Source organism: Kitasatospora sp. NPDC051164 (assembly GCF_044455625.1).
Classification (GTDB): Bacteria; Actinomycetota; Actinomycetes; order Streptomycetales; family Streptomycetaceae; genus Kitasatospora.
The window spans coordinates 335,568-391,902 of sequence record NZ_JBITFB010000003.1 but is presented as its reverse complement, the minus strand read 5'-3'; the positions used below and the strand labels follow the sequence as shown (position 1 = coordinate 391,902).

Below are 56,335 nucleotides of genomic sequence, written 5' to 3'. Positions count from 1 at the left end.
GCCCGACCCCCACGCGAGCCGGGGGCACGACGGCGTCCGCCGTGACCGACTCCGGGGCGGACCCGGGGGCCTGACGCCCGGCGGAGCGCCGGATACCCTCCCGTCATGGGCACCTATCGGGTGATGCGGCAGGACGACAACGGCAACCGCTTCGTGGTCGCCGGGGACCTGGACCGCGCCGAGGCGCAGCGGCTGGCCGCCGAGTTCGAGGCCCGCGGCCACAAGCAGCTGTACTGGGTCGAGGCGCTTGGAGCGACGGAAGCGGCCGAGGCGGCGGAGCCGGCCGAGAGCGGGAACGGCGGACCCCGGAACGCCTGAGGCCGTAAGGTCGGGGCCATGGACGCCACGCACGCCACCCACCCCGCGGGCCCGGCCGACCTCCCTGCCGCGCCCCGGATCGTGGTCGGCGGCGCGCTGGTCCACGACGGCCGGGTGCTCGCGGCCCGGCGCAGCGCGCCCGAGGCGGTGGCCGGGCGGTGGGAGTTCCCCGGCGGGAAGGCCGAGCCCGGCGAGACGGAGGCGCAGGCGCTGGAGCGCGAGCTGCTGGAGGAGCTCGGGGTCCGGGCGCGCGCGCTGTCCCGGCTGCCCGGCGCGTGGGCCGTGCGCCCCGGCCTGGAGTTGCGCTTCTGGGCCGCCGAGCTGCTGGCCGGTGAGCCGCGCGCGCTGCAGGACCACGACGCGCTGCGCTGGTTGGGCCCGGACGAGTTGGACGCGGTCGACTGGATCGACCACGACCGGGACGTGCTGCCGTACGTTGCCCGGCTGCTCACCGGCCCGGGAGCGGCGGGCGACGCGCAGTCCGCCGGGTAGGTCAATCGGACAAGACGACCCAGCGACCGGGATAGCCTGGGTTGTGCTGGGTATGTCACTTTTCGGCACTATTCGTCACCATCGGTGAGCCGCCCCCAGCCGGCGACGCCGATCCCGACCAGAGCCGGAGGCCCCCTCGGTGTCGAGTACCGGGAACGGCGGCGGGGGAGAGCGGCGGGTAGCAACCGCGGGCAGCGCCGCCGCGCGCGCCCGACTGCGCCGCGCCGCCCGTCCGACCGCCCCCCAGCCGTCGGCCGGCCGACGCCGCGGTACCGTCGCCGCCCCGGACACCGAGCGGCCCGCCCAGCCCGCGCCGACCCTGGCCCTCCCCGAACCGGGCGACCGGTCCGGCCTGCGCAGCCGCCCCGGCCGGCCGTTCCCCGGCGGGCCGGCTGACGCCCCGAACGGCCCCGGCGCCCCGGCCGAGGGCAGCCTGCTCGACATGCTCAAGGTCGCCATCGCGATCCTCGACACGGCGGGCCGGGTGGTGCTCTGGAGCCCCGCCGCCGAGGAACTGCTCGGCTGGCCGAACGAGCTGCTGGTCGGCCGGCGGATCGACGAGCTGATCCCCGACCAGGACCAGGTCGTCCGGATCCGGGCCGCGATCCAGGACACCCTGCGGCACGGCCGCTGGGCCGGCTACGCGGAGCTGCGCGACCGCGACGGCGAGCCGGTCGCCGTGGACACCCGGATCTCCCTCCTGGTGGACGGCGACGGCTCCCCCTTCCTCCAGGTCAGCATGGCCGAGTCGGCGGCCGTACGGGCTGTCGAGCGCGATCTCGCGGTCCGTGACGCACTGTTCGAGCAGTCCCCGCTGGGCATCGCCATCCTGGACACCGACCTGCGCTACACCGCCGTCAACCAGACCCTCGCCGAGATGAACGGCGTCGCCCTGGAGGACCACGTGGGCCGCACCACCGGCGAGACCCTGCCCGAGCGGGCCGCCGACGAGATCACCGCCATCCAGCGCCAGGTGCTGGCCACCGGCGAGTCCGTCATCGACGTCACCCTCGCCTCCCCGGTCACCACCCGGGCCGGCTACCGCTCGATCTCCTACAGCCGGATGACCGACCGCTCCGGCCGGGTGCTCGGCATCTCCGGCACCGTGATGGATGTGACCGAGCGCTACCGGGCGGTCGCCAAGGTCGAGCACGCCCGCCGCCGGCTCTCGCTGCTCAACGAGTTCGGCTCCCGGGTCGGCGACCTGCTGGACGCCTCCCGGATCGCCCAGGAGCTGGCCGGCTCGGTCGTCCCCCGGCTCACCGACCACTCGGCGGTGATCCTGCTCCAGGCCGTCGCGCACGGTGACGACCTCCCCCGGCACGGCCACGACCGGCGCACCTCGCTCCTCCAGCTCGGCACCGCCTCCGTCCAGGACGGCCCCGAGGTCGACGTGATGCTGCGCCGCGGCGCCCGGATCACCTTCGCCGAGGACTCCGCCTGCGGCCGGGTGCTGCGCACCGGCGTGCCCGAACTGCTCTCCGGCGCCGACCAGCTGGACGACGTCACCTACCCCGGCGACCCGAAGATGCAGGCCGGCCGGGACCTCGGCGTGCACTCGATGCTGGTCGTCCCGCTGCGCGCCCGCGGCATCGTGATCGGCCTGCTGCTGGTCAGCCGGGCCGGCTACCGCGAGGGCTTCGACCGGGACGACCTGGCCTTCACCGTCGAACTCGCCGACCGGGCCGGCAGCTCGCTCGACAACGCCCGCCTCTACGCCCGCGAGCGCACCGCCGCGCTCACCCTCCAGCGCACCCTGCTCCCGCAGCAGGTCCCGCAGCCCACCGGCGTCGAGGTCGCCTACCGGTACGTGCCCGGCAGCAGCGGCACCGAGGTCGGCGGTGACTGGTTCGACGTCATCCCGCTGCCCGGCGACCGCACCGCGCTGGTGGTCGGCGACGTGATGGGCCACGGACTGCGGGCCGCCGCCACCATGGGCCGACTGCGCACCGCCGTCCGGGTGCTGGCCGCCCTCGACCTGCCGCCGGACGTCCTGCTGCGGCACGTCCACGAACTGGCCGACGACCTCGCCCAGGGCCCGGACGAGGCGCTGCTCGCCACCTGCGTCTACGCGGTCTTCGACCCGGCGACGGCCCGGCTGACCGTCGCCAAGGCCGGGCACATCCCACCGGTGCTGGTGGTGCCGGGTCAGGAGAGCGATGAGCCGACCCGTACCGGCGGCCCGCTGCCCGGCGGCGCCGGCCGGATCCTCGACCTGCCCTCCGGCGCCCCGCTCGGGGTGGGCGGAGTCCCGTTCGAATCGGTCGAACTGAAGATCCCCGAGGGCAGCCTGCTCGCGCTGTGCACCGACGGCCTGGTCGAGTCCCGGGACAAGGACCTGGACGTCGGCCTCGGCCGGCTGGTCACTGTCCTCCAGGAGCCGCACGCCTCCATCCAGGCCGCCTGCGAGGCGGTGCTCGACACCATGGAGCAGGGCCGCGAGCCGGACGACGTCGCGCTGCTGCTGGCCCGGCTGGGGCACGGCCAGGCCGGCACCCCGACGGCCGGCTGGACGCTGCCGGCCGAGCCCACCGCCGTCTCCCGGGCCCGCCGGCTGGTCCGCGCCACGCTCACCGAGTGGGGCGTCGAGGCGCTCACCGACACCGCCGAGCTGCTGGTCAGCGAGCTGGTCACGAACGCCGTCCGGTACGCCAGCGCCCCCATCGGGGTACGGCTGACGCTCGGCGAGACGCTGCTGGTCGAGATCTCCGACCCGCTGCCCGACCCGCCCCGGGAGCGGCACGCGGCCGAGGCCGACGAGGGCGGCCGGGGCCTGGAGCTGGTCCGCCGGCTGGCGCTGCGCTGGGGCGCCCGGGCCGAGGGCATCGGCAAGGTGGTCTGGTTCGAGCAGGCGCTGCCGGGTAATGAGCTCGACGAGTCGTGACTCGACGACCGCCGGACGAAACGCCAGGAGAGCGGTGCCGCATATGCCATCGGGGGGCCTGGGGGAGCGCGCGCCCCGGCAGGGGGCGCGAGCGTGGCATTGTGGTGGCGCGGGCGGTAGGACAAAAACCTTCGCCCGATCTGATGTTGTGATGTTGAGGGCGTGTGAACGTACCCCTCGATGATGAATACTCGGTCTTCTCGACATCCGGACGGTCGCGGGTTGGAGGGGTCGGTCCGTTGAACAGCACTCCGGCGCGGAACGCGCCGAGCAGCAGCGGTCATGCCGCTGTACCCGGGCAGGCCGGCTCGTTGCACCTGCCCGTACCGGCGGCCCCGCCGGAGGGTGAGATCGCGAGCCGCGGCGCCCACCCCGTCGCCGAGGCCCAACCATGGGGCGTCGGCGACCCTGGCTCGATCTACGACTACATCCGGGTCGCGACCTTCGCGATCGGCCCGGACGGGCGGATCAGCCAGTGGAGCGAACGCGCCGCCGAGTTCTTCGGCGTCCCGGCCGCCGACGCCGTCGGCGCCGACCCGATCGCCACCTTCGTCCCCCGCGAGCTCTGGCAGCGCGGCCGCACCCGGCTGGAGCGCACCCTGGCCGGCGAGGAGTGGGTCGGCACCACCCCCTACCGGGACGCCGACGGCGGCGAGGGCCTCGCCGAGCTCTACCTGATGCCCGACAGCGCCCTGCCCACCGCGGGCGCCACCTGCCTGGCCGTCGACCTCGGACGGCTGCGCCGGATCGAGACCGACCTCGCCGCCTCCGAGGCCGTCTTCGGACAGACCCCCACCGGCTTCGTGCTGTTCGACGGCCGGCTGCGCCTGCAGCGGGTCAACGACTCCTTCGCCTCCGGCATGGGCCTGGTCCCCACCGACCTCGAGGGACTCACCCCGCACGACCTCTTCCCGCCGTCCGAGGCCGACCGGCTCAGCGCCGCCCTGCGCAAGGTCCTCGCCACCGGCGAGCCCGTCTTCGACCTGCGCTTCCACGGCGCCGTCCCGACCCGCGAGGGCAACCGGCTCTGGGCCGTCTCCCTGTACCGCCTCAACGGCGCCGCCGGGCAGCCGATGGGCGTGGCGGGGCAGGTCTCCGACGTCACGAGCCGGCACGTCGCCGAGCGCGAGGCCGACGGCGTGCGCCGCAACCTCGCCCTGCTCAACGAGGCCAGCGCGCACATCGGCTCCACGCTCGATCTGGAGACCACCGCCAAGGAACTGCTGGACGTCGTCGTCCCGCCGTTCTGCGACCTCGCCACCGTCGACCTCTACACCGCGCTGCTCTCCGGCGAGACCGTCCCCAGCGCCGGCCGGCTCGGCGACACCGTGCTCACCGACGGCAGCGGCGAACTGCGCCGGGTCGCCGTCTCCAGCGTGGTCGGCGGCGCCTCCTCGGTGCTCGGCTCGGTCACCGGCCTGCCCATCGCCGAGGCCGGCGGCACCCTCTGTTACCCGCGCCGCTCCCCGCACGCCCGGGCGCTGCGCACCGGCCGCAGCGTCGTCCCCGAGCCCGGCCCCGACCCGCTGATGCGCTCCACCCTGATCGTCCCGCTGGTCGCCCGCGACCAGGTGCTCGGCCTCGTCCAGCTCTCCCGGGCGATCGGCAGCGAGCCCTTCGACGCCCGCGACGTCGCGATCGCCGAAGAGCTCGTCGCCCGCGCCGCCGTCTGCATCGACAACGCCCGGCTCTACCGCCGCGAGCACGAGCGGGCGCTGATCCTCCAGCGCAGCCTGCTGCCCCCGGGCAACCCCGCCGCCAGCGGCCTGGAGATCGCCTGCCGCTATCTGCCCAGCAACAACAACACCGAGGTCGGCGGCGACTGGTTCGACGTCATCCCGCTGCCCGGCAACCGCACCGCGCTGGTCATCGGCGACGTGATGGGCCGCGGCCTGCGCGCCGCCGTCGCCATGGGCCAGCTGCGCACCGCCGTCCGCACCCTGGCCATGCTCGACCTGGAGCCGGGCGAGGTGCTCACCGCCCTCGACGAGATCGCCCGCGGCCTCGGTGACGACTCCGTGCCGGCCGGACCGCCCACCCCGTACGGGCGGCTCACCTCGACCGCCGACGAGGAGGCCCGCGAGGTCTACCTGGCGACCTGCGTCTACGCGGTCTTCGACGCCGTCAGTCGGCGCTGCTGGATCGCCAACGCCGGCCACCTGCCGCCGGTGCTGCTCAGCCCCGGAGAGGGCGCCCGGATGCTCGACGTGCCGCCCGGACTGCCGCTCGGCGTCGGCGGCGAGCCCTTCGAGGAAGTCGAGTTCGAACTCCCGGACGGCTCCGTCCTCGGCCTGTACACCGACGGCCTGGTGGAGAGCCGCAAGCACCAGCTGGACGAGGGCCTGCGCGCCTTCCGTACGGCGCTCTCCGCCGAGGGCAAGGGCCTGGAGGACCTCTGCGACCACGTGCTCGGCGAGCTCAACCCGCACCACGGCGAGGACGACATCGCCCTGCTGATGGCCAAGGTGCACGCGTTCCCCGAGGACGCCGTCGGCAACTGGTACCTGCCGCCCGAGCCCACCTCCGTTGCCAAGGCCCGCGAGCTGGCCTGCAGCTGGCTGCTGGCCCGGGGACTGGACGAGCTGGTCGACACCACCGAGCTGCTGGTCAGCGAGCTGGTCACCAACGCGCTCAAGCACGGGCGCGGGGAGATCCGGCTGCGGCTGCTGCGCGAGCGCGGTCTGGTCTGCGAGGTCTGGGACGACGGCTACGCCCAGCCCCGGCAGCGGCGCGCCCAGGAGACCGACGAGGGCGGGCGCGGCCTGCAGCTGGTCAGCCTGCTGGCCGAGCGCTGGGGCAGCCGGCGCACGCCGAAGGGCAAGATCGTCTGGTTCGAGCTGGCGCTGTAGCCGCCCCGGAAGTCGACCGGGCCGGCCCGGTCGCAGGGGTCGGCCGCACCCGTCGGGCCGTACCGGTCGGGCCGCACGGGTTGGGCCGCACGGGTTGGGCCATAAGGGTGCAGTCGCCCCCGGCCCGCCGTGTCGGTGCGGGCCGGGCCGGACGGGCGGCGTTCGATGGCCGCCATGCGCGTCCGCCAGCTCACCGCCGCAGCCGCCGCGCTGCTGCTCGCCGCCGGTCTCGGCGGCTGCTCCGACGACCCCGCCCCCACCCGCACCCCGGCCCCCGCGCCGTCCTCGGCCGACCCCACCGCCACCACCGGGGACGTCCGGCCCGCCGACCGCTCCGCCGTCCGGGACGGCGGCACGCTGCGCTGGGCGGTGGACGGCGTCCCGGCCACGCTGAACGTCTACCAGGGCGCGGCGACCGCCGACTCGGCGCTGCTCGCCCACGCGCTGTACCCCTCGCTGTTCCGCCCCGACGGGCACGGCCGGCTCGAACCCGACCCGGACTACCTGACGAGCGCGGAGTCCACGCCGCCCGGGCAGCAGCCGCAGGTGGTCACCTACCGGCTCAACCCGCACGCCGTCTGGAGCGACGGCACCCCGCTGTCGGCCGCCGACCTCGCCGCCCAGCGGGCCGCCCTCTCCGGCCTCAACCCCGCCTACCGGGGCGGGCACCCGGCCGGGTACGACGCCGTCGACTCGGTCGCCCGGGGCACCGACCCGTACGAGGTGCGGGTCACCTTCCGGCGGCCGTACGCCGAGTGGCGTTCGCTGTTCGGGCCGCTCTACCCGGCGGCCGAGACGGGCACGCCGGACGCCTTCAACCGGGCGCTGACCGGCGGCGGCCACCCGAGCGCCGGGCCGTACACCGTCTCCCGGTACGACGCCGAGGGCGGGCAGGTCACCGTGACGCGCAACCCGCTCTGGTGGGGGGACGCGCCGAAGGCCGACCGGATCGACTTCTTCGCCGCCCCGCCCGAGCAGCGGCTGGACGCGCTCGACCAGGACCGGCTGGACATCGCCCCGCTCACCGCGGCGGTGGACCGGGCGGTGCCGGCGCCCACCGGGTCCACCTCGGCGGCGGCTCCGCCCGCCGCGGCACCCGAGGCGGCGGCGACGGCGCTGCGGCGCGCCGAGTCGCTGCCCGGCGTCACCGTGCACCGGGCGGCCGCTGCCTCGCTCACCCAGCTCACCGTCAACGCCGCCCGCGGTCCGCTCACCGACCCGGCCGTGCGCCGCGCCCTCGGCCGCGCCGTCGACCGGCGGCGGATCGCCGACGCCGCGCTCACCCCGCTCGGCCTGCCCGCCGCGCCGCTCGGCAGCCACCTGCTCGCCGCAGACCAGGAGGGCTACCGCGACAACAGTGCGGCGGCCGGCCCGGCGGACGCGGCCCGGCTGCTGGACGGGGCGGGCTGGAAACGGCCCGCCGGCCGGGGCACCCGGACCAAGGGCGGCAAGGAGCTCGCCCTCACCCTGCTCGTCCCGGCCGGCTCGGCCACCGCCAGGCGCACCGCCGACGCGCTCACCGCCGACCTCGCGGAGTCCGGGATCGCCCTGAAGCCGGTGACGGTGCCCGCCGAGACCTTCGTCCGGGACCGTCTGGCCGCCGGGGACTACGACCTCGCGCTGTTCTCCTGGCCGGCCGGCCCCAGTCCGGCGAGCGAGCAGCGCCCCGCCTACGCCAAACCCCGGCCCGATCCCGACGGCGCGCTCGACCCCGGCACCAACTACGGCCGCAGCGGCACCGAGGAGATCGACCGGCTGTTCGACCGGGCCTCGGCCGAACTGGACCCGGCGGCCCGGCTGGACCTGCTGCAGGAGGCGGACGTACGGATCTGGCAGCTCGGGCACTCGGTGCCGCTGTACCAGCGCCCCGACCTGGTCGGCGTCCGGGAGGGCGTGGCGGGCGCGGGAGCCTTCGGCTTCGGCTGGCCGCGCTTCCAGGACGTGGGGTGGATCCGGGTCCCGTAGGGCTGCCGGAGGGTGAACAGTGTGTGACCCAGCTGTGATCTTGGTCCCGCCCGACCTGCTCGTTTCCGCCCATCTGGGCGCTTCCCCGTACGATAGGAGGAAGCCGAGGCATGTCCATTGCCCGGCGGGTGGACCGGTAGTAGCAGGCGGAACGGGCGGCGGCGATCGATAGGGATCGCAAGTGCGCGTCACGCAGCCGGGCGCCGCAACCCACGATTCCGGGAGAATCAGCAAGGCATGCCCACGCGCAACGACATCCGTAACGTCGCCATCGTCGCCCACGTCGACCACGGCAAGACCACCCTGGTCGACGCCATGCTGAAGCAGGCCGGCGCCTTCGCCGCCCACCAGCACCTCGACGACCGCATGATGGACTCGAACGACCTGGAGCGCGAGAAGGGCATCACCATTCTCGCGAAGAACACTGCCGTCAAGTACCACCCCAAGGAGGGTGGCGCGCCGGTCACGATCAACATCATCGACACCCCGGGCCACGCCGACTTCGGTGGCGAGGTCGAGCGCGGCCTGTCGATGGTCGACGCGGTCGTGCTGCTGGTCGACGCCTCCGAGGGTCCGCTGCCGCAGACCCGCTTCGTGCTGCGCAAGGCGCTGACGGCCAAGCTGCCGGTCATCCTGTGCATCAACAAGACCGACCGTGCGGACTCCCGGATCGACGAGGTCATCAACGAGACCTACGACCTCTTCCTGGACCTCGACGCCACCGAGGAGCAGATCGAGTTCCCGATCGTCTACGCCTGTGCGCGTGACGGCGTCGCCTCGATGACCAAGCCGGAGGACGGCACCGTGCCGGCCGACAGCGACTCGCTGGAGCCGTTCTTCTCCACCATCCTGGCGCACGTCCCGGCCCCGACCTACGACGAGGGCGCACCGCTCCAGGCGCACGTCACCAACCTGGACGCCGACAACTTCCTCGGCCGTATCGCGCTCTGCCGTGTCGAGCAGGGAGAGCTGCGCAAGGGCCAGCAGGTCGCGTGGATGAAGCGGGACGGCTCGGTCCAGCAGGTCAAGATCACCGAGCTGCTGATGACCGAGGCGCTCACCCGCAAGCCGGCCGAGGTGGCCGGCCCCGGCGACATCTGCGCCGTCGCGGGCATCCCGGACATCATGATCGGTGAGACCCTGGCCGACCTGGAGAACCCGGTCGCGCTGCCGCTCATCACGGTGGACGAGCCGGCCATCTCGATGGTCATCGGCACCAACACCTCGCCGCTGGTGGGCAAGGGCGGCAAGGGCCACAAGGTCACCGCCCGCATGGTGAAGGACCGCCTGGACCGCGAGCTGATCGGTAACGTCTCGCTGCGCGTGCTGCCGACCGAGCGTCCGGACGCCTGGGAGGTCCAGGGCCGTGGCGAGCTGGCGCTGGCCATCCTGGTCGAGACCATGCGCCGGGAGCTCTTCGAGCTGACTGTCGGCAAGCCGCAGGTCGTCACCAAGGTCATCAACGGCAAGGTGCACGAGCCGGTCGAGCGGATGACCATCGACAGCCCCGAGGAGTACCTCGGCGCCATCACCCAGCTGATGGCGACCCGCAAGGGCCGCATGGAGACCATGACGAACCACGGCTCCGGCTGGGTCCGCATGGAGTTCATCGTCCCGTCGCGCGGCCTGATCGGCTTCCGGACCCAGTTCCTGACGGACACCCGTGGCACCGGTATCGCGCACTCCATCTTCGAGGGCCACGAGCCGTGGTTCGGCGAGCTGCGGATGCGCAACAACGGTTCGCTGGTGGCGGACCGCGCGGGCGTCGTGACGCCGTTCGCGATGATGGGCATCCAGGAGCGCGGCACGCTGTTCGTCGAGCCCACCACCGAGGTGTACGAGGGCATGATCGTCGGCGAGAACTCGCGCCAGGACGACATGGACATCAACATCACCAAGGAGAAGAAGCTCACCAACATGCGTGCGGCCTCCTCCGACACCACGGAGAACCTGGTCCCGCCGCGCAAGCTCTCGCTGGAGCAGTCGCTGGAGTTCTGCCGCGAGGACGAGTGCATCGAGGTGACCCCGGAGACGGTTCGCATCCGTAAGGTCGTCCTGGACCAGAAGGACCGCGGACGCACTGCCTCGCGTGCCAAGAAGGCGTGATCCGGACGCACTGAACGGCCATTGGCCGGAATGATTCGCCCCCCTTTCCATTGGAGAGGGGGGCGAACTTTTTCAACTACTCCAAGTTGCCGGGGCCGCTATTAACCGAATAACGCTCATCACATCGAGGTGTCCGCTGAGCGGACGCGACGGTTCGTCATGTATGACGACTGTCCGTTTGGTACCTGTCTGGCTATGTCTCAAATGTCCGGTTTTCGAAACTTACCGACTGTTCATGTGACCTAATTGAGATCGTCACTGGTCACTTTCGTGTCCGTGCGTGACGGATAGTGGGTGCAGTCAGGCTCGGGTCAAGGGTGAACGCGCAGGGGTGCGCGCCGAAACCACGAGCGCGGACGGCACAGCGGGTCGGTGAGAACCGTTTCCGCAGTGCTCTCCTCGTTGCAACGTCGAATTCAGGAGGCACACCGATGCGTGGTGGGAGCCAGGCCAAGTGGGTTGTCGCAGCTGTTGCGGTCGCCCTTGCCGCGACTGCTTGTAGCAGCAGCAGCGACTCCTCCAGCGGGGGCAGCTCCGATGGTGCGGTCAACGCCCAGGGCGTCTTCAGCTACCAGAGCGCCGAGCCGCAGCGTCCGCTGCAGCCGGCGAACGCCATGGAGAACCAGGGCGGACGTATCGTCAAGCAGCTCTTCACGGGCCTCGTCGACTACGACCCCGCGACCGGTGCCCTGCGCAACCAGGTGGCCGACAAGATCGAGACCACCGATGCCAAGACCTACACCGTCACGCTGAAGTCCGGTTGGACCTTCCACGACGGCACCCCGGTCACCGCCAAGTCCTTCGTGAACTCGTGGAACTGGTCGGCCAACCCGGCGAACAACCAGATCAACTCGGACTGGTTCTCGGACATCGTCGGCTACGACGCGGTCCACCCGGACAAGGACAAGGGCGACCCGACGGCGAAGGAGATGTCGGGCCTCAAGGTCATCGACGACACTCACTTCACCATCGAACTGACCAGCACCGTCTCGTACTTCACGTACAAGCTCGGCTACTCGGCCTTCTTCCCGCTGCCCGAGGGCTTCTTCGCGGACCCGAAGGGCTACGGCGAGAAGCCGATCGGCAACGGCCCCTACAAGTTCGTCTCGTGGGAGCACAACAAGGCCATCACGCTGGCCGCCTACGACAAGTACACGGGCAGCAACAAGCCGAAGAACGGCGGAATCGTCTTCCGCAACTACACCTCGCCCGAGGCCGCGTACAAGGACCTGATGTCCGACACGCTGGACGTGCTGGACCAGGTCGACTCGACCGACCTGCCGAAGTACAAGGACGACCTGGGCAAGCGCGCCGTCGACCAGGCGCAGGGTGCCATCCAGAACATCTCGTTCGCCCTGTACAACGCGGACTGGAGCGACCCGGCGAAGGCCAAGGTCCGCCAGGGTCTCTCGATGGCGATCGACCGTGACACCATCACCAAGACCGTGCTGAACAACAGCCGTCAGCCCGCCGACTCGTTCGTGGCGCCGGGCGTCATGGGCTACAAGGCCGGCACCTGCGGCGACGCCTGCAAGTACGACCCGGTCAAGGCGAAGCAGCTGATCGCCGAGGGCAACGGCGTCCCGGGCAACAAGATCGGCATCATCTACAACTCCGATGGCGGTCACAAGGAGTGGGTGGACGCGGTCTGCAACTCGATCCGCCAGGCGACCGGCGTCGAGTGTGTCGGTGACCCGAAGCCCGACTTCAAGACCTCTCGTGACATCATCACCAAGAAGACCGTCCCGAGCATGATGCGTACCGGCTGGGTGCAGGACTACCCGCTGAACGCCAACTTCCTGCGCGACGTCTACGGCACCGGTGCCTCGGCCAACGACGCCGGCTACTCGAGCGCCGAGTTCGACAAGCTGTCGCACGAGGCCGACGCCGCCACCTCGGTCGAGAAGACCGCCGACCTGTACCAGCAGGCCGAGGCCGTTCTGGCCAAGGACATGCCGGCGATCCCGCTCTGGTACTACAAGACCAACTCGGGTTACTCCAACAAGGTCCAGAACGTCAAGTTCAACTCCTTCGGCGACCCGGTCTACACCGACGTCGAGGTCAAGAAGTAGTAATCGGTCGGCACCGCCTGACCCGGTGACAACGGCCGGTGCCCGTCCCATCCCCACAAGGGCGAGGACTGGCACCGGCCGTTGGCACGCCGACTTATCTCTGGCCGGGTTGACGGGCCCGGCAGAGTCATACATGGAGGCACGATGGGGCGCTTTGTCGCGAGGCGACTGCTCCAGATGATTCCGGTGTTCCTCGGAACGACCGCACTCATCTTTTTCATGGTGCACTTGCTGCCCGGTGATCCGGTGGCAGCGTTGTGGGGCGACAAGGCGCCGGACCCGGTGCAGCTCGCCGCCCTGAAGCACCAGCAGGGACTCGACCAGCCGCTGCTGCAGCAGTACTTCTCCTACATGGGGAAGCTGTTCACCGGCGACTTCGGTACCTCTCTGGACGGCCGGCCGGTGCTCGACAAGATCACCGAGGCGCTGCCTGTCACGATCCGGCTGGCGCTGTTCGCGTTCGGCATCGAGATCGTGCTCGGCATCGGCATCGGACTGTTCGCCGGTCTGCGTCGCGGCAAGGCGTTCGACAAGGGCGCGTTGGTCATGACGCTGCTGCTGATCTCGATCCCGGTCCCCGTGCTGGGCTTCATCTTCCAGACGGTCTTCGCGAACAACCTCAAGTGGGTCACCCCGACGGTCCAGGACTCGAACGACATCACCCAGCTGATGCTGCCGGCCTTCGTCCTCGGCTCGCTGTCGCTGGCCTACGTCGCGCGTCTCACCCGTACCTCCATAGCCGAGAACATCAAGGCCGACTACGTCCGCACCGCGGTGGCCAAGGGCCTGCCGCGCCGGAAGGTCATCGGCACCCACCTGCTGCGCAACTCGATGATCCCGGTGGTCACCTTCCTCGGTACCGACCTCGGCTCCCTGATGGGCGGTGCGATCGTCACCGAAGGCATCTTCAACGTGAAGGGTGTCGGCAACGCGCTCTACCACGCCATCAACATGAAGGAAGGCGCGACCGTCTCCGGTTTCGTCGCCTTCCTGGTGCTCGTGTACCTGGCCGCCGGCCTGATCGTCGACCTGCTTTACGCGGTCCTGGACCCGAGGATCCGTTATGCCTGACCTGACCGAGAAGAAGACCGCCGGGGACAACATCCCGGCCCAGCGCACTGCGGACACTCCCGCGCCGAAGCCGGAGAAGCCCCGCAGCCTCGGCTCGGATGCCTGGCACGACCTGCGCCGCAAGCCGATCTTCGTGATCTCCGCGCTGTTGATCCTGCTGCTGATCGTCATCGCGATCGCGCCGGGTCTGTTCACCTCGGTGGACCCGCGCGCCGGCGACCTGCGCAACCACTACCTGACGAAGCCGAACTACAGCCACTTCTTCCAGGCCGACTGGTTCGGTTACGACCTCCAGGGACGCAGCCTCTACGCCCGCGTCATCTACGGCGCCCGCGCCTCGGTCGTGGTCGGCATCACCGTCACCGCGGGTGTGACCATCTTCGGTGGCATCACCGGCATGCTCGCCGGCTACTTCGGCGGCTGGATCGACACGATCATCTCCCGGATCACCGACATCTTCTTCGGTATCCCGCTGCTGCTCGGTGCCCTGGTGATCCTGAACGCCTTCACCTCGCGCACCATCTGGAGCGTCGTCTTCGCCCTGGTCGCCCTGGGGTGGACCCAGATGACCCGCGTGATGCGCGGCTCGGTCATCACGGTCAAGCAGGCCGACTTCGTGACCGCGGCCAAGGCGCTCGGCGCCGGCACCAGCCGGATCCTGCTCAAGCACATCCTGCCGAACGCGATCGCCCCGGTGATCGTCGTCGCCACCATCGCGCTCGGCGGCTACATCGCCACCGAGGCGACGCTGAGCTTCCTCGGTATCGGTCTGCAGGACCCGACCATCTCCTGGGGTATCGACATCAACTCGGCCCAGAAGGTGATTCGGACGGCGCCGTTCGCGCTGTTCTTCCCCGCCGGAATGCTCAGCATCACGGTGCTGGCCTTCATCATGCTCGGCGACGCGGTGCGCGACGCCCTCGACCCGAAGCTCCGCTGAGAGAAGAGGTGACGACCCGATGACCACCGTGATCGAGAACAACCAGAAGAACGATCGTCTCGAAGTCGGAACCCCGCTCCTGGAGGTCAAGGACCTCCACGTGGAGTTCCACACCCGGGACGGGATCGCCAAGGCCGTGAACGGGGTCAACTACTCCGTCGCGGCGGGCGAGACGCTCGCCGTGCTCGGTGAGTCCGGCTCCGGCAAGTCCGTGACGGCGCAGACCATCATGGGCATCCTGGACATGCCCCCGGGCAAGGTGACCCAGGGCGAGATCCTGTTCCGCGGCCAGGACATGCTCAAGATGAGCAACGAGGGACGCCGGAAGATCCGCGGCCAGAAGATCGCGATGATCTTCCAGGACGCGCTCTCCGCCCTCAACCCCGTGCTCAGCGTCGGCTACCAGCTCGGCGAGATGTACCGGGTGCACCAGGGCGCCTCCAAGAAGGAGGCGAAGGAGAAGGCCATCGAGCTGATGGACCGGGTGCGCATCCCCGCCGCCCGGCAGCGGGTGAACGACTACCCGCACCAGTTCTCCGGTGGTATGCGCCAGCGCATCATGATCGCGATGGCGCTCTCCCTGCAGCCCGACCTGATCATCGCCGACGAGCCCACCACCGCCCTGGACGTGACCGTCCAGGCCCAGGTGATGGACCTGCTCGCCGAGCTGCAGGCCGAGTACAACATGGGTCTGATCCTGATCACCCACGACCTCGGCGTCGTCGCCGACGTCGCGGACAAGATCGCCGTGATGTACGCGGGCCGGATCGTGGAGACCGCCCCGGTGCACGAGCTGTACGCGAACCCCGCGCACCCGTACACCAAGGGCCTGCTCCGCTCCATCCCGCGCCTGGACCAGAAGGGCCAGGAGCTGTACGCGATCAAGGGCCTGCCCCCGAACCTGCTGAAGGTCCCGGCCGGCTGCGCGTTCAACCCCCGCTGCGATGTCGCCACCGACCTGTGCCGCACCGAGATCCCGGCGCTGCACCACGTGACGGACAAGGACGGCAAGGAGCTCACCGGCCGCCGCAGCGCGTGCCACCTCTGGAAGGAGACCCTCCATGGCTGAGAAGATCCTGGAGGTCAAGGACCTGGTCAAGCATTACCCGCTGACCCAGGGCATCCTGCTCAAGAAGCAGGTCGGCGCCGTCAAGGCGGTCGACGGCATCTCCTTCGACCTGGAGAAGGGTGAGACGCTCGGCATCGTCGGCGAGTCCGGCTGTGGCAAGTCCACGCTGGCCAAGGTGCTGATGAACCTGGAGCGGGCCACCTCCGGCCAGGTGCTGTTCAAGGGTGAGGACATCTCCACGCTGTCCGGCTCGGCGCTCAAGGCCGTCCGCCGGAACATCCAGATGGTGTTCCAGGACCCGTACACCTCGCTCAACCCGCGCATGACGGTCGGCGACATCATCGGTGAGCCGTTCGAGATCCACCCCGAGGTGGCGCCCAAGGGCGACCGCCGCAAGGCCGTCCAGGACCTGCTGGACGTCGTGGGTCTGAACCCGGAGTACATCAACCGGTACCCGCACCAGTTCTCCGGCGGCCAGCGCCAGCGCATCGGCATCGCCCGCGGCCTCGCGCTCAAGCCGGAGATCATCATCTGCGACGAGCCGGTCTCCGCCCTGGACGTGTCCGTCCAGGCGCAGGTGATCAACCTGCTGGAGCAGCTGCAGGGCGAGTTCGGGCTCTCCTACATGTTCATCGCGCACGACCTCTCCATCGTCCGGCACATCTCCGACCGCGTCGGCGTGATGTACCTGGGCAAGATGGTCGAGATCGGCACCGACGAGCAGATCTACGAGAACGCCACCCACCCGTACACCCAGGCGCTGCTCTCCGCGGTTCCGGTGCCGGACCCGACGGCGCGCGAGTCCCGCGACCGGATCATCCTGACCGGTGACATCCCCTCGCCGGCCAACCCGCCGTCCGGCTGCCGCTTCCGCACCCGCTGCTGGAAGGCGGAGGACCGCTGCGCCGAGGAGATCCCGCTGCTCGCGGTGCCCTCGGTGCTGAAGGGCGCGGCCGCGCACGACACGGCCTGCCACTTCCCCGAGGTCCGGGAGCAGGCCGCGGCCTGACCCCCGCTCTCCCCGGAAGGGCCCGTGGCTTCCCGCCACGGGCCCTTCCGTCATGCTGTGGATCCGGCGCCGCGTCAACTCCGCAGGGGGTCACGGCACCCGTCCGGGTGTACCCGACTCGCGCCCTCGCTGGGGCGCGCTTCTCATGGGGTGTGATGCGACACACACCATGAGGAGGGACCTCCATGCCCGTAGCCGCCCGCGCTCGTTGGGTCCTCGCCGTTGCGACGTCCGTGGCCCTGGTGGCCACCGGGTGCAGCAGCGGCGGCGGAGGCAGCGGCAGCTCGTCGGACACCAGCAAGACGTTCAGTTACCAGAGCAACGAGCCGCAGAACCCGCTGCAGCCCGCCAACGCGAACGAGGTCGGCGGCGGTCGCATCATCCAGAACCTCTTCAAGGGGCTGGTCGACTACAACCCCAGCAACGCCCAGCTCCGCATGCAGGTCGCGAGCGCGATCGACACCAGCGACTCCCAGACCTTCACCGTCACGCTGAACGACGGCTGGACGTTCCACGACGGCACCCCCGTGCAGGCCAAGAACTTCGTCGACGCCTGGAACTGGGCCGCCAGCCCGGCGAACAACCAGATCAACAGCTCCTGGTTCTCGGACATCGAGGGCTACCAGGACGTCCACCCGGCCACCGGCAGTCCGACCGCGGCCAAGATGTCCGGGCTGACCGTCACGGACAACCTGCACTTCACCATCAAGCTGAACCACAAGGTCTCGTACTTCGAGTACAAGCTCGGCTACATCGCCTTCTCCCCGCTGCCGGACGCCTTCTTCAACGACCCGGCCGGGTACGGGCAGAAGCCGGTGGGCAACGGCCCGTACCAGTTCGTCAGCTGGGCGCACAACACCCAGGTGGTCACCAAGTCCTACCCGGGCTACAAGGGCGTGGACAAGCCGAAGAACGGCGGCATCGTCTTCAAGATGTACACCACGTCCGAGGCCGCCTACGCCGACCTGCAGTCCAACAACCTCGACGTGATGGACCAGGTCCCGCCGTCCGCGCTGGCGACGTACAAGAGCGACCTCGGCGACCGGGCGGTGGACTCCCCGCAGGGTGCCATCCAGAACATCGGCTTCACGCTCTACCAGGCCGACTGGGCCGCGCCCGAGAAGGCCCAGGTGCGTCAGGGCCTGTCGATGGCCATCGACCGCGCGACCATCACCAAGACCGTGTTGCAGGGCTCCCGGGCGCCGGCCAGCGCCTGGGTCGCCGAGGGCGTCCAGGGCTACAAGGCCGGAACCTGCGGGGACTTCTGCAACTTCGACGTCGCCAAGGCCAAGCAGCTGATCCAGCAGGGCGGCGGCGTCCCCGGCAACAAGGTGCTGATCACCTACAACGCGGACGGCGGCCACAAGGAGTGGGTCGACGCGGTCTGCAACTCGATCCGGCAGAACACCGGCGTCGACTGCCTCGGCGACCCGAAGCCGGACTTCAAGACCGCCCGCCAGGCCATCACCTCGCACCAGCTCGACGGCGCGTTCCGCACCGGCTGGGTCCAGGACTACCCCTTGAACGCCAACTTCCTGGCCGACGTGTACCGCACCGGTGCCGCCTCCAACGACACCGGCTACAGCAACCCCCAGTTCGACCAGATGTCCACCCAGGCCGACGAGGCCCCGAGCGTCAGCGACTCGACGACCGGTTACCAGCAGGCCGAGGCCGTGCTCGCGTCCGGCATGCCGACCATCCCGCTCTGGTACTACCGCACCAACTCGGGCTACTCGACCAAGGTGCAGAACGTGAAGTTCGACTCCTTCGGCAACCCGGCCTGGACCCAGGTCGAGGTCAAGGGCTGATGCCCCGGCCCTGATCCCCTCGCGCCGGCCCCGCCCTCCCCGCACGGAGGGCGGGGCCCGGTCTCCCGGCCGACCGGCCACCCGGTCGGGCACCTAGGAAGGAGGCCCGGATGGGCAGTTACGTGCTGCGGCGGGTGCTGCAGATGATTCCGGTGTTCTTCGGCACCACGTTCCTGATCTTCGTGATGGTCTACACGCTGCCGGGCGACCCGGTGGTGGCGCTGTTCGGCGACAAGGCCGCCGACCCGTCCGTGGTCGCGAGCATCAAGCACACGTACTACCTGGACCAGCCGGTCTGGAAGCAGTACCTGCACTACATGGGGAACCTCTTCCAGGGGGACTTCGGCACCAGCTTCACCGGCCGCCCGGTCGCCGACATCATGGCGGACGCCTTTCCGGTCACCATCCGGCTGGCACTGCTGGCCTTCGCCTTCGAGATCGTCGTGGGCCTCGCCTTCGGCGTGGTCTCCGGGCTGAAGCGCGGCAGCATCGCGGACACCCTGGTATTGGTCCTGACCCTGGTGGTGATCTCGATCCCGGTCTTCGTGCTCGCCTACATCGCCCAGACGGTGTTCGCCACCAACCTGGGCTGGACCACGCCGACGGTGCAGGACAGCTACGACCTCACCCAGCTGGTCCTGCCGGCGGTCGTCCTGGCCTCGCTCTCGCTCGCGTTCGTCGCCCGGCTCACCCGGACCTCCATCGGCGAGAACCTGCGGGCCGACTACATCCGCACCGCGACCGCCAAGGGCCTGCCCCGGCGGACCATCATCACCCGCCACCTGCTGCGCAACTCGCTGATCCCCGTGGTCACCTTCCTGGGCACCGACCTCGGCGCGCTGATGGGCGGTGCGATCGTCACCGAGGGCATCTTCAACGTGCAGGGCATCGGCAACGTCCTGTACCGGGCGATCAACCAGAAGGAAGGTCCGACCGTGGTCGGCATCGTGACCGTGCTGGTGATCATCTACCTGATCGCCAGCCTGCTCGTCGACCTGCTCTACGCGGTCCTGGACCCGAGGATCCGCTATGCCTGACGTCCACGACGAGGACTCGTACCAACCGCATCCGAAGCCGGGCGTCTCGCACCTCGACTACGCGGGGGAGCAGGGCATGGCGGTCGAACAGGAAACCCTGATCGAACCCGACGCGGAGAAGCGGGAGGAGGCCCGCAGCCTCTGGGGCGACGCCTGGCGGGACCTGCGGCGGCGGCCGATCTTCCTGATCTCGGTGCTGCTGATCGTCCTGCTGGTGCTCATGGCGATCTTCCCGTGGGCCTTCACCGACGCCAACCCGCGCAAGGCCGACCTGGTGCACGACTACCTCAAGCGGCCCGACTGGACGGACTTCTTCGGCGCAGGCTGGTTCGGCTACGACGCCCAGGGACGGTCCATCTACGCCCGGGTGATCTACGGCGCCCGTGCCTCGATCACCGTCGGCATCGTCGTGACCGCCGGGGTCACCCTGCTCGGCGGGCTGACCGGCATGGTCGCCGGGTACTTCGGCGGAGCCGTCGACGCGGTGATCTCCCGGATCATCGACATCTTCTTCGGCATCCCGCTGCTGCTCGGCGCCCTGGTGCTGTTGAACGGGTTCGCCAGCCGTACGGTCTGGGCCGTGGTGTTCGCGCTGGTCGTCCTCGGCTGGACCCAGATCGCCCGCGTCATGCGCGGCGCGGTGCTGACCGTCAAGCAGTCCGACTACGTGGTGGCGGGCCGGGCGCTCGGGGCCGGGACCGGGCGGCTGATGCTCCGGCACATCCTGCCGAACGCGGTCGCGCCGGTGATCGTGGTGGCGACCATCGCGCTCGGCGGCTACATCGCGACCGAGGCGACGCTGAGCTTCCTCGGCATCGGCCTGCAGGAACCGACCATCTCCTGGGGCATCGACATCTCCTCCGCCCAGAAGGTGATCCGGACCGCGCCGTACGTGATGTTCTTCCCGGCCGCGGCACTGTCCATCACCGTGCTGGCCTTCATCATGATGGGCGACGCGGTGCGCGACGCCCTCGATCCGAAGCTTCGCTGAGCGAGGGGAGCACACCGTGGGTACAGCGGCGCAGACCACCGAGCGCGAGCGCGGGACCCCGTACGAGGGGCCGCTGCTCGACGTGCGGGACCTGCACGTCGAGTTCGTCACCAGGGACGGCGTCGCCAGGGCCGTGAACGGGGTCAACTACTCCGTCTCGGCCGGCGAGACGCTGGCCGTGCTGGGCGAGTCGGGCTCCGGCAAGTCGGTGACCGCGCAGGCGATCATGGGCATCCTGGACATGCCGCCCGCCCGGATCCCGCGCGGCGAGATCCGCTTCCGGGGCCAGGACATGCTGAAGATGAGCAAGGAGGAGCGGCGCAGGATCCGCGGTGGGCGGATCGCGATGATCTTCCAGGACGCGCTGTCCTCCCTGAACCCGGTGCTGTCGGTGGGCTTCCAGCTCGGCGAGATGTTCCGGGCCCACCGGGGCGTCTCCCGCAAGGAGGCGAAGGACAAGGCCGTCGAGCTGATGGACCGGGTGCGCATCCCGGCAGCCAAGGACCGGGTGAACGATTACCCGCACCAGTTCTCGGGCGGTATGCGCCAGCGCATCATGATCGCGATGGCGCTGGCGCTGGAGCCGGACCTGATCATCGCGGACGAGCCCACCACCGCCCTGGACGTCACCGTGCAGGCCCAGGTGATGGACCTGCTGGCCGAGCTCCAGGCCGAGTTCCACATGGGTCTGATCCTGATCACCCATGACCTCGGCGTGGTCGCCGACGTCGCGGACAAGATCGCCGTGATGTACGCCGGCCGCATCGTCGAGACGGCCCCGGTCCACGACCTGTACGCGCGCCCCGCGCACCCGTACACCCGGGGCCTGCTGGACTCCATCCCACGGCTGGACCAGAAGGGCCAGGAGCTCTACGCCATCAAGGGCCTGCCGCCCAACCTGCTGCGGATCCCCACGGGCTGCGCCTTCAACCCGCGCTGCCCGCGCGCGCAGGACATCTGCCGGGCCCAGGTGCCGGAGCTGTTCCCCGTCACCGAGGACGACGGGACACCGCTGGAGGGGCGCGGCAGCGCCTGCTTCTTCTGGAAGGAGACCCTCCATGACCGCTAACGGGGCCAGCGCACTGGGCGCGGCGATGCCGGAGGAGGTCGCCTTCACCCAGGAGGTGCCGCGCGGCGAGCCGATCCTCGAAATTCGGGACCTGGTCAAGTACTTCCCGCTGACCCAGGGTGTCCTGTTCAGGAAACAGGTCGGCGCCGTCAAGGCGGTCGACGGGGTCAGCTTCGACCTGATGCAGGGTGAGACGCTCGGTATCGTCGGCGAGTCCGGCTGCGGGAAATCCACGCTGGCCAAGGTGCTGATGAACCTGGAGCAGGCCACCGGGGGCTCGGTCCGGTACAAGGGGGAGGAGATCTCCCGACTCTCCGGCTCGGCGCTGAAGGCCGTCCGCCGGAACATCCAGATGGTCTTCCAGGACCCGTACACCTCGCTGAACCCGCGCATGACGGTCGGCGACATCATCGGTGAGCCGTTCGAGATCCACCCCGAGGTGGCGCCCAGGGGCGACCGCCGCAAGGCCGTCCAGGACCTGCTGGATGTGGTCGGGCTCAACCCGGAGTACATCAACCGGTACCCGCACCAGTTCTCCGGCGGCCAGCGCCAGCGCATCGGCATCGCCCGCGGTCTCGCGCTCAAGCCGGAGATCATCATCTGCGACGAGCCGGTCTCCGCCCTGGACGTGTCCGTCCAGGCGCAGGTGATCAACCTGCTGGAGCAGCTGCAGGGCGAGTTCAACCTGTCGTACATGTTCATCGCGCACGACCTCTCCATCGTCCGGCACATCTCCGACCGGGTCGGTGTGATGTACCTCGGGCGGATGGTCGAGATCGGCAGCGACGCGGAGATCTACGACCACGCCACCCACCCGTACACCCAGGCGCTGCTCTCCGCGGTGCCCGTACCGGACCCGACGGCGCGCGAGTCCCGGGACCGGATCGTCCTCACCGGGGACGTGCCCTCGCCGGCCAACCCGCCGTCGGGCTGCCGCTTCCGCACCCGCTGCTGGAAGGCGCAGCAGCGGTGCGAGGTCGAGGTGCCGCTGCTCGTCGCGCCGTCCTGGCTGGCCGGGGCGGCGTCCCACGACTCGGCGTGTCACTTCGCTGCGGAGCGCGAAAGTGAGCAGAGCGCTGCGGAGCGCGAAAGTGAGCAGAGCGCCGCGGAGCGCGAGAACGGGCAGGGCGGCGACTGAAGGTTTCGTCCCAAGGGCGCGTCCTCGTGTCGGGGGCGCGCCCTTGGCCGTCCGTCCCGTGATGGAAAAGAGATCTGCCGCAGGCTCGCCAAGTGCGGCCCGGTCCTTGATAGTTGCTCTGCGCCTATCGATGCTCGCTGCTGCGCGGAGGAGGGCTGCCCACATGGACGCGGTGGAGGTGATCAGCGGCGGACGGGAGGGCCTGGAGCCAGGGACCCCGTTGCTGGAGGTCGAGGATCTGCACGTGGAGTTCCACACCCGGGACGGCGTCGCCAAGGCCGTCAACGGGGTGAGTTACGCGGTGTCGGCCGGCGAGACGCTGGCGGTGCTGGGGGAGTCCGGCTCCGGCAAGTCGGTGACGGCGCAGGCCGTCATGGGCATCCTGGACATGCCGCCGGGGCGGATCACCTCGGGGCGGGTCCTGTTCCGCGGCGAGGACCTGCTGACCATGAGTGCCAACGCCCGGCGGGCCGTGCGGGGCCGGCGGATCGCGATGATCTTCCAGGACGCGCTGTCCGCGCTCAACCCCGTGCTCAGCGTGGGGTACCAGCTGGGCGAGATGTTCCGGACGCACCACGGCGTCACTCGCAAGGAGGCCCGGGAGAAGGCCGTCGAGCTGATGGAGCGGGTGCGCATCCCGGCCGCCCGGCAGCGCGTCGGCGACTTCCCGCACCAGTTCTCCGGTGGTATGCGCCAGCGCATCATGATCGCGATGGCGCTGGCCCTGGAGCCGGACCTGATCATCGCCGACGAGCCCACCACCGCCCTGGACGTGACCGTCCAGGCCCAGGTGATGGACCTGCTGGCCGAGCTGCAGGCCGAGTTCAACATGGGTCTGATCCTGATCACCCACGACCTGGGGGTGGTCGCCGACGTCGCGGACAAGATCGCGGTGATGTACGCGGGCCGGATCGTGGAGACCGCCCCGGTGCACGAGCTGTACGCGCGCCCGGCCCACCCGTACACCCGGGGCCTGCTGGACTCCATCCCGCGCCTGGACCAGAAGGGCCAGGACCTGCACGCCATCAAGGGCCTGCCGCCCAACCTGCTGAGGATCCCGGAGGGCTGCGCCTTCAACCCCCGCTGCGACCGGGCGCAGGACCGATGTCGGAGCGAACTCCCGCTGCTGGTGCCGGTGGCGGGCGAGCACGGGGAGGAGCCGGCGGGCCGCCGCAGCGCCTGCCACTACTGGCGCGAGACGCTGCACGGCTGAGCCCGTCCGGCGGCCACCGTGGCTACTTCACGAAGCCGACGTTCTCCCAGACGATGTCGGACAGGCCCTGCGCGCCGATGTTTGCGAGGTCGGCGCGGGCGCCGTACAGCTGCGGGCGCTGGTAGAGCGGCAGGACGCCGGCCACCTTCCAGAGTTCGCCGTCGGCCTGGTTGATGGCTTCGGAGGTGGTGGCGGCGTCGGCCGCGGCGGCGGCCCGGTCGAGCGCGGCGTCGACCGCCGGGCTGCCCGCGCCGACGTGGTTGGTGCCGCCGTTCTGGACGAAGTTGGCGCGGTTGCCGCTGGCCGGGAAGGGGGTGCCGAGCAGCGAGTAGGCGGTGAGGTCGAAGTCGCTGCGGTTGATGTACTTGTCGAAGAACTCGTTGACGGGGGCGGTCACCGTGCTGACCTTGATCCCGACGTCCTTGAGCATCTTGGTGGTGGTGGCGGCCTCGTTCTGGGCCTGGGTGACGCCGACCGGGATGACCATCCGCAGGTTCAGCTCGCGGCCGTCCTTCTTGCGCACGTCGCCGTCGAGCTTCCAGCCGGCCGAGTCCAGCTTGCGGGCGGCCTCGGCGGGGTCGTAGCGGGCCAGGCCCAGCGAGTTGTCGCGGTAGCCGTTCTGGTTGGCGACCAGCAGGTGGTTGTTGAGCGGGACGGCGGGCCAGTCCAGGCCGTTGAGGTCGGAGCGGATGACGGCGTCCCGGTTGATCGCCTGGAACACGGCCTGGCGTACGGTCGCGTCGCTCAGCGCGGTGCTGCGGGCGTTCAGGGTGAGCTGGCGGAAGTCCGGGCCGCCGGCCCGGCGTACGACGGCGCCCTTGGTGTTCCTGATGGTCTGGTAACCGGCCACGTCCGGGCCGTTGTTGACGAGGTCGAGTCGGCCCTTGGCGAAGGCGGCGGCCATCTCGTCGGGGAGCATCGCGTGGAAGACGATCCGGTCCAGCATCGGCTTGTCGCCCCACCACGCCGGGTCGGCGACCAGGGTGACGGTCTGCGCGGCGCGGTCGAGCTGCTCGACCTTGAACGGGCCGGCGGTGACCGGGATCGCGTCCAGGTAGGCGGTGTTGAACAGCTCCGGGGTGGAGATCCGGCCGGCCGGCAGCAGCGGGGCGTTGCCGGCGCCGTTGAACATCGACTGCCACTCCGAGAACGGCCGGTCGAAGGTCATCACGGCCTGGAAGTCGTCCTTGCCGCGCTCGACCGAGGAGACCAGCTCGAAGCCGGTGCTGCTGGACGGCTTGTAGGCCGGGTCCTTGCCGTTCAGGGCCCGCCAGTTGGCCTCGATGTCGCGCCAGGTGATCGGGGTGCCGTCGGACCAGTGGGCCTTCGGGTTGAGCGTCCAGGTGACCACCTGCCGGCCGTCCCTGAGCTCGGCGTGGGCCTCCTGCAGGTAGGCCGGGTTGACGGTCTGGGTGCCGGCGGCGTCCGAGCGGAAGAAGGTCGGCAGCAGCGGCTTGGTGACGGCGATGGTCGAGGACTCGCTGCCGTCGTTGTGGATCGGCGACCACTGGTGGGAGAACTGGGCGATCGCCAGGTTCAGGGTGCCGCCCTGGCGCAGCCGGCCGCGGTCGTGGGGGTTGATGTCGACCGAGGTGAGCTTGGGTGTGGCGGGGGCGGACGGCAGTGCGTCGGCGCCGTCGCCGCCCTGGCCGGAGGCGCAGGAGCAGAGCGCGAGCGAGAGGGTGAGGGCGGCGAGGCCGGCGAGCAGAGCCGTCCCGTGGTGCTGGAGGCGGCGGGCCATCGGCGTGCTCCCCGAGGTGGATGTGGCGGAAGGTGTGGCGTCACATCTTGCTGACCGGAAGGGGGAGTTGTCGAGGGGCGGGACCGGATGCGGGCCCGCCCCCCGACGGGAGGCCAGGACGTCAGGCGGGGAACTTGAAGGTGCGGTCCTTGTCGCCGGTCTTGTCGAAGACCGAGGCGATGCCGTCCGCGACGTCCTGCGGGGTGATCGCGACGAGCTGGCCGTTCTTCTTGAACTTCATCTTGTCGAACACACCGCCCAGCTGGGCGGTGAGCGCGTCGAGGTCCCACTTGGGCACGATCTTGCCGGAGGCGTCCGGGACGAGCGTGAGCGCCTTGGAGGCGGTCTTCGCACCGAAGTCCCAGGGCTTGGTGCCGGCCAGGACGTGCACCTTGCCGCTGGCCACCTGCTTGCCGAGGCTGTCGGCGGCGGCCTGCAGGGCCTGGGTGGAGACCTTGGGCTGGGCGGCCGTGACGGCGAGGGCGATCGGCTGGTCGGGCTTGCCGGCCGCGCGGTCGCGGTAGGCCTGCTCGACCACGTCCAGGGCACTCGCCGAGTCGACCGCCTGGCCGGCCCGGCCGGGGACGACGACCGGCTCGCCGTTGTCGCCGAACTTGACGTAGCCCTCCTGCAGGCCCTGGCCCGAGCCGGCCGCCAGTGAGTCGAGGGCGGCCTTGAGCTTGGCCCGGTCGACCTTGACCTCCGGCGCGACGGCCTTGCTGCCGCCCTGGAGCGACTTGATGACGTCGACCGGGCTGTAGCTGTGCTGCGCCAGGTCGTCGACGGTGGCGGTGGTGTCGAAGCTCAGCCCGGCGACCGTCGGGTCGAGGTCCACGGCCTGGTCGCCGATCTTCAGCTTGAGCGGTTGCTGGCCGGCCTTGCCGACCGACTCGTCCAGCGAGTGGATCGCCTGGTCACGGCTGTTGCCGCCGATGTCGGTGCCGAGCACCACGGTGCCCTTGGGGACGTCGGACTGGTTGAGCATCAGGCCGGTGCCGTACGCGGCGGCGCCGAGGAACAGCACGCCGGCGATGCCGTAGACGCCCAGCTTGACCAGCTTCTTGCCGGCGCCGCGCTTGGCCTTGGCGGGTGCGGCGGCGGACTGGGCCTTGCCGGGAGCCGGGGACGGTGCCGGGGTGGGCGAGGGAGCGCCCTGGGCGGCCTCGGGCCGGGGGCCGGTGCCCGGGGCGGGCAGCGGGGTGACCTCGGTGACCTCGGGGTCGCGGCCGGGCTGCGGGCCCGCGCCGGGCGCGCCCGGGAAGAGCCCACCGGGGCCCACCGGGGCGGCGGGGCCGTCCTGGCCGGGGGCGGCCGGGCGCTGGGTGGCGAACGGGTCGGTGCCGGTCGGCGCCGAGGCGAACAGGCCCGGCTGCGAACGGCCGTCGGCACCGCGCGGGGCGCCGTTGCGGGGCGGGCCGGATATGCCGGCGGGCGGCGGGGTGTTCTCGCGGATCGGCTGGAAGCCGTCGACCGAGGTGTCCTCCGGGCTCGGCTCGGCGCCCGGCGCACCCTGCGGGAGCGGACCGGTCGGGCGGCCGTTCGGCTGGAAGCCGTTCTGCGGGCCGCCCTGGCGGGGGCCGTTCTGTCGCGCCCCGTTCTGTCGCGCCCCGTTCTGCGGGGGACGGTTCTGCTGGGGGTGGCCGCCGCGCGGGCCGCGCGTGCCGGCGTCGGGACCGGGGGCCGGGGCGAACGGATCGGCGACGGGCGCGAAGGGATCCGCGACGTCGTAGATGCCGGGCTCCTCCGCCGGGGCCTCGGGGCGGTACGGCGCGGTGGAGGCGGGGTTCGACGCCTTGCCCTGGGCGGGCACCGGACGGCCCTTCGGGGCGCCGTTGGCGCGGGCGGCGGCGCCCCCGGCCGGGCGGGCGCCCTGCGGCCGGGGCTCGGCGGCCGCGGCCTCCGGCGCGCTCGGGGCACCGGCCGGCACGGCGGCCGGGGCGGGCTCGGCGGCCGACGCCTTCTTCTGGCGCGGCCGGAACCACGCACCGGTGGACTCGGACTCCGAGGTCGCCGGCGGGATCGGCGGGATCTGCCACTCCGGCGGCAGGTTCGGCGGGGTGGCCGTACCGGCGCCGCCCTCCATCACGCCGAGGACGGGCGAGGCCGGCGCGGAGCGGTGGCGCGGGCCGCCCTGCTCGGGGGCGGCGGCCGGGGCCTCCTCGGCGGGGGCGTCCTCGTTCTTGACGGTGCTGCGGACGACGACCGGCGGGATCGGACGCGAGCCGGGGATGTTGATCCGGACCCGGGTGGTCAGGGTGGTCTCGGTCTTCGGGCCGTCGTCCTCGCCGCCGTCCGAGGTGCCCTGGCCGGCACCGGCCGCGGCCCGGTCGCCGCCGGGAAGCCCCGGCGTGCCGTAGGGCGGGGTGCCCGACGGGTAGGCGTCCGGGCCCGTGCGCCGAGGCGTCGGGTGGGCGTTGTCAGATTCGCGGCTGCTCAATGCTGCTCTGCTCCGGGTTCGCGGGCGGGCCGTGTGGCGCGACCGCGGTTCGTGGTCGCCGGGCCCGGCTGGGGCGGGCGGCGGTCGGGTACGGCGTTCTGCGGGACCACCATACTGGGAAGAACTGAGCGGTGAACGGCTTCGGACAGATCCTGATACGTCCGGTTCCTCCGGTATGAGAGTAAGGCCGGGTACTCCTGACTGCGCGTCGTACGCGGTCCGGTACGCCGCGCTCGTCCGGGGTCAGCGCGGCGGGCCGGGCACCCCGGGGAACCAGCTGGTGCGGGTGGGCAGGGTGGCGCAGATCACGCCCAGTACCGAGCCGGCGAACAGCCAGGCCAGCGAGGTGGCGTTGGACCAAAGGACGTTGTCGCCCTCCGGCCGGGGCACGATCAGCAGCAGCATCGCCAGGAACCAGCCGGCCGCGGGCGCGCCCGCGCCGAGCCGGGTACCGGTGATCCGCAGGCCGCCGTAGAAGGTGGCGGCGGTCGCGGCGAGGGCGAGGAGGACTCCCACGGGCGGCCACAGGGCCTGCACAAAGGATCCGCAGATCGACACCGCGATGCCCAGCAGGAAGAACAGGACATAGGCCGCGATCCGGGCGGCGCGCGGGGGTTGAGGCTCGGCCAGCCGCTCGTCGCGGGTGCCGAGGACGGTCGCCGGGATCGAGCGGCGCGGCGGCCGGGCGGCGGGCTTGCTCATCACATGTCCTCCCCGGCGCTCGCGGGGTCGTCGTCGAGGCCCGCGAACAGGTCGTCCTCCGGATCGCCGGGCCCGGCCTGGCCGTGCACCAACTGGTAGTACTCGGTGGCGAGCAGGGGCTGGCCGAGGTTGTTGGAGAGCGCGAAGAAGGCGCCGTCCACGGTGATCTGGGTGGCGTGCGCGGCCATCGCCGCCGCCTTGCGCCCGGCGTACGCGGCGCCGTCCAGCGCCGTGGTGACCGCCTCGTCGGCGACCACGCCGGGGACGTCGGACGGCTGGGACACGCCCGGGAAGGACGACTTCGCGGCGGTCTCCGCGAGCCCGGCCTCGATCACCGAACGGGGCATCCGGTTCCAGTACACCTTGGCGATCCGCCAGGCCGGGCCCAGTTCGGGGCGGTACGCCGGGTCGGCGGCCAGCTCGTACGCGCGCATCGCGACCCGGTGCGCCTGGATGTGGTCCGGGTGCCCGTAGCCGCCGTTCTCGTCGTACGTGACCAGCACCTGCGGCCGCACCTCGCGGATCACCGCGACCAGGTGGCCGGCCGCCTCGTCCACGTCCGCGCGCCAGAAGCAGCCGGGCGCGTCGTTGTCGGGCACGCCCATCATCCCGGAGTCGCGGTAACGGCCCGGGCCGCCGAGGAAGCGGGCGTCGGTGACGCCCAAGGCGCGCATCGCCTCGGTCAGCTCGCCGATCCGGTACGCGCCGAGAGTGTCGTCCCGATCGGCCGTCAGGTGGGCCAGCTCCGGGGGGATCACCTCGCCGCCCTCGCCGAGGGTGCAGGTCACCAGCGTGACCCGGGCGCCCTCGGCGGCGTACCGGGCCATGGTGGCGCCGTTGCCGATCGACTCGTCGTCGGGGTGCGCGTGCACCAGGAGGAGTCGGCGGCCGGTAGTCGCGGTCATGGGAGGAAGCCTAACCACCGGCTCGCGGGGGTCAGAGCTTCAGGCCGTTGATCATCCCGGCGAGGTTGCTGGTGACCTGGCTGATCGACGGGGCGATCGAGCTGGAGGCCAGGTAGAAGCCGAGGAGCCCGCAGACGATCGCGTGCCCCAGCTTCAGGCCGGAGCGGCGGATCAGGACCACCACGATGACCAGCATCAGCACGGCTGCGGAGATGTTCATGGCCATGTCGGCTCACACCCCTTCTCGGGCGCGCCACCCCGGGGGAGGGCGCGATGGGACGGTGCGGGACTGGGGCTGCGGGTGGCCGGGGCCCGGGACGGGGCCGACGATCACGCGCCTGACAAGTCATACCCGATGAGTAAGGGGAGCATTACATTCAGTGAGGCCTCGCGCGCCGGGGCACTGTGGCACTCACGGGGCGCATGGGCCGGTCGGAGGGGGTATCCGCCTCTTTGGGGCGTACTTCGCGACGATGCTCCGAACGAGTGATCACCAGCCTCCCGACAGCGGCAGTTCGGCGTCGTAGGGTCTGGTGCCATGACCTCCCACACCCCTGCGGACACCTTCCCCCGGCAGTACGCGCGGACCCTGCGCTACACCGTCGGCGCGCCCCGCTCCTTCTCCGTCGCACCGGACGGCTCGCGGGTCGTCTTCCTCCGCTCCCGCTCCGGCAGCGACCGGGCCAACCTGCTCTGGACCCTCGACACCGCCACCGGCGAGGAGCGGATCGCCGCCGACCCGGCGGTCCTGCTCGGCGGCGGCGAGGAGGACCTGTCGCCGGCCGAGAAGGCCCGCCGCGAGCGCAGCCGCGAGAGCTCGGCCGGTGTCGTCGGCTACGCCCTGGACGCGGCCGGCGGGCTGGCCGCCTTCGCCCTCTCCGGCCGCCTCTTCACCGCCGACCTGGCCGCCGGCACCACCGCCGAACTGCCCGCCCGCGGCCCGCTGCTGGACCCGCGGCCGTCCCCGGACGGCGCCTACGTCGCGTACGCCAACACCGTCGGTGAGCTGCGGCTGACCCGGACCGACGGCAGCGGCGACCGGGTGCTCGCCGAGCCGGACGGCCCGAACGTCACCTGGGGGCAGGCCGAGTTCATCGCCCAGGAGGAGATGGACCGCGACCGCGGCTTCTGGTGGTCCCCGGAGGGCGACCGGCTGCTGGTCGAGCGCGCCGACGACGGCCCGGTGCGCCGCTGGTGGATCGCCGACCCGGCCAACCCGGACCGCGAGCCCGCCGAGGTCGCCTACCCGGCGGCTGGCACCGCCAACGCCGAGGTCGGCCTCTGGGTGTTCGACCTGCACGGCGGACGCACCGAGGTGGTCTGGGACCGTACGGCCTTCCCGTACCTCGGCCGGGTGCACTGGTCGAAGGGCGGCGTGCCGCTGCTGCAGGTGCAGTCCCGCGACCAGCGCAGTCAGCGGATCCTCGGCCTGGACGTGGCCACCGGCACCACCGAGGTGCTGCACGAGGAGGAGGACGAGGCCTGGCTGGAGCTGTTCCGGGGTGTCCCGGCGTGGACCCCGGACGGCAAGCTGGTGCGGATCTCCGACGAGGGAGGGGTCCGGGCGCTGGTGGTCGGCGACCAGGCCGTCACCGGGGCCGACCTGCACCTGCGGTCGGTGGTCGCGGTCACCGAGGACGAGGTGATCTTCACCGCCTCCGGTGGCGCCACCGAGGCCGACCCCGAGCCCGGCTGGATCGCCGTCGGCCGGATCAGCCACGACGGCAAGCGGCTCGGCTGGGAGTCCTCCAACGGGCGGCCGTTCACCTCCGTCACCAGCGCCGTGCACGGCGGCGGGATCACCGTGCGGGCCACCGCCGAGCCCGACCTGCCCGGCACCCTGGTCCAGGTCGCCCGCGACCTGCCCGAGGGCGTGGTGGTCGACGACGTCGCCACCATCGCCTCCTACGCCGAGACCCCGGTCATCACCGCCCGCCCGGTCTTCCGCTTCGCCGGCGAGCGCCGCATCCCGGCCGCCGTCTTCCTGCCCACCGGCTACGACCGCGAGCGCGACGGCCTGCTGCCCGTCCTGATGGACCCGTACGGCGGACCGCACGGCCAGCGCGTCGTCCAGGCGCACAACCCGCACCTCAACTCGCAGTGGTTCGCCGACCAGGGCTTCGCGGTGGTCGTCGCCGACGGGCGCGGCACCCCCGGGCGCGGGCCGGCCTGGGAGAAGGCGATCGCCTCCGACTTCGCCGGGGCCACCCTGGACGACCAGGTGGAGGCGCTGCAGGCGCTCGCCGAGGAGTTCCCGCTGGACCTCGGCCGGGTCGCCATCCGCGGCTGGTCGTACGGCGGCTACCTCTCCGCGCTCGCCGTACTGCGCCGCCCGGACGTCTTCCACGCGGCGGTGTCCGGCGCCCCGGTGACCGACTGGGAGCTCTACGACACGCACTACACCGAGCGCTACCTGGGCGACCCGGCCGAGCGGCCCGAGGTGTACGCCGCCAACTCGCTGAGCGGGTACGCGGCCGGGCTGGAGCGCCCGCTGATGATCATCCACGGGCTGGCCGACGACAACGTGGTGGCCGCGCACACCCTGCGGCTCTCCTCGGCGCTGCTCGCCGCCGGGCGCCCGCACACCGTGCTGCCGCTGTCCGGCGTCACGCACATGACCCCGCAGGAGGAGGTCGCGGAGAACCTGCTGCTGCTCCAGGTCGACTTCGTGAAGCGCGCGCTGGGGGCGTGAGCCGAGAAAGCCCCTGACCTGCCCTTTCCGCGGCCGGTGCCCCTGACGGGGGTACCGGCCGCCGGCATGACATCCGTCATGCCGAAGGCACGACGGCGGACACTGCCGCCGGCACCCGCCCGCGCGGGACTCTGAGGTGGTGCGAACAGCACCGGACGCGACACCATCAGGGAAGAGGAGCCGGGCGATGGACACCGAGGTGGCCGCCTTCCGCGGCGTGCGCAAGAGCTACGGGCGAGTACGCGCCGTGGACGGGCTGGACCTCGTGCTGCGGCCGGGCGAGACCGTCGCCCTGCTCGGCCCGAACGGCGCCGGGAAGTCCACCAGCCTGGACCTGCTGCTGGGACTGCGCGAGCCCGACCAGGGCAGCGTGACGCTCTTCGGCGGCACCCCACGGGCGGCGATCGAGACCGGCCGGGTCGGCGCGATGCTGCAGAGCGGCGGGCTGATGTCCGACGTCAAGGTGCGCGAGCTGGTCCAGCTCGCCTGTGACGTACACCCCCGCGGTCGGTCGGTCGCGGGGGTGCTGGCCGACGCGGGGGTCACGGAACTGGCGGAGCGCCGGGTCGACAAGCTGTCCGGAGGCCAGGAGCAGCGGGTCCGCTTCGCCCTGGCGATCGCGGGCGACAACGACCTGATCGTGCTGGACGAGCCCACCACCGGCATGGACGTCAGCGTCCGGCAGTCGTTCTGGGCGAGCATGCGGGCGCAGGCCGACGCCGGGCGCACGGTGCTGTTCGCCACCCACTACCTGGAGGAGGCCGACTCGATCGCCGACCGCGTCCTGGTGCTGCACCGGGGCCGGCTGATCGCCGACGGCAGCTCCGCGGAGATCAAGGCGCGAGCCGGCGCCCGCCGGATCGCCTTCGAACTCCACGACGGCGACGGGCAGTTCGACGAAGGCCTGCTGCGTGCCCTGCCGGGGGTGCGGGCGCTGGACGTCACCGCCCGGATCCCCGGGGTGCGGACGGTGCGGATCCGCACCGCGGACGCCGACGCGAGCGTCGCCGGGCTCTACCGGGCGGGCCTGTACCCGCGCGGGCTGGAGGTCACCGGCGTGGGCCTGGAGCAGGCCTTCCTGACCATCACCGGCGAGCTGGACCGCGAGGACGCGGCCAACGACACCGCCGGTGACGGCGCCCCCGACGGCGCTCACGACGCCGCCCCCGACGCCGCTCACGACGCCGAGAAGGAGACCGTGCGATGACCACCCTGATCAAGCTGGAGATCCTGCGGACCCTCCGCAACCGGCGGTACCTGTTCTTCACCGTCGTCTACCCGGCGCTGATGTACATCTTCTTCATCCACGCCTACGGCGCCGCCGACCAGGCCGGCGGGCTGCCGGTGAAGACCTACTTCATGGTCTCGATGGCCACCTTCGGCGCGGTCGGCGCGGTGCTGACCGGCAGCGCGCAGCGGATCTCGCTGGAGCGCAAGAGCGGCTGGACCCGCCAGCTGCGGCTGACCGCCCTGCCCGGCCGGGCGTACACCGTCGGCAAGATCGCCGCGAGCTCGGTGACCACGCTGCCGGCGATCCTGGTGGTCTTCGCGGTCGGCGTCGCCCAGGGCGTCTCGCTCACCGTGCCGCAGTGGATCGGGCTGGGCGCCGCGCTGTGGCTGGGCAGCTTCGTCTTCGCGGCGCTCGGTGTTGCGCTCGGGTACGCGGCGGCGCCGGACGCGGTGCAGCCGATCGTGATGATCACCTACATGGCGATGGCGCTGCTCGGCGGCACCTGGTTCCCGGTGAGCGGCTCGCTGGAGAAGTTCGCCCGGTTCAATCCGGTGTACCTGTACAACCACCTGGCCACCTTCACCCGGCCGGGGCAGTCCCTGGACGCCGTCGCGGTCGCCGGGCTGGCCGGCTTCCTCGTGGTGTTCGTCGTCGCCGCGGCGGCCCTGTACCGCCGCGACACCCGCCAGGCATGATGATCGACATGAGCGACCCGCGTCAGACCCCCCGCCCCGACGAGCGGCCGGAGGTGGGTGTGGCGCGTGCGTCGTTCATGAACGTCCCCGGCTCCCCGGTGGAGAGCCGGCGGCAGCTGCTGGTCAAGGTCGCCTGGATGCTGCTGTGGATGGTCTACCTGGCCTACCCGGTGAGCCGGCTGGTGAACGGCGAGCACGACACGGCCGCGCGGGTGCTCGGCTGGAGCTGCCTGGCGTTCTTCGTGGCCGGCTATGTCCTGCTGGTGATCTTCCGCTCGACCGGGGGAATGTGGCCGCGCGCCTGCCGGGTGGTCGTCGCGGTGATGGTGGTGCTCGCGATCGCGTGCGCCGTCGTGCTCGGCGAAGCCTTCCTGACCCTGTTCATCTACACCTCGGTGTGCGTCGCGGTCATCACACCGGCGCGGTACGCGCTGCGCGCCCTGGCCGCCATGGCGGCGCTGATCGCCGCCGTCGGCCTGCTCATCCACGCGAGTACGGACAACATCGCCACCTTCGCGCTCAGCGGGTTCCTCTCCGGCGTCGCGATGACCGGCCTGCAGCGGCTGGTCGCCACCATGAAGGAGCTGCGCGAGGCCCGGGCCGCCGTCGCGCACCTGGCCGCCTCCGAGGAGCGGCTGCGGCTCGCCCGCGACCTGCACGACCTGCTCGGGCACTCGCTCTCGCTGATCACCCTGAAGAGCGAGCTGGCCGGGCGGTTCATGGACGCCGGCAAGGACGAGGCGGCGCGGGCACAGGTCGCCGACATCGAGCAGGTCGCCCGGCAGTCGCTGATCGACGTCCGGGAGGCGGTGACCGGCTTCCGCCGTCCGACCCTGCCGGTCGAACTCGCCGCCGCCCGTACCGCGCTGGCCGCCGCCCAGGTCCGGCTGGAGGCCGCGCCGGAGCTGGTGGACAGCTGGCCGGGGCTGGCCAACGAGGAGGCGGGCGCGCTGGCCTGGGCGCTGCGCGAGGCCGTCACCAACATCATCCGGCACGGCGAGGGCGCCACCGTCTGCACCGTGACGGGGGACGAGAGCTGGGAGGCGAGCGGCGAGCGCTACGCCGTCCTGGAGATCGCCGACGACGGTCACGGGACGGGCAAGTCCCAGCCGGGGAACGGGCTGTCCGGGCTGGAGGAGCGGCTGGCCCTGGTCGGCGGGCGGCTGGAGGCCGGGGCGGGGGAGCGCGGGAAGGGCTTCCGGCTGCGCGCCTCGGTGCCGCTGCGGACGATGTCCGCCGCGCCCGAGTCGTCGACGGCCGGCTAGCTGGGCGGGCGGCAGCTCCAGTACGAAGCGGGCGCCGCGCGGGGCGTGGGCGACGCGCAGGGTGCCGCCGTGCCGGGTGGCGACGTCCGCGGCGATGGCCAGGCCCAGGCCGCTGCCGCCGGCGTCCCGGCTGCGGGCCTCGTCGAGCCGGGTGAACGGCTCGAAGATCCGTTCGCGGTCCTCCGGCGGCACGCCCGGGCCGTCGTCCCGGACGTCAAGGATGCAGCGGTGCGCGGTCTGCCGCGCGGACATCGCCACCTCGCCGGCCGCGTGCCGCTGGGCGTTGTCCAGCAGGTTGCGCACCAGCCGGTGCAGCCGGATCCGGCTGCCGCGCACCAGCACCGGGTCGGGCGCGTCCACCCGCAGGACGAGCCGGGCGCCGAGGACCGGGCGGTACTGGTCGGCGAGTTCGCGCAGCACGGCGGACAGGTCGACGGTGGTGAGCCGGCCGGCCGTCGCCGGGTGGGTGCCCCGGGCCAGGAACAGCAGGTCCTCGGTGAGCTGTTGGAGGCGCTCGACCGAGGTGAGTGCCTCCCGGGTGGCGGCCGGCCAGTCGGTGTGCTCGGGGTGGGCCAGCGAGACGTCGAGGTTGGTGTGCAGGGCCCGCGATCGGGCTGCGCAGCTCGTGCGAGGCGTCCGCGACGAAACGCTGCTGCTGGGCGGTCGAGCGGCAGCGGTTCGCGCCGATGGCGTGGGCGCCGGTGCTCAACAACCTGGTCGTGATCGGGGTCTTCGGCGCCTATGTCGGACAACGGTCCTTCTCCGACGCCGACTTGGCCGTGCTGGGCGCCGGTACGACGGCGGGCGTGGTCGCGCAGAGCCTGCTGCTGCTGCCCTGTCTGCGGGCCGCCGGGGTGCGGCTGCCGCCGCGCTGGGACTGGCGCGAGGCCGGGCTCGGCGAGCCGCTGCGGGCTGCCGGTTGGACGCTGCTGCTGGTGCTCGGCGACCAGGTCGGCTACTGGGTGGTGACCCGGCTCTACACGCTCGTCGGCTCGCCGGCCGCCGCGGCCGGGCTGCCCGGCGTCGGGTACACGGCGTACAGCAGCGCGTACCTGCTGTGGATCGTGCCGCACGGCGTGGTCACGGTGTCCGTGGTGCCGCACGCCCTTCCTGCTCAACCTGCTGCCCGTCGCCGCGACCGCGCTCGGTGCCCTGCTCTGCCACCGGCTGCTGCCGCTGCGCTGGGCCGTCACCGGGATGGCCGGCTGCTACGGCGGCTCCTTCCTGCTCACCGTCCTGGCCGCCTACCCGCTGCTGCGCAGGCGCCTCGGCCCGCTGCGCGTGCTGGGCACGCACGCCAAGCTGCTCGCCGCCGCCCTCCCGGCCGCGGCCGCCGCCTGGTGGGCCACCCGCTACGGCCTGCCGGCCGCCGGCGCCGTCCTCGCCGTCGTCTACCTCCTCCTCGCCCGTCTCCTCCGCATCGAAGAACTGTCCGCTCTCACCGAACGGTTGCGCCGCTCATGACCCAGCTTCCCGATGACATCGTCCGTACCCTCGACGGCCTCCTCCCCGAGGGCCACCCCCTGCGCGCCCAAGTTCCCCACCTGCGCGTCGAGTCCCGCTGCCGATGCGGTTGCAGCACCGCCCTCTTCGCCGGTGTCGAGGACGGCGCCCGCTCGGAGGTGGTGGCCGAGGCGGCCATCGGCTCCGACGGCGAGGTGCTCCTCTTCGCCGAGGACGGCCGGCTCTCCTGGCTGGAGGTCTGCTCCTGGAGCGACCCCAAGCTCACCCTCGCCGACGCCGCCCGCTACCTCCTCGGGGAACCTTCGGACCCGAGCTGATCGTCCTGTCGGGCATGTCCTCTGTCCTCATCCTCGGCTTCGACCCGCACACCGTCCCCGGCATGGACGGCGACGCCCTGCGGGCCGTCCTCGACGCCGAACTCGCCCGCTTCGCCGACCACGGCATCGACGCCGCGATGACCCTGGTCGCCCCCGACGCGACCGCCGAGCCCGCGATCGTCGCCGCGCTCGACGGGCACGGATGGGACGTCGTCGTCATCGGCGGCGGCATCCGCAAGCCCGAACCGGCCCTCCCCTTCTTCGAACTCGTCGTCAACCTCGTCCGCCGCCACGCCCCGCACGCCGCCATCGCCTTCAACACCAGCGGCGCCGACAGCGTCGAGGCCGCCCAGCGCTGGCTCTGACCCGCACCGCACCTGCACCCGCAGCCGTCGCTGCAGCCGTTGCAGGAGCCGGAAGGAGCGGGAAGTCGGCCGGGCCGACTTCCCGCTCCGGCTACTCCGCCGGGCTCAGGTCGGCCAGGCTGCGGCGGTAGGACAGCCCGGGGCGGTCGCCGAGCAGGACCTCGTCCACGAACCGGAAGCCGTTGCGGGCGAGGACGGCCTGCGAGGCCGGGTTGTCGACCGTGGTGGCGGCGGTCAGGCCGGTCAGGCCGTACGAGGTGGCGGCGAGGCGGCAGACCTCGGCGACGACGGCGGAGGCGAGGCCGCGGCCGGCGGCGGATTCGGCGATGCGGTAGCCGAGTTCGGCCGAGCCGTCGACGAGGTCCAGCAGGTTGACGCGGCCGATGAGGTCCCCGTCCGCGTCCCGGACGACGTGGAACCGGCAGGTGCCCTCGGCCTGTTCGGCGAGGAGCGCGGCGAGGCGGGCGGGGAACTCGGCGAAGTAGGCGTCACCGCGGTCCGGGACGGTGCGGGCGAAGTAGGCGCGGTTGGTGCGTTCGAAGGCCAGCAGGGCCTCGGCGTGGTCGGGGCGGAGGAGTTCCAGGGTCGGCATCCGGACAGTGTGGTCCCACGGGGACGCGGTGAACCACCGGAATACCTCCCGCAGCTCTGCCCCCACGGGCGGCTCGACTCGCCCTCTAAGGTCATGGCCATGAACGACACTGACAACGGGGCCTCGATCCGCGTGCTGCTCGCCGAGGATCAGGGGATGGTCCGGGAGGCGCTGGCCGCGCTGCTCGGACTGGAGGGGGACATCGACGTCGTCGCGCAGGTCGGGCGCGGGGACGAGGTGGTGGCGGCGGTGCTGGCGAACGAGGTGCAGGTCGCCGTGCTGGACATCGAGATGCCTGGCATGACGGGCATCGAGGCGGCCGCCGAGCTGAGCAGGCGGGCACCGCGCACCAAGGTGGTCATCGCGACGACCTTCGGCCGCCCCGGCTACCTGCGCCGGGCGATGGAGTCGGGCGCCGACGCGTTCCTGGTGAAGGACGCGCCCGCCTCCGAACTGGCCGAGGCGATCCGCCGGGTGCTGCGCGGCGAGCGGGTGATCGACCCGGCGCTGGCGGCGGCCGCGCTGGCCGAGGGCGCCAACCCGCTGACCGCGCGCGAGCGGGACGTCCTGGGGGCGGCCGCCGACGGCGCGGTGAACGCGGACATCGCCAAGCGGCTGCACCTGTCGGAGGGAACGGTCCGCAACTACCTGTCGATGGCGATCCAGAAGACCGAGGCCCGCAACCGCACCGAGGCGGTCCGGATCGCCCGCGAGAAGGGCTGGCTGTAACCGGCGGAGGGCTCAGTTGAGCCGGTGCCGCGCCGCCCGCGCGTCCTGCCGGACCTTGGCGGCCCCGTCCGGGTCGAAGGCGTCCAGGATCTGCGCGTACGCGTCCATCTCCGCCGAGCCGCCGAGGAAGTCCCCGGTGCGGACGAGGAGTTCGGCCCGCTCCAGCCGGAGCTGGGCGGGGTGGCGGGGCAGCAGCAGGGCGAGCTCGGTGGCCCAGAGCTGGGTCCGGGCATGCTCGGGGCGGTCGGCGGCCCAGGCCCGGATGTTGCCGAGCACGCGCAGCACGATGTCCAGCGGCTGGGCCGGGGTGAGCAGGGTGGGCGTGAACTCGTGCCCCGCGGCGGCGACCAGGTCCTCGACGTCCGCGGGGTCGAGCAGCCGCCCGCCGTGGAACGGGTCGGCCAGGATGTACTCCTCGCCGCCGGCCGGCCCGCCGACGGCGACGATGAAGTGGCCCGGCAGCGCGATGCCGTGGACGGTGAGCCCGGCCCGCCGCCCGACCGCCATCCACACCAGCGAGAGCATGATCGGCAGTCCGCGCCGCCGCCGCAGCACCTCGGGCAGCAGCGAGGACTCCAGCCGCCGGTAGTCCGCCTGCTGCCCGTGGAAGCGCTCCCGCCCGGCGAGGACGGCCGCGAGCAGGGCGGCGGTCTCCTCCGGCCCGGCGGGCGCGCGCTCGGCGACGGCCAGCCGGACGGCGCCCGCGTGCCGTTCCAGCGCGGCTTCGCAGGCGGCGAGCAGGGCGTCCACGCCCGGCGGCTCGCCGGGATCGCCCGGGTCGAGCGCCGGGCCGTGTTCGGCGGCGGCGAGCAGGCAGAGCAGCACGGGGTCGGGCTGCTCGGAGCGGGCGGCGGTCCGGAAGCGGTCTCTGCTCTGCTCGGTCACGGTGACGGCGACGGCTTTCGTACGGCGGACGGACAAGGCGACTGGCGGGCAAAACGAGTGGCGGGCAAAACGACCGGGGCGGGCAGGCCGCGAACGGGACGAACGGCGGTTCGGCTACCCCTGGGGAAGAAGGGCGTAGTGGTAAGTGTGACTGGTCGTGAAGCCGAGTCCGTCATAGAGCGCGATCGCCCCCGCGTTCTCCGCCTCGACCTGCAGGTATCCGCCGCTCGCGCCCTCCTCGGCCGCCCGCGAGGCGAGCACCGCCATGACCGCCGTCGCCAGCCCGGCCCGCCGCGCGTACGGCTGCACCTCGATCGCGCCGAAGCAGGCCCAGGGCCCCTCGATGACGCAGCGTCCGATCGCCAGCGGCGGCTGCCCGGGCGCCCCCGGCACGGTGGCGAACCAGAGCGACGGTCCGCCGTGCAGCACCTGCCGCGCCGCCTCCTCGACCGCCGGGTCCTCGCCCACCCGCCGGTACAGCGACAGCCACGCGTCGTCCGCCGTCCGTGACAGCCGCACCCGGTCGTGCCCGCCGCCCGCGCGGGCGAGCCCGGCGAGCGGGGCGGTGCGGACCAGGGTGGGCGCGTACCCGGCGCCCAGCCGGTCGAGTTCCGCCCGCAGGTCCTTCGGCGACCCCGGGGTGATCACCTCGACGTACGAGGGCAGCCCGCGGTCCGCGTACCAGGCGCGGACGGTTGCCAGGGCCTCCGGCAGCGGCAGCCCCGGGTCCCCGAGCGCCTGGACGGAGTTGGCCCGCCGGGTGAACCCGGCCGAGGCGCGCAGCGTCCACTCGCCCAGCGGCTCCTGCTCGACGGCGGGCCAGCCGCGGCCCGCGATCCGCTGCACTTCGACCGGCGAGGTGACCGGCAGCGGAGCGCGCCGGGCGGGAAACGGCGGCACGACCTTGCCTGCGACCAGCAGCTTCTCCGGCAAGAAGACCGGATCCCCGGATCGCGGCTCGATCGTCAACCCATGGTCGTCCCACGATGTGAGCACGCCGATCGAATCCCGGAACACCGGCCGGTCGTCCACGAACTCGGAGAGGCGTCGGACGGACACGCGTCGTCCCACGTCAGAGCGATCTATCCGGACCTCTGGCCGGTCGTCAACCGGGTTGCCCGTCGCCATGTGGCCACCTCCTGTGCATTTGCGGTCTCCGACCCGCGATACTAGGGGCGGGCATCGACGACGCCGCGCTCACCGCGCACGCGAGCAGAACAGAACGGGCCACCAGGCCCTTCCGAGGAGGAACGACAGCGTGACTTACGTCATCGCGCAGCCTTGTGTCGACGTGAAGGACAAGGCGTGCATCGAAGAGTGCCCGGTTGACTGCATCTACGAGGGCGAGCGATCGCTCTACATCCACCCGGATGAGTGTGTCGACTGTGGCGCATGCGAGCCGGTCTGCCCGGTCGAGGCGATTTTCTACGAGGACGACACTCCGGAGGAGTGGAAGGACTACTACAAGGCGAACGTCGAGTTCTTCGACGACCTGGGCTCGCCCGGTGGCGCCTCGAAGCTGGGCCTGATCGAGCGCGACCACCCGTTCATCGCCGCTCTGCCGCCGCAGAACGCCGACCACTGACGATCGGTGGCATCGAAGCTGTGAACAACGACAGCACGCGCGCGCCGTTCCCGGGCCACCCGGGGGCGGCGCGCCGCGTTTCGGAACTCCTGCCGGTCTTCCCCTGGGACAAGCTGGAGCCGTACAAGGCGACCGCCCTGGCCCACCCGGGCGGCCTCTGCGACTTCTCCGTCGGCACCCCGGTGGACCCGGTTCCCGAGGTGATCCAGAAGGCGCTGGCCGCGCACACCGACACGCCCGGCTACCCGACCGTCTGGGGCCCGCTGGAGCTGCGCGAGGCGATCGCCGGCTGGCTGCACCGCCGCCTCGGCGCCGAGATCGGCCCGCAGGCCGTCCTGCCGACCGTCGGATCCAAGGAACTGGTGGCCTGGCTGCCGACCCAGCTCGGCCTCGGCCCCGGCGACCAGGTCGCCTACCCGCGCCTGGCCTACCCGACGTACGAGGTGGGCGCGCGGCTGTGCGGCGCCGAGCCGGTCGAGTACGACTCGGTGGACGAGCTGGACAGCTCCCGGGTGCGCCTGCTGTGGGTGAACTCGCCGTCCAACCCGACCGGCCGGGTGCTGGACGCGGACGAACTGCGCCGCGCCGTCGAGTGGGCCCGCGAGCACCGGGCGCTGCTGGTCAGCGACGAGTGCTACTTCGAGCTGGGCTGGGAGGCCGAGCCGGTCTCCGTCCTGCACCCGGAGGTGTGCGGCGGCGGCCACGAGGGCCTGCTGGCCGTCCACTCGCTCTCCAAGCGCTCCAACCTGGCCGGCTACCGCGCCTCCTTCGTCGCGGGCGACCCAGTGGTGGTCAGGGAGCTGCTGGAGGTGCGCAAGCACGGCGGCATGATCGTGCCCGCCCCGGTCCAGGCCGCGACCGTCGCCGCGCTTGCGGACGACGCGCACGTGGCCGAGCAGCGGGAGCGGTACGCGGCCCGGCGCTCGGCGCTGCGGGCGGCGCTGGAGGCGTACGGCTTCCGGATCGAGCACTCCGAGGCGAGCCTCTACCTGTGGGCGACCCAGGACCGTCCGTGCTGGGAGACCGTGGCCGAACTGGCCGGGCTGGGCATCCTGGTGGCGCCCGGCGACTTCTACGGTCCGGCCGGCGAGCGCTTCGTCCGGGTCGCGTTCACCGCGACCGACGAGCGGGTCGCCGCGGCCGTGGAGCGGCTGAACGCGGCGCGCTGAACGCGGCGTGCTGAGAACAGTGCGCTGGGCGAGGCGCGTGCCGCACGCCGAAGGGGCCGGTGTTCCGAGCGGAACACCGGCCCCTTCGTCATGCCGACTGCGGCACGCGGACTACAGCGGCAGGCCGCTGATGTTGCCGCCGTTCACGCCGTTCAGCAGCCCGCCGACCGGGCCGAGCGCGCCGGTCAGGCCGGACAGCGGGTTGTTCGGGCCGAGGTCGGCGCCGCCGAGGCGGTTGGCCGAACCGTGCTCGGCCAGGCCCAGGACGTCGGTGCCGGGCAGGTCGGCCGGCAGGGCGTGCTCGACCGAGCCGAGCGGCAGCGCGCGCTCCACCGAGCCCAGCGGCAGGGCGTCGGTGACGGCGTTGGTGCCGGGGACGGCACCGGAGAGCTTGTCGGCGCCCGGCAGGGCCTGGGCGACGGCGCCCGCCTGGGCGAGCCCGCCGACCGGGCCGGCGTCCGCGTTGGCGCTGCGGGTGCCCATGCCCTTGCCGGTGACGGCCTCGCCGAGCTTGCCGGCCAGCGCCGAGGCGACCTTCGGGGTGACGGCAAAGAGCTGGCCGGTGGTGGCGGCGGTCTGGTCGACCGGCGCGGTCAGCGAGCCGGCCTTCTCGTTCGCCTCGGGGAGCTGGTGGGCGACGATGCTGCCGGCGGCGTCGGCGGAGGCCGGTACGCCGGCGGCGACGGTGGCCGCGCCGGTGGTGCCGGCGGCCTGGCCGAGCTGGTGGGTGGTGTGCTGGAGGGTGGAACCGGTGTCGGTGTTGGTCAGCTGGCCCAGCGGCGCCGCGAGGTCGCTCTTGGGCAGCAGGGCGTCCCCGCCCAGGGCGGACGCGGAGCCGGCCGCGACCAGCGGGGTCGCTCCGGCCGCCACGACGAGCGCGGCCTGAGCGATCCGGCGCGTGAGGGGGTGAGACATGGGGCTCCTCGAAGGGGTCTGGGTCCGTCCCGTCCGCCCCTGGGACCGGGCGTGGACGACCGGGCGGACGACGTTGTTACCGCTTGAGAAGCCAGAAGGTTTCGGCCGGTGCAAGAAAAGCTCCTGACCGACCATCGGATCGTAAGACTGCAGCAGTGGCGCACACCGGGCCTCGCCCGACAGCGCTGCACCGGTCCAGGCCAAGGGGAGTGACGGTTCTCCAACAGGGGTCGCCGAACGGGCGGCGGGTCCAGCGAAGTTGACCGGAATCACCCGTCTGGCGGCAACCCGAACGTGAGTGCGTCAGCCCTTGGCGGACGGCGCCAGAGTGACCTGGACGAGCTTGGTCGAGGTACCCGACGGCTGCGGCTGCCAGCCGTCCCCCGACTTGGACTTGCGCCAGATCTTCCCGTCGTAGGCGACCGTCGCGATGCCCAGCTGCTGGGCCTGGGCGACCGCCCAGTGGGCCACCTCCCAGCCGCTGGCCCGCTCGGCGCTCACCCCGCCGTCCGCGCCGGCGTCCGACGAGGACGTCAGCGCGGCGGTGGCCGGGTCCGGGGTCAGCGCCACCGCGTTCTCGGCGCCCTTGATGGTCGAGGCGTAGCCGGTGGCCGGCGTGACGGTACGGCCGAACTCCCGGCGCACCCGGTCGGACAGCACCTGCGCCCGGTCCGGCACCGCGACCGGGGTGGCGGAGGCGCCCGCCGTGGGGGACGGGGAGTCCGCCGGGTCCGGAGCGGCGTAGTCGTGCACGATGCAGGAGAACGAGGCGGGCTCCCGGCCCGCCAGCGCCGAGGTGAGCAGGGTCGCCTTGGTCTCGTGCTTGGCGTAGGCCTGCGGATACCCGCTCTTCTGCACAGCCTGCGCGGCGTCGGTCAGCGGCAGCCGGGTGTAACCGGGGACCTTGACCAGGCCGTCCAGGAACTTGTTCGTCGCGTACACCGGGTCCGCGATCTGCGCCGGGGTGCCCCAGCCCATCGACGGCCGCTGCTGGAAGAGGCCGATCGAGTCCCGGTCGCCGCCCTCGAGGTTGCGCAGCTTGGACTCCTGCATGGCGGTCGCCAACGAGATCGCGGTGGCCCGGTCCGGCAGCCCGCGCGAGCGCGCCACCGCCGCGATCGTCGCCGCGTTGGCGGCCTGCGGCAGCTCCAGGGTGCCGTTGCCGGCCGCGGTCTTCACCGTGCAGCCCTCGGTCTCGCCCGGCTTGAAGCCGAACCACCAGATGCCGACCACGGCCAGACCCGCGACCAGCGCGAGACCGAGCAGCCCGACGATCACCATCAGCAGCGCGCGCAGCGGCCCGCGGCGGCGGGCGGGCGCCGTCTCGTCGCCCAGCTGCTCGCTGCTCCTTCTCCTGGCCACCGTCGCCCCTCTCGCGCCTGCTTCTTGATCCGACACCGTACCCACTCGGACGGATGTGCGGCGCCCCCCGGTTGCCGGACGAGGGTTGAACCGTGTCACGGAACGACCACGGAGGGCACATCCGGCGCGGACTAGGCTGGCGCCATGAGCAGCCCGAACCCGACGCCCCTGGACCTCACTCTCGACGGCGGCGCGCTGACCGCCAGGCTCGTCGACTTCCCCTCGGTGAGCGGCGACGAGCAGGCGCTCGCCGACGCCGTGGAGGCCGCCCTGCGCGGCTACCCGTACCTCACCGTGGACCGGTACGGCAACAACGTGGTCGCCCGGACGAACCTGGGCCGTGCCGAGCGGGTCCTCCTGGCCGGCCACCTGGACACTGTGCCGATCGCCGACAACCTGCCGTCGTACGTCGAGGGCGACCTGCTCTACGGCTGCGGCACCTCGGACATGAAGTCCGGCGTGGCCGTCCAGCTGCGGCTCGCCGCCACCCTGCCCGAGCCCAACCGCGACCTCACCTTCGTGTTCTACGACTGCGAGGAGGTGGAGGCCCACCGCAACGGCCTCGGCCACCTCGCCAAGGAGCGCCCGGACTGGCTGGCCGCCGACTTCGCGGTGCTGATGGAGCCCAGCGGCGCCATGGTCGAGGGCGGCTGCCAGGGCACCCTGCGGGCGCAGGTCCGGCTGACCGGTGTGCGCGCCCACGCGGCCCGCAGCTGGCTCGGCGACAACGCCATCCACCACGCCGCCGAGGTGCTTACCCGGCTCGCGCAGTACCGGCCGCGCCGGGTGGAGATCGACGGCCTGGAGTACCGCGAGGGCCTGAACGCGGTCCGGATCGACGGCGGTGTGGCCGGCAACGTGATCCCGGACGAGTGTGTCGTCACGGTCAACTTCCGCTACGCGCCGGACCGCAGCGAGGCGGAGGCGGAGAAGCACGTGCGCGAGGTCTTCGACGGCTTCGAGCTGACCGTCACCGACTTCGCCCCGGGGGCCCTGCCCGGCCTCTCCCAGCCGGCCGCGCAGGCCTTCCTGGCGGCCACCGGCGGCCAGGCCCGGGCCAAGTTCGGCTGGACGGACGTCGCTCGGTTCAGCGCGCTGGGCGTCCCGGCGGTCAACTACGGCCCCGGCGACCCGAACCTCGCGCACAAGCGGGAGGAGCACTGCTCGCTGAGCGCCATCGCGGAGACCGAGGAGCGGCTGCGGGCCTGGCTGACCAGCTGAGCGCCCCGCTCACCGGCAGAGCCTCGGCGCCGGGCAGCTGATCCGATCAGCGGTCGAACGCTACCTTCCGGTTGCCCAACCGACCTTCCCCCGTTGCCTGAAAACGGGGGAAGGCGGGCGTAGGGTTTCGTCATGACAGGCACAGGAGACGAAAAGCAGTACGGGCACGGCCCCGAGCAGGTCGGCGTGCCTCGGAAGAAGAAGGCCTGGCCCGAGAAGCAGAAGGGCCCGGTGCTGGTGCGCCGGGACCAGGTCGGTACGAGCACCACGGACCAGCGCCTGCTGGACACCACCGGCCCCACCGACTGGCTGCACACCGACCCGTGGCGGGTGCTGCGGATCACCTCCGAGTTCGTCGAGGGCTTCGGCGCCCTCGCCGAACTCCCGCCCGCGATCAGCGTCTTCGGCTCCGCCCGGACCCCGGCCGACTCGCCCGAGTACGAGGCCGGCATGGCCATCGGCCGGGCCCTCGCCGAGGCCGGCTACGCGGTGATCACCGGCGGCGGCCCGGGCGCGATGGAGGCCGCCAACCGCGGCGCCTCCGAGGCCGGCGGCCTCAGCGTCGGGCTCGGCATCGAGCTGCCCTTCGAGCAGGGCCTCAACGAGTTCGTCGACCTCGGGCTGAACTTCCGTTACTTCTTCGTCCGCAAGACGATGTTCGTGAAGTACGCGCAGGGCTTCGTGGTCCTGCCCGGCGGCCTCGGCACCCTGGACGAGCTGTTCGAGGCGCTCACCCTGGTGCAGACGAAGAAGGTCACCCGCTTCCCGGTGATCCTCTACGGCACCGCGTACTGGGGCGGCCTCTTCGAGTGGCTGAAGAACACCCTGGTCGCGCAGGGCAAGGCGGCCCCGCACGACCTGGAGCTGTTCCACATCACCGACGAGGTCGACGAGGTCATGAAGATCCTCGCCGATGCCCGTCGGCCCGCCAACGAGATCTAGCGCGAGCCAGCCGAAGGGGCACCGGGTTCCGAGCGTCCCGGAGGCGAGCCGGGCGCCGGCAAGGAGGCCTAGGCCAGCCCCCGGCGGGCGACCGCCGGGGGGCGGGTGCCCCGGATCGAGGCGACCATGTCCAGCACCTGGCGGGTCTCCGCGACCTGGTGCACGCGGTAGATCCGCGCGCCCAGCCAGGCCGAGACCGCCGTGGTCGCCAGGGTGCCCAGCAGCCGCTCGTTCACCGGCCGGTCCAGGGTCTCGCCGACGAAGTCCTTGTTGGAGAGCGAGACCAGCACCGGGAAGCCGGTCGCGGTCATCTCGGGCAGCCGCCGGGTGGCCTCCAGCGAGTGTCGGGTGTTCTTGCCGAAGTCGTGGCCCGGGTCGATGATCACCGCGTCCCGCCGCACGCCCAGCTCCACCGCGCGCTCGGCCAGCCCCACGGTCACCCGCAGGATGTCCGCCATCACGTCCTCGTACCCGGTCCGGTGCGGACGGGTGCGCGGCTCGGCGCCGCCCGCGTGGGTGCAGACCAGCCCGACGTCGTGGCGGGCGGCCACCTCGGCGAGTTTCGGGTCCACTCCGCCCCAGGCGTCGTTCAGCAGGTCCGCGCCCACCTCGCAGACCGCCTCGCCGACCTCGTGCCGCCAGGTGTCCACGCTGATCACCGCGTCGGGGTGGCGCTTGCGCAGCTCGGCCACGAAGGGCACGGTGCGCCGTAGCTCCTCCTCGACCGTGACCTCGTCGCCCGGCCCGGCCTTGACCCCGCCGATGTCCAGGATCGCCGCGCCCTCGGCCATCGCGCGGTCTGCGGCGGCGAACGCGGCCTCGTCGGCGAAGGTCGCGCCCTTGTCGAAGAACGAGTCCGGCGTCCGGTTGACGATCGCCATGATCACCAGTTCGTCGTCACCGAATTCCCGCGGTCCCAGGCGCAGTGCCACCGATGTCTCCTCCTGAGCTCCTGCGGGTGCGATGATGGCCCCCGGCCTCACTAAGGGACCATGCTGTCATGATCAGTCTGGTTCCCTGGCACCTCGACGAAGGCCGACCGGGAGTTCGGGAGGACAGCTCGTGTTCTGGGTGATCGTGGTCGCCATGGCCGTGGTGGTCGGCGGCGCCGCCCTGGTGGCGCTCGGCGGGGGCGGCTCGATGCCGGAGGCGGTACCTGACCGCATCTCCGCACGGCTCCCGCAGGACCGGCCGCTGGGCAAGGCGGACGTGGACGAGCTGCGCCTGCCGATGGCGCTGCGCGGCTACCGGATGGACGAGGTGGACGACGTCCTGGACCGACTCGGCGCCGAACTCGCCTACCGCGACGCGCGGATCGCCGAGCTGGAGGCCGCCGCCCATCTGCGGGGCGCGGTCGAGGCGACCCACGGCCCCGACCCGGCGGCCGAACCGCTGCCCGGCCTGGAGCAGTTCGCCACGGTCGTCGAGCCGGCCGTCGCCCTCACCAAGCCGCCGGCCGCGGAGCCGGCCCCCGCCCCCGAGGACGCGAAGCCGGTGCAGGACCAGTGACCGAGCCGGTCGACGGCGCGGTGCTCGGCGCGGACGGGCTGCGCCGCTGCGCCTGGGGTGACTCCACCGACGACTACCGGGTCTACCACGACACCGAGTGGGGCCGTCCGGTGCACGGCGACGACGCCCTGTTCGAGCGGGTCTGCCTGGAGGCCTTCCAGTCCGGCCTGTCCTGGCTGACCATCCTGCGCCGCCGCGAGGGCTTCCGGGCCGCCTTCGCCGGGTTCGAGATCGCCAGGGTCGCCGAGTTCGGCGAGGCCGACCGGGAGCGGCTGCTCGCCGACACGGGCATCATCCGCAACGGGGCCAAGATCGACGCGGCGATCGCCAACGCGCGGGTCGCCCGCGACCTGGAGGGCGGTCTCGACTCGTTGATCTGGGGGTTCGCCCCGGACCCGGCCCGGCCGGCCCCCCGCCGGATGGGCGAGGTGCCGGCCGTCACGCCCGAGTCGACGGCGCTGGCGAAGGCGCTGAAGAAGGCGGGCTTCCGCTTCGTCGGCCCGACCACCGCCTACGCCCTGATGCAGGCCTGCGGCCTGGTGGACGACCACCTGGCGGACTGCCACGTCCGCACCGGGGCGAAGGGCTGAGCCGAGGCCCTAGCGGCCCACGTACTTCGGCTTCTCCTTGGAGATGAAGGCGCGCACCGCGATCCGGTGGTCCTCGCTCTCGCCGGCCAGCGTCTGCAGCTCGTCCTCCTTGTCGAGGAGTTCGGACAGCGAGTGCGAAGCGCCGTACGCCAGCGACTCCTTGATGGCGCCGTACGCGACCGTCGGGCCCTCGGCCAGCTCGCGGGCGAAGACCCGTGCGGTGGCGGCGAGTTCCTCGGCCGGCACCACCTTGGTGGCCAGGCCCAGCTCCATCGCCTCGGCGGCCTTCACCGTCCGGGGCAGCATCAGCAGCTCGGTGGCCTTGGCGTGCCCGACCAGGCGGGGCAGCGTCCAGGACGCGCCCGAGTCGGCGGTCAGGCCGATCCCGGCGAAGGCGGTGTTGAAGCCGGCCCGGTCGGACATGATCCGGAAGTCGCAGGCGAAGGCGAGCGAGGCGCCCGCGCCGGCGGCCACCCCGCCGACCGCGGCCACGGTCGGCTTGCGCATCCCGGCCAGCGCCCGGGTCAGCGGGTTGTAGTGCTCGGCGACGGTGCGCAGCGCGCCCTCACCGGTCTCCTCGGCCCGCTTCAGCAGCGTCAGGTGCTCGTTGAGGTCCTGCCCGACGCAGAACGCGCGCTCGCCCGCTCCGGTCAGCAGTACGGCCCGCACCGCCGGGTCCTCGGCCGCGGCGACCACGGTGTCGCGCAGCGCGACCTTGGTGGCGACGTCGAGGGCGTTCATCGCCTCCGGACGGTTGATGGTGATGACGGCCAGGCCGCCGTCCAGCTCGTACAGCACGGAATCGGGCATGGGGAGGGCTCCCTGGATGATCGTCGTGGTGTCGGTGTCGTGTGCCAGGATGCCGGAGCACGCGGTCGCCTGGGGAGTGTGAGGTATCGCACCTTCCGGTGGCGCCCGCACTGCCGCCACGCCGGGGCTTATGACGTGAATTGCGGCGGTTGGGGGCGGTCCGGCCGAGGTTGCACCGAGAGTGATGTTGGTCATCAGCCCGTGGCATGCGGGATAATGGCTTCCGATCAATGCGTTCGATACCGGCGGTGGACGGACTGCCGGTGCGTAGCTGAGCGGTTGCAGGAAGGGGAACGAGCATGGCGGCCATGAAGCCGCGGACGGGTGACGGCCCGCTCGAAGTCACCAAAGAGGGGCGGGGCATCATCATGCGCGTTCCGCTCGAAGGCGGCGGACGCCTTGTGGTGGAGCTCACGCCTGACGAGGCCGACGCCCTCGGCGAGGCCCTGAAGAAGGCCTGCGGCTGACCGCAGCGGGTGCTCGCCATCTCCTGGAGATGCACTGCCGGGCCCGGGTACGACGTCATGTCGGCCCGGGTCCGCGCGTTTTCCGGCCGTAGCCGGGAGTCCGTTAGCCGTGAGTCCGAGGACGGCAGTCCGAAGACGCCCCCGGCACGGCCCCGGCGCACGGCCCTAGCGTTTGACGGCGCAGAGCAGCCCGTCCGAGACCGGCAGCAGCGCGGGCAGTAGGGCCTCGCTCTCCCGGACGTCCCGGACCAGGTCCCGTACGGCGCCGGTCTGCGGGTCCTGTTGCTCCGGCTCGGCCAGCCGGCCCTCCTGGAACACCCCTTCGAAGCAGACCATCCCGCCCGGCCGCAGCAGCCGCAGCGACTCCAGAAGGTACTCGCGGGACTCGGCCGGATCGCCGTCGCAGAACACCAGGTCGTACTGGCCGTCGGCGAGCCTGGGCAGGACATCCAGGGCCCGGCCCGGTATGAACCGGGAGCGGTTGGCCGCGAAGCCGGCCGCCTGGTAGGCCTCACGGGCCAGCTGCTGGCGCACCGGTTCCGAGTCGACGGTGGTGAGCACGCCGTCCGGCCGCATCCCGCGCAGCAGGTAGACCCCGGAGACCCCGGTGCCGGTGCCGATCTCGGCCACCGCCTTGGCGTCCAGCGCGGCGGCCAGCAGCCGCAGGCACGCCCCGCCGCTCGGCCCGATCGCGCGGATGCCGGTTCGCGCGGACTGCGCCCGGGCGTAGGTCAGCACCGGGTCCTCGCCCACGTAGGTGTCGGCGAGGGCCGCGTGCGCGGGCCCGAACTCGCTGATGGCTGCCTCTTTCGGAGCCCCGGGTGGCGGCCCGGTGCCGGGGGATGTCGATATTTCCTGCCACAGGTTACTGGCCGACCGGGAACCGCGTACGGCGGCGGGCCGTTGTCATGTCGGACCGGGTGCGAGAGACCTCCCGGGCACTTTTATCCGGGCTTGACGGGTGAGGTGGATATGGTGGTGGCCCTGCTGGGCAGAAGAGCCGACCGAGGAGGTGTGGCCGAGGGCGACGTCCCCGTGCGGCGGCACTCCCGCGGCACCGCGTCAGCCCGTACGCCGAAGCCCGTGATGAACCAGCCTGCGCACTCCGATCTGGACCAGCCCGCCGCCGTGACGTCGGCCGCCGGTACCACCGAGGCTCCCGCCCTCGCGACCTTCACCGAGGGCCCCGACGCGCAGACCTGGACTCCGCCCAGCTGGGAGGAGATCGTCGAGGCGCACAGCGCCCGCGTCTACCGGCTCGCCTACCGCTTGACGGGCAATCAGCACGACGCCGAGGACCTGACCCAGGAGGTCTTCGTCCGGGTGTTCCGTTCGCTGTCGACCTACACCCCCGGCACGTTCGAGGGCTGGCTGCACCGGATCACCACCAACCTGTTCCTGGACATGGTCCGCCGCCGCCAGCGCATCCGCTTCGACGCGCTCGGCGAGGACGCGGCCGAGCGGCTCCCCTCCCGGGAGCCCAGCCCGGCCCAGCACTTCAGCGACACGCACTTCGACGCCGACGTGCAGCAGGCCCTTGACACCCTCGCCCCGGAGTTCCGCGCGGCCGTGGTGCTCTGCGACATCGAGGGCCTGTCGTACGAGGAGATCGCCGCCACGCTGGGCGTCAAGCTCGGCACCGTCCGCAGCCGCATCCACCGCGGCCGCTCGCACCTGCGCGCCGCGCTCAAGCACCGCGCCCCCGGCCAGGTCCCCGGCCGTGAGCGCCGCGGTGGCTCGGAGGAGCCGGTGCCGGTCGGCGTCGGCGTCGGCGCGGTCGAGGCCGCGGTCGCGCCCGGTGGGCGCGGACGGAGGCGATCGTGAGCGGAACCGGCCGGTCAGGCTCGGACCGCTCGGACCCGTCCGGCCGGTCCCTGTCCCGGCGCGGCTGGGCCCTGCCGGGCCGTCGCGGTACCGACGAACCCGGTGAGCCCGTGCTCCCCGCGCTGGCGCTGCCCGCCGACACGGCACTGCACGCGCTGCCCGTACGGCCCGCCGAACCCGCCGCCGAGGAGCACCACCTCGGGGACCGCCTCTCCGCCTTCCTGGACGGCGAACTCGGCCACGACTCGCGCGAGCGCGTCCAGGCGCACCTGGCGACCTGCCCGCAGTGCCTCGCCGAGGCCGACGAGGGCCGCTCCGTCAAGCACCTGCTGACCCGCACCGGCACGCCCGGCCCGTCCTCCGCGCTGATGGCCCGGCTGATGGCCGTCGGCAACCTCCCCGAGGACGGCCCGGCGGACGGCGACTGGCCGCCCGGGCGCGGGCGCCACGACGACGACCTGCCCGGCGGCGGGGTCGCCGCCACCGGCACGCTCGGCGGCAGCCGGCTCACCGGCGGTTCCTTCGGCCGCGGCGCCGGGGCCTCCTTCGGCACGGGCGCGCTCGGCGCCGACACCCCGGTGCCCGGCGTCGACCCGCGGGCCTTCGGGCGCGGCACGGTGCTGGGGCCGCTGATGGGCCGGCGCTCCGCCCGCCCCGAGCCCGCCGCCGGACCGGACCGCGCGGTCCGTCCGCAGTCGACCGCGGCCGCCGTCCGGTCCGCCGCGCGCGGGCGCCGGCTGGTCTTCGCGGCCGCGGGCGCCTTCTCCGTCGCCGCGGTCACGCTCGGTGGCGTCGGCGGGCTCTCCCCGCAGGGCGAGGACCGCCACGGCACGACCGTCAGCCCGGCCGGCGGCAACGCCGGCACCGGTCGCGGCGGCGGGCTCGTCCCGATGAACGCACAGGTTCAGGTGGACTACCCGGGCCGCCCGGCCGCCGCGACCCGTGAGGCGTCCCCGCCGTCCGCCCCGGAGCGCTACCCCGGCGGCGTCGCCGCGCTGCGCCAGCAGACCCGCTAGGGCGTTCCTGGACGGCCCCTGGCGTCGGGGTCCCGAGGCGTTCGGCCACCGGCAGGTCTTTACCACGGCTTCATCGCAGCGTGGGCCAGGGACTCGCCGGTGGCCATTACCCTGTAGGAACCGTCGTCCGGCGAGCTAGGGAGCAAAGGTGTTCAGCGATGTAGGCGGGCTGGAGATCCTGACCCTGATCGTGATGGCGATCATCATCTTCGGCCCGGACAAGCTGCCGAAGCTGATCCAGGACACCGTGGGCTTCATCCGGAAGATCCGTTCCTTCGCCGACAACGCGAAGGAGGACATCCGTAGCGAGCTCGGCCCCGAGTTCCAGGACTTCGAGTTCGAGGACCTCAACCCCAAGAACTTCGTCCGCAAGCAGCTCATGGGTGGCCAGGAGGACCCGCTGGGCCTCAAGGACATGAAGGACTCGCTGGACATCCGCTCCGTCCTGGACGACAAGCCCGCGGCGCCGGTGAACGGCCGCAGCGGCAGCGTCAGCTTCGAGAAGTCCGCCCCGGCGCCCGCCTCCGCCGGTGCCCCGTTGACGCCCGGCGAGCGGCCCCCGTTCGACCCCGACGCGACCTGACCCGCGCTCCGGTCCGACGCCCCGGCAGCACGCCACCGCCCCGCCCGGCCGCCCGGCTGAGCGGGGCGGTGGCGTGTGCGCCGCTATTGTGCTGATTGTTCCCGCTGAGCCGTCCGTCACATTCCGCGTGGTCGCGGACCAGGAACGGCCCCCGGGAACGCCGCGGTACGCCACCATGGGAGCGCGCCACGGCAGGCACACGTGCGTTTGAGGAGGCCCGGGGATGGACGCGACGAGTCAGGCGGGAGGGGCGACGGCCACGGCCGGCGGCCCGGTGGTCGGCGGACAGGCCGGCCCGGTGGACCCGCTGGTGCCCTACCTGTCCGCCGACTTCCCCTGGTACGGCCTGGACGACGGCTGGACCGGCCGGCGCTACCTGGTGCAGGCGGGCGCCGGCGCCCGCGCCACGGGCAGCGTCGACTACGGATCGCTCGGCCACGGCGACGAGCCGGCCAAGCAGTACGAGCCGCGCGACATGCGGAAGTTCGCGGCCGTGGTCACCGTCGCCCGCCGCGACAGCCGCCGCAGCGCCGACAACACCGGCACCCTGGAGGCGACCTCCGCCTCCTCCGCCGCCGGGCTGGCCGGCTCCGGCCTGCTCGCCGCGACCTGGCCCGGCCAGCTGGACCGCGCGCTGCGCCAGAACTGGCTGGACCAGCAGAGCAGCCTCGCCTGGGACCTCGCCGACGACCTGGCCGGCCCCGGCTGGTCCACCCTCAGCCTGCCGGTCAACGGCCTGCCGCAGCCCTTCCGCTACCGCGAGTCCGAGTACGGCTGGGTGCTGGCCGGGGAGGCGCCCGGCGTCCTGCTCGGCGCCTACGGCCGCGGCGTCAGCGCCTACGGCGTCGGCTTCTGCACGGTTGCGGACCTGGCCGCCTACGCCCGCCCGTAGGGCCTGCGGCCATGAACGACGAAGGGGCCGGGCGGTGCCGTTGGCACCACCCGGCCCCTTCGTCGGCTCGGCCGGCTCGGCCGGCTACCGGCTCAGAACTTGTTCTTGGGCGTCAGCCCGAGCGACATCCCGGACAGGCCGCGCTGACGGCCGCCGAGCTTGCCGGCCACCGCGCGCAGGGCGGCGCCGGCCGGGGAGTCGGGCGCGGCGAGCACGACCGGGCGGCCGTCGTCGCCGCCCTCGCGCAGGCGCACGTCGATCGGGATCGAGCCGAGCACCGGGACGGTCGCGCCGACCGTGCGGGTGAGCGCGTCCGCGACGGTCTGGCCGCCGCCGGTGCCGAAGACGTCGATCATCTCGTCGCAGTGCGGGCACGGCATGCCCGACATGTTCTCGATCACGCCGACGATCTTCTGGTGGGTCTGCACCGCGATGGTGCCCGCCCGCTCGGCCACCTCGGCGGCGGCCATCTGCGGGGTGGTGACGATCAGGATCTCCGCGTTGGGGACCAGCTGGGCCACCGAGATCGCGATGTCGCCGGTGCCGGGCGGCAGGTCCAGCAGCAGCACGTCCAGGTCGCCCCAGTACACGTCGGCGAGGAACTGCTGGAGCGCGCGGTGCAGCATCGGGCCGCGCCAGACCACCGGGGCGTTGCCCGGGGTGAACATGCCGATCGAGATGACCTTCACGCCGTTCGCCTGCGGCGGCATGATCATGTCCTGGACCTGGGTCGGCCGGCCCTCGACGCCCAGCATGCGCGGCACGCTGTGGCCGTAGATGTCGGCGTCCACGACGGCGACCTTCAGGCCGTCCGCGGCCATCGCGGCCGCCAGGTTGACCGTCACCGAGGACTTGCCGACGCCGCCCTTGCCGGAGGCGACGGCGTAGACGCGGGTCAGCGTGCCCGGCTTGGCGAACGGGATCTCCCGCTCGGGGGCGCCGCCGCGCAGCAGCTGGGAGAGCTCCTTGCGCTGCTCGTCGCTCATCACGTCGAGCTCGACCTCGACGCCGGTCACGCCGGCGACCTTGCCGACCGCCTCGCGGACCCGGGTGACGATGGTGTCGCGCATCGGGCAGCCGGAGACCGTCAGGTAGACCGCGACGCGCACCGCGCCGCCCTCGGCGATCTCGACCGATTTCACCATGCCGATTTCGGTGATCGGGCGGTTGATCTCCGGGTCGTTGACGGTCGCCAGCGCCTGGCGTACGGACTCCTCCGTGACGCCGGCCGCGACCTCTGTCTCGTTGGCCATGCCTTGATGGTACGGCGCCCGGCGAACCCGTTAACCCGTCGGTAGCGTGCCGAGGGTCACAGCGGCTCGGGGGCGTCCCGGCGCTCCTCGATCTCCCTGAGCAGGGACTGCAGTTCCGAGCGGATGAAGTCTCTGGTGGCGACCTC

General features: G+C 72.3%; 51 protein-coding genes and 2 pseudogenes (1 of these 53 running past the window's edge). 37 read left to right on the top strand and 16 right to left on the bottom strand.

From position 1 onward, the window contains the following. Nucleotides 1-105 precede the first annotated feature (105 nt). From ACIBEC_RS06705 to ACIBEC_RS06625, 17 genes are all read left to right on the top strand, one after another. Nucleotides 106-318, top strand: coding sequence for an SPOR domain-containing protein (locus ACIBEC_RS06705; RefSeq protein WP_360499901.1), 213 nt, complete (start codon nt 106-108; stop codon nt 316-318). A gap of 18 nt (nt 319-336) precedes the next feature. Beyond that, on the top strand, nt 337-810 hold the full coding sequence (locus ACIBEC_RS06700; RefSeq protein WP_360499903.1) for an NUDIX domain-containing protein: 474 nt from the start codon (nt 337-339) through the stop codon (nt 808-810). Nucleotides 811-949: 139 nt separating this feature from the next. Further along, nucleotides 950-3,694, top strand: coding sequence for a SpoIIE family protein phosphatase (locus tag ACIBEC_RS06695; RefSeq protein WP_360499905.1), 2,745 nt, complete (start codon nt 950-952; stop codon nt 3,692-3,694). A 239-nt stretch (nt 3,695-3,933) separates the two neighbouring features. After that, a complete protein-coding gene (locus ACIBEC_RS06690) occupies nt 3,934-6,543 on the top strand; it encodes a SpoIIE family protein phosphatase (protein ID WP_396287767.1) in 2,610 nt (869 codons plus the stop codon). Nucleotides 6,544-6,717: 174 nt separating this feature from the next. Continuing rightward, a complete protein-coding gene (locus tag ACIBEC_RS06685; RefSeq protein ID WP_360499907.1) occupies nt 6,718-8,508 on the top strand; it encodes an ABC transporter family substrate-binding protein in 1,791 nt (596 codons plus the stop codon). A 237-nt stretch (nt 8,509-8,745) separates the two neighbouring features. Continuing rightward, nucleotides 8,746-10,614 carry a translational GTPase TypA gene (typA, locus tag ACIBEC_RS06680; RefSeq protein WP_360499909.1) on the top strand — a complete coding sequence of 623 codons (1,869 nt, stop codon included), beginning with the start codon at nt 8,746-8,748 and terminating at the stop codon, nt 10,612-10,614. 431 nt (nt 10,615-11,045) lie between these two features. Continuing rightward, a complete protein-coding gene (locus ACIBEC_RS06675; protein WP_360499911.1) occupies nt 11,046-12,686 on the top strand; it encodes an ABC transporter substrate-binding protein in 1,641 nt (546 codons plus the stop codon). 144 nt (nt 12,687-12,830) lie between these two features. After that, nucleotides 12,831-13,757, top strand: coding sequence for an ABC transporter permease (locus ACIBEC_RS06670; RefSeq protein ID WP_360499913.1), 927 nt, complete (start codon nt 12,831-12,833; stop codon nt 13,755-13,757). Then, entirely contained in the window at nt 13,750-14,697 is a 948-nt protein-coding gene (locus ACIBEC_RS06665) for an ABC transporter permease (RefSeq protein ID WP_360499915.1), read from the top strand. The genes ACIBEC_RS06670 and ACIBEC_RS06665 overlap by 8 nt, the downstream gene beginning before the upstream one ends. Nucleotides 14,698-14,716: 19 nt before the next feature. Continuing rightward, the gene (locus ACIBEC_RS06660) at nt 14,717-15,766 is read left to right on the top strand and encodes an ABC transporter ATP-binding protein (RefSeq protein WP_360499917.1); all 1,050 of its coding nucleotides are present in this window, start codon (nt 14,717-14,719) and stop codon (nt 15,764-15,766) included. Then, nucleotides 15,759-16,775 (top strand): dipeptide ABC transporter ATP-binding protein, encoded by a 1,017-nt coding sequence (locus tag ACIBEC_RS06655; protein ID WP_360499919.1) that lies wholly within the window; start codon nt 15,759-15,761, stop codon nt 16,773-16,775. Before ACIBEC_RS06660 ends, ACIBEC_RS06655 begins: the two co-directional genes overlap by 8 nt. Nucleotides 16,776-16,960: 185 nt before the next feature. Next, complete coding sequence (locus ACIBEC_RS06650; protein ID WP_360499921.1) at nt 16,961-18,583, top strand: ABC transporter substrate-binding protein; 1,623 nt, start codon at nt 16,961-16,963, stop codon at nt 18,581-18,583. A 110-nt stretch (nt 18,584-18,693) separates the two neighbouring features. Next, nucleotides 18,694-19,620: an ABC transporter permease gene (locus ACIBEC_RS06645; RefSeq protein WP_360499923.1), complete on the top strand. Its 927-nt coding sequence runs from the start codon at nt 18,694-18,696 to the stop codon at nt 19,618-19,620. Nucleotides 19,621-19,696: 76 nt separating this feature from the next. After that, nucleotides 19,697-20,611 (top strand): ABC transporter permease, encoded by a 915-nt coding sequence (locus tag ACIBEC_RS06640; RefSeq protein ID WP_360500082.1) that lies wholly within the window; start codon nt 19,697-19,699, stop codon nt 20,609-20,611. 16 nt (nt 20,612-20,627) lie between these two features. Beyond that, a complete protein-coding gene (locus ACIBEC_RS06635; protein WP_360499924.1) occupies nt 20,628-21,680 on the top strand; it encodes an ABC transporter ATP-binding protein in 1,053 nt (350 codons plus the stop codon). Nucleotides 21,681-21,705: 25 nt separating this feature from the next. Next, the gene (locus ACIBEC_RS06630; RefSeq protein ID WP_360500085.1) at nt 21,706-22,818 is read left to right on the top strand and encodes a dipeptide ABC transporter ATP-binding protein; all 1,113 of its coding nucleotides are present in this window, start codon (nt 21,706-21,708) and stop codon (nt 22,816-22,818) included. Between the two features lie 163 nt (nt 22,819-22,981). Then, nucleotides 22,982-24,031, top strand: coding sequence for an ABC transporter ATP-binding protein (locus tag ACIBEC_RS06625; protein ID WP_360499926.1), 1,050 nt, complete (start codon nt 22,982-22,984; stop codon nt 24,029-24,031). Between the two features lie 22 nt (nt 24,032-24,053). On the opposite strand, the gene ACIBEC_RS06620 is transcribed toward ACIBEC_RS06625, so the two are convergent. From ACIBEC_RS06620 to ACIBEC_RS06600, 5 genes are all read right to left on the bottom strand, one after another. Continuing rightward, nucleotides 24,054-25,772 (bottom strand): ABC transporter family substrate-binding protein, encoded by a 1,719-nt coding sequence (locus tag ACIBEC_RS06620; protein WP_360499928.1) that lies wholly within the window; start codon nt 25,770-25,772, stop codon nt 24,054-24,056. Between the two features lie 121 nt (nt 25,773-25,893). Then, the gene (locus ACIBEC_RS06615; RefSeq protein ID WP_360499930.1) at nt 25,894-28,209 is read right to left on the bottom strand and encodes a peptidoglycan binding domain-containing protein; all 2,316 of its coding nucleotides are present in this window, start codon (nt 28,207-28,209) and stop codon (nt 25,894-25,896) included. Between the two features lie 243 nt (nt 28,210-28,452). Next, nucleotides 28,453-28,911, bottom strand: a complete 459-nt coding sequence (locus ACIBEC_RS06610) for a DUF6113 family protein (RefSeq protein WP_360499932.1) — start codon at nt 28,909-28,911, stop codon at nt 28,453-28,455. Further along, nucleotides 28,911-29,816: an N-acetyl-1-D-myo-inositol-2-amino-2-deoxy-alpha-D-glucopyranoside deacetylase gene (mshB, locus tag ACIBEC_RS06605; RefSeq protein WP_360499934.1), complete on the bottom strand. Its 906-nt coding sequence runs from the start codon at nt 29,814-29,816 to the stop codon at nt 28,911-28,913. Before mshB ends, ACIBEC_RS06610 begins: the two co-directional genes overlap by 1 nt. 31 nt (nt 29,817-29,847) lie before the next feature. Next, entirely contained in the window at nt 29,848-30,042 is a 195-nt protein-coding gene (locus ACIBEC_RS06600) for a DUF2304 family protein (RefSeq protein ID WP_360499936.1), read from the bottom strand. Nucleotides 30,043-30,354: 312 nt separating this feature from the next. Here ACIBEC_RS06600 and ACIBEC_RS06595 point away from each other — a divergent pair, with 312 nt between their 5' ends. The 4 genes from ACIBEC_RS06595 to ACIBEC_RS06580 all read left to right on the top strand — a co-directional run bounded on the left by ACIBEC_RS06595 (nt 30,355) and on the right by ACIBEC_RS06580 (nt 35,699). Beyond that, nucleotides 30,355-32,508: a prolyl oligopeptidase family serine peptidase gene (locus ACIBEC_RS06595; RefSeq protein WP_360499938.1), complete on the top strand. Its 2,154-nt coding sequence runs from the start codon at nt 30,355-30,357 to the stop codon at nt 32,506-32,508. A 187-nt stretch (nt 32,509-32,695) separates the two neighbouring features. After that, entirely contained in the window at nt 32,696-33,715 is a 1,020-nt protein-coding gene (locus ACIBEC_RS06590; protein WP_360499940.1) for an ABC transporter ATP-binding protein, read from the top strand. Then, on the top strand, nt 33,712-34,434 hold the full coding sequence (locus tag ACIBEC_RS06585) for an ABC transporter permease (protein WP_360499942.1): 723 nt from the start codon (nt 33,712-33,714) through the stop codon (nt 34,432-34,434). Before ACIBEC_RS06590 ends, ACIBEC_RS06585 begins: the two co-directional genes overlap by 4 nt. A gap of 8 nt (nt 34,435-34,442) precedes the next feature. Next, nucleotides 34,443-35,699, top strand: coding sequence for a histidine kinase (locus tag ACIBEC_RS06580; protein WP_360499944.1), 1,257 nt, complete (start codon nt 34,443-34,445; stop codon nt 35,697-35,699). Nucleotides 35,700-35,762: 63 nt separating this feature from the next. Here ACIBEC_RS06580 and ACIBEC_RS06575 read toward each other — a convergent pair. Beyond that, nucleotides 35,763-36,002: pseudogene (locus ACIBEC_RS06575) on the bottom strand (ATP-binding protein); the annotation flags it as partial. A gap of 383 nt (nt 36,003-36,385) precedes the next feature. On the opposite strand from ACIBEC_RS06575, the pseudogene ACIBEC_RS06570 reads away from it, so the two are divergent. The 4 genes and pseudogenes from ACIBEC_RS06570 to ACIBEC_RS06555 all read left to right on the top strand — a co-directional run. Beyond that, nucleotides 36,386-36,754: pseudogene (locus ACIBEC_RS06570) on the top strand (lipid II flippase MurJ); the annotation flags it as partial. A 142-nt stretch (nt 36,755-36,896) separates the two neighbouring features. Next, nucleotides 36,897-37,163 carry a hypothetical protein gene (locus tag ACIBEC_RS06565; protein ID WP_360500103.1) on the top strand — a complete coding sequence of 89 codons (267 nt, stop codon included), beginning with the start codon at nt 36,897-36,899 and terminating at the stop codon, nt 37,161-37,163. Continuing rightward, on the top strand, nt 37,160-37,480 hold the full coding sequence (locus ACIBEC_RS06560) for a hypothetical protein (RefSeq protein WP_360500105.1): 321 nt from the start codon (nt 37,160-37,162) through the stop codon (nt 37,478-37,480). The genes ACIBEC_RS06565 and ACIBEC_RS06560 overlap by 4 nt, the downstream gene beginning before the upstream one ends. Before the next feature lie 14 nt (nt 37,481-37,494). Continuing rightward, nucleotides 37,495-37,845, top strand: a complete 351-nt coding sequence (locus ACIBEC_RS06555) for a hypothetical protein (RefSeq protein WP_360499946.1) — start codon at nt 37,495-37,497, stop codon at nt 37,843-37,845. Nucleotides 37,846-37,936: 91 nt separating this feature from the next. Here the strand turns inward: ACIBEC_RS06555 and ACIBEC_RS06550 are convergent, their stop codons facing one another. Next, nucleotides 37,937-38,437 (bottom strand): GNAT family N-acetyltransferase, encoded by a 501-nt coding sequence (locus tag ACIBEC_RS06550; RefSeq protein ID WP_360499948.1) that lies wholly within the window; start codon nt 38,435-38,437, stop codon nt 37,937-37,939. Between the two features lie 99 nt (nt 38,438-38,536). Between ACIBEC_RS06550 and ACIBEC_RS06545 the strand changes: the two genes are divergently transcribed. Further along, nucleotides 38,537-39,166: a response regulator transcription factor gene (locus ACIBEC_RS06545; protein ID WP_360499950.1), complete on the top strand. Its 630-nt coding sequence runs from the start codon at nt 38,537-38,539 to the stop codon at nt 39,164-39,166. A 12-nt stretch (nt 39,167-39,178) separates the two neighbouring features. Here the strand turns inward: ACIBEC_RS06545 and ACIBEC_RS06540 are convergent, their stop codons facing one another. Further along, on the bottom strand, nt 39,179-40,051 hold the full coding sequence (locus tag ACIBEC_RS06540; protein ID WP_360499952.1) for a transglutaminase-like domain-containing protein: 873 nt from the start codon (nt 40,049-40,051) through the stop codon (nt 39,179-39,181). A gap of 114 nt (nt 40,052-40,165) precedes the next feature. After that, nucleotides 40,166-41,110 carry a GNAT family N-acetyltransferase gene (locus ACIBEC_RS06535; RefSeq protein WP_360499954.1) on the bottom strand — a complete coding sequence of 315 codons (945 nt, stop codon included), beginning with the start codon at nt 41,108-41,110 and terminating at the stop codon, nt 40,166-40,168. A 199-nt stretch (nt 41,111-41,309) separates the two neighbouring features. Here ACIBEC_RS06535 and fdxA point away from each other — a divergent pair, with 199 nt between their 5' ends. Beyond that, nucleotides 41,310-41,636 (top strand): ferredoxin, encoded by a 327-nt coding sequence (gene fdxA, locus ACIBEC_RS06530; RefSeq protein ID WP_030061559.1) that lies wholly within the window; start codon nt 41,310-41,312, stop codon nt 41,634-41,636. Nucleotides 41,637-41,656: 20 nt separating this feature from the next. Beyond that, entirely contained in the window at nt 41,657-42,805 is a 1,149-nt protein-coding gene (dapC, locus tag ACIBEC_RS06525) for a succinyldiaminopimelate transaminase (protein WP_360499956.1), read from the top strand. Between the two features lie 111 nt (nt 42,806-42,916). Here dapC and ACIBEC_RS06520 read toward each other — a convergent pair whose 3' ends face one another. Continuing rightward, nucleotides 42,917-43,720 carry a hypothetical protein gene (locus ACIBEC_RS06520; RefSeq protein ID WP_360499958.1) on the bottom strand — a complete coding sequence of 268 codons (804 nt, stop codon included), beginning with the start codon at nt 43,718-43,720 and terminating at the stop codon, nt 42,917-42,919. Nucleotides 43,721-44,023: 303 nt separating this feature from the next. Continuing rightward, the gene (locus ACIBEC_RS06515) at nt 44,024-45,082 is read right to left on the bottom strand and encodes a hypothetical protein (protein ID WP_360499960.1); all 1,059 of its coding nucleotides are present in this window, start codon (nt 45,080-45,082) and stop codon (nt 44,024-44,026) included. A 144-nt stretch (nt 45,083-45,226) separates the two neighbouring features. On the opposite strand from ACIBEC_RS06515, the gene dapE reads away from it, so the two are divergent. Both dapE and ACIBEC_RS06505 read left to right on the top strand, forming a co-directional pair. Further along, on the top strand, nt 45,227-46,303 hold the full coding sequence (dapE, locus tag ACIBEC_RS06510) for a succinyl-diaminopimelate desuccinylase (protein ID WP_360499962.1): 1,077 nt from the start codon (nt 45,227-45,229) through the stop codon (nt 46,301-46,303). Nucleotides 46,304-46,435: 132 nt separating this feature from the next. Further along, nucleotides 46,436-47,245, top strand: a complete 810-nt coding sequence (locus ACIBEC_RS06505) for a TIGR00730 family Rossman fold protein (protein WP_360499964.1) — start codon at nt 46,436-46,438, stop codon at nt 47,243-47,245. 68 nt (nt 47,246-47,313) lie between these two features. On the opposite strand, the gene folP is transcribed toward ACIBEC_RS06505, so the two are convergent. Continuing rightward, nucleotides 47,314-48,126: a dihydropteroate synthase gene (gene folP / locus ACIBEC_RS06500; protein WP_360500087.1), complete on the bottom strand. Its 813-nt coding sequence runs from the start codon at nt 48,124-48,126 to the stop codon at nt 47,314-47,316. Between the two features lie 181 nt (nt 48,127-48,307). On the opposite strand from folP, the gene ACIBEC_RS06495 reads away from it, so the two are divergent. Together ACIBEC_RS06495 and ACIBEC_RS06490 are read left to right on the top strand one after the other, a co-directional pair. Then, nucleotides 48,308-48,754 carry a DivIVA domain-containing protein gene (locus tag ACIBEC_RS06495; RefSeq protein WP_360499966.1) on the top strand — a complete coding sequence of 149 codons (447 nt, stop codon included), beginning with the start codon at nt 48,308-48,310 and terminating at the stop codon, nt 48,752-48,754. Then, entirely contained in the window at nt 48,751-49,344 is a 594-nt protein-coding gene (locus ACIBEC_RS06490; RefSeq protein WP_360499968.1) for a DNA-3-methyladenine glycosylase I, read from the top strand. Before ACIBEC_RS06495 ends, ACIBEC_RS06490 begins: the two co-directional genes overlap by 4 nt. 9 nt (nt 49,345-49,353) lie before the next feature. On the opposite strand, the gene ACIBEC_RS06485 is transcribed toward ACIBEC_RS06490, so the two are convergent. Further along, nucleotides 49,354-50,154, bottom strand: a complete 801-nt coding sequence (locus tag ACIBEC_RS06485) for an enoyl-CoA hydratase-related protein (protein ID WP_360499970.1) — start codon at nt 50,152-50,154, stop codon at nt 49,354-49,356. 299 nt (nt 50,155-50,453) lie between these two features. Here ACIBEC_RS06485 and ACIBEC_RS06480 point away from each other — a divergent pair, with 299 nt between their 5' ends. Beyond that, nucleotides 50,454-50,621, top strand: a complete 168-nt coding sequence (locus tag ACIBEC_RS06480; protein ID WP_014137929.1) for a DUF3117 domain-containing protein — start codon at nt 50,454-50,456, stop codon at nt 50,619-50,621. A 165-nt stretch (nt 50,622-50,786) separates the two neighbouring features. On the opposite strand, the gene ACIBEC_RS06475 is transcribed toward ACIBEC_RS06480, so the two are convergent. After that, on the bottom strand, nt 50,787-51,419 hold the full coding sequence (locus ACIBEC_RS06475; protein WP_360500090.1) for an O-methyltransferase: 633 nt from the start codon (nt 51,417-51,419) through the stop codon (nt 50,787-50,789). A gap of 288 nt (nt 51,420-51,707) precedes the next feature. On the opposite strand from ACIBEC_RS06475, the gene sigE reads away from it, so the two are divergent. From sigE to ACIBEC_RS06455, 4 genes are all read left to right on the top strand, one after another. Further along, nucleotides 51,708-52,445, top strand: a complete 738-nt coding sequence (gene sigE, locus ACIBEC_RS06470; protein ID WP_396287774.1) for an RNA polymerase sigma factor SigE — start codon at nt 51,708-51,710, stop codon at nt 52,443-52,445. Further along, nucleotides 52,442-53,461 carry a zf-HC2 domain-containing protein gene (locus ACIBEC_RS06465; RefSeq protein ID WP_360499972.1) on the top strand — a complete coding sequence of 340 codons (1,020 nt, stop codon included), beginning with the start codon at nt 52,442-52,444 and terminating at the stop codon, nt 53,459-53,461. Before sigE ends, ACIBEC_RS06465 begins: the two co-directional genes overlap by 4 nt. A gap of 148 nt (nt 53,462-53,609) precedes the next feature. Then, complete coding sequence (locus ACIBEC_RS06460) at nt 53,610-54,044, top strand: sec-independent translocase (protein WP_360499974.1); 435 nt, start codon at nt 53,610-53,612, stop codon at nt 54,042-54,044. A gap of 223 nt (nt 54,045-54,267) precedes the next feature. After that, nucleotides 54,268-54,936, top strand: coding sequence for a hypothetical protein (locus ACIBEC_RS06455; RefSeq protein WP_360499976.1), 669 nt, complete (start codon nt 54,268-54,270; stop codon nt 54,934-54,936). A 92-nt stretch (nt 54,937-55,028) separates the two neighbouring features. On the opposite strand, the gene ACIBEC_RS06450 is transcribed toward ACIBEC_RS06455, so the two are convergent. Together ACIBEC_RS06450 and ACIBEC_RS06445 are read right to left on the bottom strand one after the other, a co-directional pair. Next, nucleotides 55,029-56,189: a P-loop NTPase gene (locus ACIBEC_RS06450; protein WP_360499978.1), complete on the bottom strand. Its 1,161-nt coding sequence runs from the start codon at nt 56,187-56,189 to the stop codon at nt 55,029-55,031. A 56-nt stretch (nt 56,190-56,245) separates the two neighbouring features. Beyond that, a protein-coding gene (locus tag ACIBEC_RS06445; RefSeq protein ID WP_396287773.1) for a DUF1003 domain-containing protein crosses the window boundary here: on the bottom strand, nt 56,246-56,335 show its 3' end. Its footprint extends 498 nt past the window's final position; the window shows 90 of its 588 coding nt (coding positions 499-588); its start codon lies off the right edge, out of view; the stop codon is at nt 56,246-56,248.

What these genes read in the sequence shown, in the direction of transcription:
- ACIBEC_RS06705 (WP_360499901.1), top strand. Translation starts at nt 106, where the DNA reads ATGGGCACCTATCGGGTGATGCGGCAGGACGACAACGGCAACCGCTTC.
- ACIBEC_RS06700 (WP_360499903.1), top strand. Translation starts at nt 337, where the DNA reads ATGGACGCCACGCACGCCACCCACCCCGCGGGCCCGGCCGACCTCCCT.
- ACIBEC_RS06685 (WP_360499907.1), top strand. Translation starts at nt 6,718, where the DNA reads ATGCGCGTCCGCCAGCTCACCGCCGCAGCCGCCGCGCTGCTGCTCGCC.
- typA (WP_360499909.1), top strand. Translation starts at nt 8,746, where the DNA reads ATGCCCACGCGCAACGACATCCGTAACGTCGCCATCGTCGCCCACGTC.
- ACIBEC_RS06675 (WP_360499911.1), top strand. Translation starts at nt 11,046, where the DNA reads ATGCGTGGTGGGAGCCAGGCCAAGTGGGTTGTCGCAGCTGTTGCGGTC.
- ACIBEC_RS06670 (WP_360499913.1), top strand. Translation starts at nt 12,831, where the DNA reads ATGGGGCGCTTTGTCGCGAGGCGACTGCTCCAGATGATTCCGGTGTTC.
- ACIBEC_RS06665 (WP_360499915.1), top strand. Translation starts at nt 13,750, where the DNA reads ATGCCTGACCTGACCGAGAAGAAGACCGCCGGGGACAACATCCCGGCC.
- ACIBEC_RS06660 (WP_360499917.1), top strand. Translation starts at nt 14,717, where the DNA reads ATGACCACCGTGATCGAGAACAACCAGAAGAACGATCGTCTCGAAGTC.
- ACIBEC_RS06655 (WP_360499919.1), top strand. Translation starts at nt 15,759, where the DNA reads ATGGCTGAGAAGATCCTGGAGGTCAAGGACCTGGTCAAGCATTACCCG.
- ACIBEC_RS06650 (WP_360499921.1), top strand. Translation starts at nt 16,961, where the DNA reads ATGCCCGTAGCCGCCCGCGCTCGTTGGGTCCTCGCCGTTGCGACGTCC.
- ACIBEC_RS06645 (WP_360499923.1), top strand. Translation starts at nt 18,694, where the DNA reads ATGGGCAGTTACGTGCTGCGGCGGGTGCTGCAGATGATTCCGGTGTTC.
- ACIBEC_RS06640 (WP_360500082.1), top strand. Translation starts at nt 19,697, where the DNA reads ATGGCGGTCGAACAGGAAACCCTGATCGAACCCGACGCGGAGAAGCGG.
- ACIBEC_RS06630 (WP_360500085.1), top strand. Translation starts at nt 21,706, where the DNA reads ATGCCGGAGGAGGTCGCCTTCACCCAGGAGGTGCCGCGCGGCGAGCCG.
- ACIBEC_RS06625 (WP_360499926.1), top strand. Translation starts at nt 22,982, where the DNA reads ATGGACGCGGTGGAGGTGATCAGCGGCGGACGGGAGGGCCTGGAGCCA.
- ACIBEC_RS06620 (WP_360499928.1), bottom strand. Translation starts at nt 25,772, where the DNA reads ATGGCCCGCCGCCTCCAGCACCACGGGACGGCTCTGCTCGCCGGCCTC.
- ACIBEC_RS06610 (WP_360499932.1), bottom strand. Translation starts at nt 28,911, where the DNA reads ATGAGCAAGCCCGCCGCCCGGCCGCCGCGCCGCTCGATCCCGGCGACC.
- mshB (WP_360499934.1), bottom strand. Translation starts at nt 29,816, where the DNA reads ATGACCGCGACTACCGGCCGCCGACTCCTCCTGGTGCACGCGCACCCC.
- ACIBEC_RS06600 (WP_360499936.1), bottom strand. Translation starts at nt 30,042, where the DNA reads ATGGCCATGAACATCTCCGCAGCCGTGCTGATGCTGGTCATCGTGGTG.
- ACIBEC_RS06595 (WP_360499938.1), top strand. Translation starts at nt 30,355, where the DNA reads ATGACCTCCCACACCCCTGCGGACACCTTCCCCCGGCAGTACGCGCGG.
- ACIBEC_RS06590 (WP_360499940.1), top strand. Translation starts at nt 32,696, where the DNA reads ATGGACACCGAGGTGGCCGCCTTCCGCGGCGTGCGCAAGAGCTACGGG.
- ACIBEC_RS06585 (WP_360499942.1), top strand. Translation starts at nt 33,712, where the DNA reads ATGACCACCCTGATCAAGCTGGAGATCCTGCGGACCCTCCGCAACCGG.
- ACIBEC_RS06580 (WP_360499944.1), top strand. Translation starts at nt 34,443, where the DNA reads ATGAGCGACCCGCGTCAGACCCCCCGCCCCGACGAGCGGCCGGAGGTG.
- ACIBEC_RS06565 (WP_360500103.1), top strand. Translation starts at nt 36,897, where the DNA reads ATGGCCGGCTGCTACGGCGGCTCCTTCCTGCTCACCGTCCTGGCCGCC.
- ACIBEC_RS06560 (WP_360500105.1), top strand. Translation starts at nt 37,160, where the DNA reads ATGACCCAGCTTCCCGATGACATCGTCCGTACCCTCGACGGCCTCCTC.
- ACIBEC_RS06555 (WP_360499946.1), top strand. Translation starts at nt 37,495, where the DNA reads ATGTCCTCTGTCCTCATCCTCGGCTTCGACCCGCACACCGTCCCCGGC.
- ACIBEC_RS06550 (WP_360499948.1), bottom strand. Translation starts at nt 38,437, where the DNA reads ATGCCGACCCTGGAACTCCTCCGCCCCGACCACGCCGAGGCCCTGCTG.
- ACIBEC_RS06545 (WP_360499950.1), top strand. Translation starts at nt 38,537, where the DNA reads ATGAACGACACTGACAACGGGGCCTCGATCCGCGTGCTGCTCGCCGAG.
- ACIBEC_RS06520 (WP_360499958.1), bottom strand. Translation starts at nt 43,720, where the DNA reads ATGTCTCACCCCCTCACGCGCCGGATCGCTCAGGCCGCGCTCGTCGTG.
- dapE (WP_360499962.1), top strand. Translation starts at nt 45,227, where the DNA reads ATGAGCAGCCCGAACCCGACGCCCCTGGACCTCACTCTCGACGGCGGC.
- ACIBEC_RS06505 (WP_360499964.1), top strand. Translation starts at nt 46,436, where the DNA reads ATGACAGGCACAGGAGACGAAAAGCAGTACGGGCACGGCCCCGAGCAG.
- folP (WP_360500087.1), bottom strand. Translation starts at nt 48,126, where the DNA reads ATGGCGATCGTCAACCGGACGCCGGACTCGTTCTTCGACAAGGGCGCG.
- ACIBEC_RS06485 (WP_360499970.1), bottom strand. Translation starts at nt 50,154, where the DNA reads ATGCCCGATTCCGTGCTGTACGAGCTGGACGGCGGCCTGGCCGTCATC.
- ACIBEC_RS06480 (WP_014137929.1), top strand. Translation starts at nt 50,454, where the DNA reads ATGGCGGCCATGAAGCCGCGGACGGGTGACGGCCCGCTCGAAGTCACC.
- sigE (WP_396287774.1), top strand. Translation starts at nt 51,708, where the DNA reads ATGAACCAGCCTGCGCACTCCGATCTGGACCAGCCCGCCGCCGTGACG.
- ACIBEC_RS06455 (WP_360499976.1), top strand. Translation starts at nt 54,268, where the DNA reads ATGGACGCGACGAGTCAGGCGGGAGGGGCGACGGCCACGGCCGGCGGC.
- ACIBEC_RS06450 (WP_360499978.1), bottom strand. Translation starts at nt 56,189, where the DNA reads ATGGCCAACGAGACAGAGGTCGCGGCCGGCGTCACGGAGGAGTCCGTA.